This is a genomic window from Cyclobacterium sp. 1_MG-2023 (assembly GCF_030546805.1).
Classification (GTDB): Bacteria; Bacteroidota; Bacteroidia; order Cytophagales; family Cyclobacteriaceae; genus Cyclobacterium.
On the sequence record NZ_JAUOPC010000012.1, the window covers coordinates 1 to 57,671 of the forward strand.

Below are 57,671 nucleotides of genomic sequence, written 5' to 3' on the forward strand. Positions count from 1 at the left end.
GAAATGGCACAGTTTAAACCGAAATGCCTGGCACAGTTTGACCGAAAAGGGTGGCACAAATCAAACCGTTATATCCATTTACTAACTTTAGTCTATATTTTTTTGAACAATCCTAAGATATTGATTATCAATTAATAGATCAATTGGGCACTTTTTGAAATGATGTAGTGAAAAAATGTAGCTTAAACAGTTTGAAATACCCAAATGCAGTAGGAAAAATGTAAGACAGGTAAACAGTAACCCTATAAACTATTGAAAAAATTTAACCGTAACCTGCATGATTCAAAATCCCAATAGTTGAATCAGCCTTTTAAAGGTTTGTAAATTAACATCGTACCTATTTCCTGTATTAATAAGCCTTAAAATATTAAGAAGTTACTTCCTAATTAAGCGATAACGTAAGTTTTCAATAATTTTTCAATTTAATCATTGGCCTAAAAGCGAAACAAAAAGGTATTTCGGTTCATGTTTGAGGTATGGTATTGCCAATTGATTTGAAGCACCTTTTCAATCACTTCCTTAAGTTTGTTAAAACTACTTGGTTTATTGATGTAAATATTGGCTCCATAAATAAAAGTATCTTCAATATCCTGCTCTGTAGAGGAAGTAGAATAGATTGCTATTGCCAGGTCTTTGAAAGCTAAATTTTGACGAATTTCTCTTAAACATTGCATCCCGTTTTTTACCGGCATATTTAAATCAAGAAATAACAAATTAGGTCTTTCCATTTCATTCGAAAAGAGGTAATCCATTAACTCTTGTCCATCCTTAAAAAGTGAAAGCTTTGTTTTAATGGAAAGTTGTTTGATGGCCTCTCCAAACAAAAACCTATCATCTTCATCATCATCTGCCAGCACGACATTTAGAAAATTATTTTCCATTAACTAGTTTTATGGTTTGACCATTTAAAGCTATCATGTTCTTTTTTCGTTCCATTATACGTTGAAAACTGCTTGGCGTAAGACCTGTAGTTTTCTTAAATTGACCTGATAGGTGGGAAACACTACTGTAATTCAATCGAAAAGCAATTTCAGTTAAGTTCAAATTACCTTCTTGTAACAACTCCTTTACCAAGTCTACCTTTCTTAATATTAAATAATTTTCGATTGAGGAATATGTATTTTCAGAAAACACTGAAGACAAATAAGAATAGGTATAGCCTAGTTTGTCCGACAAATAGCTGGAAACCTTTAAATGTCTAGCATTTTCATCATTTAGCATTTCATCGATTGTGTTTTTAATTCGATCAACAAGGGTTTCTTTCTGATCATCCAATACCGTGATACCATACTTATTAAGTGAATGAATAATCGCGTTTTTTGTCTCTTTGGACATATCATCCAAAATTTCAAATTCACCAGTATTTATACTTGAGCATAGAATATTAAATTTCTCGAATTGCTCACGCACCAAGGTTTCGCAAACTACCTTGTAATTATATTTTAAATAAATTTTCATTAAACCTTTAAAATAGCGTTCAATTACCGTTTATTTTCGGAATCCTAAGCAAGATAAGCACAAATTCAATAGCGTATTTACATTATTTTACTAAAAATAAGGTATTTTATTTATTTTAAAAATAGCATATTATCCCAAAATATCCTTTAGTATTCATTTTCAATTATTTGGACAAGGTTTTTATTTCCCTTTGGGTATTCTTAATTTTCAAATGAAAGATCAAAAACCAGGTTTTTTTTTAAAAATAAAGCAAGTAATCTAGACTTTAGCATTTCTTAAAAGTAGTACCTAAAATTATTCCTTGATGCAATGGGGTGCTTGAAATTTATGATTTTAAGAATAAGGATAATTCATTCCTAACAGCACCTTTTGAAATCAGAAAAAATACTTGATTTAAAAAGTACCCTTATCGCTCTTTTAAAAAGTAATAAAAAAAGAGCGAATTTTCAAGTTTGAATATCCGCTCTTTTTTTAATGTAATATCGTAGTGAATCAATTGTAATTAGGTTGCATCATCTATTTCATCTTCTACCTCTTCAGCACCTTCTTTTATTGCATCTCCTGCATCATCTGCTGCCTCTTCAATTTTTTCACCTGCACTATCCTTTTTATCCCTACAACTAGACAATGAAAGGAACGAGGTAGTCATAAGTGCTAATAAAAAGATATTAATGTAACGTTTCATAATTTTTTAATTTTAGTTTACAGTTTTTATTTAAGTTTAAGTTGGTTACCCTTGGGATTTTACAATTATTGCTTTTTCTTCCATGCATATGATCAATTCAAATACTGCTAATTTTTTAATCTATTCATACACAGGAAATTGGTAGTTATGCTATCTGAGATCAACACCAATCTTGATGATTATTTTGGCGTATTGAATTTCGGTAATTTTAATCTAATAGGGTTTGATTTGAAACTGACCGGACATATCATCCGATCTAATTTAAATGACTTACATGTTTTTATTTCCGACCAAAAATCAAGGAAATTAAGAAAAGAACAACGAAAATAAAGAATATCACCTTGGCAATGGATGCAGCTCCTTCGGCGATTCCTCCAAATCCAAAAATAGCAGCAATTACAGCTATTATAACGAAAATAATTGTCCAACGTAGCATAATTTTTTAAGTTTAAAGTTGTTAAAATGGTTTGAAAATGAGTCGATTGTTATTATTAAAATTAATAAACTTGATCATAGCAAATGAACTCTATAGATCCTATTCTTGCTTCAATCGATTTAATAATATTTACAGTTGAAGAGCTTCCATCAAACTAAGAATCCGCTTCATTATAAGTTACCTTCCAAATAACACCGCCGTCGTCATCATTGACCAAAAGTGATCCGTCCGGCGAAACTGCCACACATACCGGCCTGCCATAGACCTCTGTACCTTCCTCATTGGCTACAAATCCGCTAAGAAAATCAATCGGTTTTTTAGGCTTTCCATTGTCAAATGGAATAAATATCACTTTATACCCTGCCAAATCTTTCCTGTTCCATGACCCATGTTGCCCCACAAAGGCACCATTTTTAAATGAATTCGGAAATGCATCCGAGGTATAAAAGGTTAGCCCCAATGAGGCAGTGTGACTACCCACAGGTACATCCGGAATTATTGCTTTCGCTACCAAATCTTCATGTGGGTCATCTTTCCATCTGGGATCTTTTATCTGACCATAATAGCTATAAGGCCAACCGTACCAACCTCCCTTTTTAACACTTGTTACATAATCGGGCACAAGGTTGTTTCCCAATTTGTCCCGTTCATTTACTGCGGTCCATAGTTCCCCGGTAACAGGATTAAAATCCATTCCTACAGGATTTCTAAGTCCATCAGCATAAATAATTTCACCAGACCCATCCGGGTTTATTTCTATAATATTGGCTCTCCTATGTTCTTTTTCCATGCCTTGCTCCCCTGCATTACTTGCAGAACCAACAGAAACATAAATTTTGCTCTTGTCCTTACTGGCTATTATATTCCGGGTCCAATGATTGTTATACCCACTAGCTGACAAGTCCAACATCTTTTCGCCTTTTCCTTCGATTTTGTTAGCACCTTCTTTATAAGGATACCGATAAAGACCATCTGTATTGGCTACATAGAAATACTCACCCAACACCAGCATACCAAAATTCTGATTCAAGTCTTCTAAAAAGACATGTTTCTCATCTATTATGCCATCATTATCGGTGTCACGCAATAACCTTATCTGGTCAGCACTGTTTTTAGTATTGGATTCAGCGACAAATACATCCTCATTTGGAGCGATATAAGTCCATCTCGGGTGATCTAAACCTTCAGCAAACCTGCTCACAGTGAATCCTTCAGGCGCTTTGGGACCTTTTCCTTCCGGCCAATCTACTATTTCGCTACGATTGGTTACAGAAGTTGAGCTATATGGAGCAGGTAAATTTAGCTCCCCTACTGCAGTCTCTACAGTCACACTATCTTGCTTAGCAAAATCCTCTTTCTCTGATTCTGTTAATTTTCTTCCCTTACATCCAATACCGGAAATAATTAAAAGAACTAATAATATAATTTTCATTTCAATTGGTTTTTTAAGGTCTAATTCTATACTGAATAACAATGGGTATGTGATAGAAATACCACAGAATGAATCAATTAGAAACCCTTCTCGAGTAGGATAATATTAAAGGCCCTAATTATCGACAATTAGAAACTTCTGTCTTGTAAATTAGAATTGTTATTACCCTATTGGAACAAATCCTATACCATTATTAAAAAATGTTAAAAAAAAGTTTGACCACCTTCACTTAAGAAGAATTCGTTAAGCATTTCCAATTCAGCACAAAAATTAGGAAATAAATAATGTAATTTTAAGATTCGAAGTAAAATGAAGAACACAGGAAATAACATTTGAATCAAGCAAAAAAGCTAAATTCATGAAACAACTAAATTGTGACCTATTAATTGCAGGCGGAGGTCCGGGAGGAATACCTGCTGCCCTTGCAGCTGCCAGAAATGGCGCTAGAGTTATTCTTTGTCAAGACAGACCTGTTTTAGGAGGAAATGCATCAAGCGAGGTCCGAATGCATATTGTTGGCGCAGATTGCAGCGGAAAAAGAGGGGAGAAATTATCAGTAGAAGCTAGAGAATCCGGGATAATCGAAGAAATACGGCTTGAAGCAACGGTAAATAATCCTCAGCGTGCTCCGGCGATATTCGACTTAATTCTGTATGATAAATGTAGAAGTGAGCCAAACTTAGATTTAATGCTCAATACCCGAGTCTATGCGACAGAAGTAAAGGGAACAACCATAAAAAAAGCATTTGCTAGAAGAGAATCTACTGAAGATGAGTTTGAAATAGAAGCTAAAATCTTTATTGATTGCACAGGTGATGGAACCATTGGAGCCTGTTCGGGTGCTCCTTTTTATGAGGGAAGAGAAGCAAAATCAAGCTTTAATGAGCCTCTGGCACAAAACGAAAGCGACAATTTAAGGTTAGGGTCCTCCCTCATGTTTCAGGCAAAAAAACATGATAAACCCATGCCATTCTCTCCCCCATCCTGGGCTCGAAAAATAAAAGAAGAAGACCTGGCACTAAGGCCGCACGCAACCCCTGCCATGGACATGGACTTGGGCTTGGAATATGGCTATTGGTGGTTAGAGTGGGGAGGAACCTTGGATACTATCAAAGACAATGAGCTCATTAGAGATGAATTATTGGCTATTTTATTGGGAGTTTGGGATCATGTAAAAAATGGAGGAGATCATGGGGCGGATAATTGGGCCTTAGAGTGGTGTGGATTTCTTCCGGGAAAAAGGGAGAGCCGTAGGTTTATGGGACAATATACCCTTAACCAAAATGATGTGCAAGAGGCCAAATCTTTTGAAGATGCCATTGCTTATGGAGGTTGGCATATTGACATTCATCCACCGGAAGGAGTAGATGCGATCGATAAATCCCCTTGCATCCACCATGATGTTCCTAATTTATACCAAATCCCCTTACGCACTACCATAAGTAAAAAGATTGACAACCTTATGTTTGCAGGAAGAAATATCTCTGCAAGCCATGTGGCTTTTGCCTCAACCAGGGTCATGGCCACTTGTGCTGTAGTAGGACAGGCTGTAGGTACAGCCGCTGCAATGGCCGGAAAAAGCAGCATATGTCCCGGAGACATCGTCTCCAATAGAGACTTACTTTTTAGCATTCAACAGCAACTTCTAAAGGATGATGTATTTATTCCCGGATTACTTAATCAGGACAAAAATGATTTGGCAAAAAAGGCACAAATCAGGGCAGACTCTGAACAAGAAGAAGGTAAAGCTATCAATATAATCAGTGGGCAGACAAGAAGTGTTCACGGCCATCGCGGTGTTCACCCTGATATTGCCCTTCATGGCACGCATCGTTGGATGAGTGAACCAATGGATGGTATGCCAGTAAGCATAGAATTATCTTGGAAAAAACCCAAAAATATCCGATTAATACAGATAGTTTTTGATACCGGAGCGCACAGAGTTTTGACCTTTAGTCTTGCAGATGAATACACTCAAAAAATGCACTGGGGAAGTCCGCAACCTGAGACCGTTAAAGACTATACCATAGCTACTTATTTAAATGGTCAGCAAAAGGAATCCTTGTCACAAAAAGGCAATTACCATAGGCAACGAAAACATGTCCTTAAAGGACATTCCATAGACACCGTAAAACTCACTGTATTGTCGACACAGGGCCTAGACCATGCGCGTATTTTTGAAATAAGGGCTTACGAATAAATTGAAAATCTCTATTAATGTTTGGCAAAACAATAGAATGAATTCTGTTTAATTGGCTCAAAATCTAATCAAAAACCATCCGATCAATGTTTAAAATTTATACATTTCTGGCTTTTCTTTGTTGCCAGCTCCTTTTTACTCAGGCTTATGCCCAATCCCAGCTTGACGATTCATTTGAAGCTGCTAAGCTTTCTACATGGAAAGGGTTTGAGCGTTATGACTTTAGTTTCCAAGGGAGAAAAGCCAGACTGGTTCTCCCTAACAAAGCACTCCCGGGCAAGCCATGGATTTGGCGGGCTAGATTTCCGGACTGGCATACTACTGCTGACAGTATCTTAGTAGCTGAAGGTTTTCACTTGGCTTATGTCAATACTGATAATCTTTATGGAAATAAAGAAGCTGTTAAGGTTTGGGATGATTTCTATTCACTACTGACTTCCGAGCAAGACCTCCAAAAACAAGTTTCTTTAATGGGAGTAAGTCGAGGAGGCTTATTTATATATAATTGGGCAAAGGCCAATGTTGACAAGGTAGCTTGCATTTATGCAGAAGCACCGGTACTGGATTTTAAAAGTTGGCCCGGAGGTTTTGGAAACGGTGAAGGCTCTCCAAAGGATTGGCTCCGGTTAAAGGAGGTTTATGGCTTTGCCACAGATGAGGAAGCAAAAAACTATGCCGACAACCCGATTGATAACCTCAATGAGTTGCCAACAAAAAGGGTACCTATCCTTCACATGATCGGACTTGATGATCAAATAGTTCCAGTAGAAGAAAATACACTTCCCTTTGTTCAAAATTACATAAAAGCAGGTGGACTGGCCACCATCGTAACATCTGTGGATGGGGAACAAAACCTAAAAGGACACCACTTCCCTATACAAACACCCAGATTGGTTGCAGACTTTATCAAGTACAACTCAATTAAAACCCAATCATTAGCTTCTGAAAATTACCACAAAATAAATGGAGGCATTCTAAATGCTTACCATAAATTCTCTAGCAATAAAACCAGCCGTGTTGCCTATTTAGGCGGCTCTATCACACACAATCATGGCTGGCGAGACAGTATAAATAATTTTATACAAGAACGGTTCTCTGGTACCTCCATTGAATTTATAAATGCCGGCATCCCTTCTATGGGAAGTACTCCTTCAGCTTTTAGGCTTGAAAGAGATGTCTTGTCCAAAGGTAAAGTGGATTTACTATTTGTAGAAGCTGCTGTTAATGATTCCGGAAATGGAAGAACCTCAAAGGAACAAAAGCGCGCGATAGAAGGAATCATCAGGCAGGCAAGAAATTCCAATCCTGAAATGGATATTGTAATCATGCATTTTGTAGATCCGGGAAAAATATCCCTTTACCGTGAAGGCTTGATACCGGAAGTAATTGTAAACCATCAAGCAGTAGCAGATCATTATGGCATTCCCACCATTAATTTGGCTAAAGAGGTTACAGATAGAATTGATGCCGGGGAATTTTCATGGGAAAAGGATTTCAAGAACCTTCACCCTTCCCCTTTTGGCCAAAGGATTTATGCCCATTCAATTATTACATTCCTAAGGAACAGTTTCAATAAAAGTAAACTTTCGAAAGAGGAAGCCATCCATTACACGGTTCCAACAAAATTGGATCCGTATGCTTATGATTCAGGATTTCTAGTAGATGTTAAGGAAGCAAAATTAGCCAAAGGTTGGCAACATGTTCCTGATTGGGAACCTGCTGACAATTTAAAAACGAGACCGAACTATGCAGGCCAACCATTTTTGATTGGTAAAAGTGGGGCCAAATCTTTGAAATTTAAATTCAATGGAACAGCTGTAGGTATTGCCGTGTCCGCAGGACAGGATGCTGCCACCATTCGCTATAGAATAGACAAAGGTGAATGGAAACAACTGGACTTGCTTACACCTTGGAGCAAACAGTTGCACCTACCTTGGTATTATACTTTGGCCAATGAATTACACAATGAGGCCCATCTTTTGGAAATCAGGATCCCGGATAATCTCAATGAAGGTTCACAACAAAAAGCATGTAGAATCAGGTATTTCTATGTAAATTCCAATCAAAAGACTAGGTAAACTAATTATTATTGTGAGAAGGTTAAGGGTTCACATTGCTTTATCAAGATTGTTTTAATATCATTAAATTCCATAAGATTAAATTTCAATAAAAAGAAAATGAAACAGCTATTCCTACTGTTAACGATTGGTTTCTTTATCAATTTTTCTCCATTACATGCTCAAAAACAAACCAAAACGGAAAACATCTTTTTGATCACAGTGGATGGGCTTCGTTGGCAGGAAGTATTCAAGGGAGCTGATTCCTTGTTTATTGATGACACAGGGATGGTTGAGAACACAGATGAACTAATGGCTAAATATTGGGACAGCGACCCAAAAAAACGCAGGAAGATGTTAATGCCATTTTTTTGGGAAAAGCTAAGCACTGAAGGACAATTGTATGGAAATAGAGTTTATGGCAATTTGGTTGACAACAGCAATACCATGCTATTTTCCTACCCGGGATACAATGAAGTGTTAAGTGGGTTTGCAGATGATAAAAGGATCAATTCAAATTCAAAAGTTAATAACCCCAATACAACTTTATTGGAATACTTAAATCAATCTACTGACTACAAAAACAAGGTTTTGGCCTATGGAAGCTGGGATGTGTTTCCATTCATAATTAATGAAGAAAGAAGTAAGGTCCCCGTTAATGCAGGTTTTGATTTGGCTGAAGGAATTAATCTTACGGATAAAGAGTTAATGATCAACAGGCTTCAAAGTGAAATTAGAGGCCCTTGGGGAGGGGTAAGGTTGGATGCTTTTACCCACAACTATGCTCTGGAAGGAATTAAAAAAAATGAACCAAAGGTCGTTTACATTGCTTACGGCGAACCTGATGATTGGGCACATGACAACGCATATGACCAGTATCTGTATTCAATTCACCAGTTTGATACCTACCTTAAAGAACTGTGGGATTATATTCAAAATTCTCCTCAATACAAAAACAAAACAACAATGATCATAACTACAGATCATGGAAGAGGAACAAATAAAAAAACTTGGACGGGGCATGGATCCTCCATTCCTGAAGCCAAAGAAATATGGATGGCAGCCATCGGCCCAGATACTCCAGCGAAAGGTGAGATGAAAACCAAAGGTTTATGGCATTCTTCCATGATAGCCAGAACCATTTTCAAACTTTTAGGAACAGAATATCCGGATGCAAAGGCTGGGAAAGTTATCAATGACATGATTAGATAAAAACCTACGTCCATGATAAATCATTGAAAATACTTCAAGATAGAGTAACCAAAAAAAAATTTAAACAATGGATAAGCTTCCCAAATACATTCCTATTGATTGTTTATTTGTTGACAGATTACAAGATTGGGCCACCAGAAAAGAGCTAGTTAAAATCGTCTATAGAAATAAAACGAATGACGATATCAGTATCAATACTCGGATTAAGGATATTTATACTAAAAACAAAGAAGAATTTATTGTTTTGGAAAACAAAGTGACATTTCGTCTTGATCAGCTAATCAGTGTTAATGAACACAAAGTTGGAAGTTGCCGCATAGATTAAATGAAATGCCTTGAATACTGGTTTTTGGCAAAAATCAACTAAAAAAATCAGATAAATAAGAAACTTTCCACGACCGAAATCAGTAAAACTCTCTGTGAAAAATATTATCTTAATAGTTAAAATATTGGCACGGAATAAGCTGGTCATTGAATACTCAATAATTCGAAAAATAATCGATTTATCAAGCTTTTACCAATTCAGTTGGCTTCAATAAAGGATTGTTTTGTCTATAAAATACTAATATGAACCTTCTCTTCATTGTCAATCCCGTTTCAGGGGATGTAAATAAGGAGCCTTTTTTAAATAAGGCTTCAAAATTATGTCAAAAATATGGTATAACTACCCAAATTTTTAAAACAACAGGTAAAGATGATGAAAGAAAGGTAAAGGAAATCATCAATTCATTTGCCCCAGACAGGGTTGCCTCTGTGGGCGGGGATGGAACAACCTTGTTTTCGGCCATTGCTTTAATGGAAAGTAAAATCCCTATGGGAATCATTCCTTTGGGATCAGCCAATGGAATGGCAGTGGAATTAGGTGTACATTCTAATCCTATGGAAGCCTTAAAGGATCTGATTATGTCCTCCATGATCAGGGACTTGGATATTTTAAAGGTCAACGACAAACATTTTTCTATCCACCTTGGCGATGTAGGCATCAACGCTGAAATAGTGGCTTCTTATGAAAAAGATCCAAACAGAGGAATGGCCACCTACGCAAAATATTTTATAGACGAACTAACCAGAAATGATCCTTTTGAGGTTGAGGTAGATACATTGGATAAGACAATTGTTGAAAAAGCGGTAATGGTAGGCATTTGTAATGCTAAAAAGTATGGTACCGGCATTCCGCTGAATATTGATGGGAACCCAATGGATGGCAAATTTGAAATTATACTGGTAAAGGATCTCAACACCCAATTCTTAATCAATGCCGGTCTTTCCAAATTCAATGACATTTTTTATATGAAAGAAAACATCATTGCCATCTGTACGGAAAAAGCAGTATTAAAATTTAAAAAACCAAGGTTGCTTCAACTAGATGGTGAGGTGATAGGGGAATTTAAAGAAATAAATGTTGAAATAATTAAAGGAGCCACAAAGCTTATCACTTCCACAGACAACCAATATGTCCAATGATTAATAAGCTTTTTGCCCGCTTCATTCCATAGCAAAGGAAACTATTCTTTCATCAAAAGAATCTACCTTAAATTCTTAACCAAGAATACAAATCAATTTTTGAATTAACAGTGATATGAAATGCTCGACATTTAATTCATAATAAATTGGATAATTGAACCCGGATTATGTAATAGGATTCGTGATGAGTGTTGCAATCGCAAGAAAATCAGGCTGTTTTGATATTTTAGCATAGCACCGCTATGGTGAAATTGAAAACAGCAACGAAGTGGCTGATTTTGAAGCGATTTCAGCACGTAATAGATTGTCTATTGCATATTTCGGGTTGAACATTCAATATTACACTGATTGGCTTAAATTTCGTCTATTTCAACCCAAAGCTATAAATGCTTTCATCCATTCAGATTTTAGGATTATGTAATAAGGGCTAGACTTTATTGCCATTATAGTAATTATCTTGTAAAAGACCTGTGTTTTTATTACTTCCAAATGGAAAGGTTTTAACCGTAATTATACCATTAAAACTAAAATTTAAACTTTAATATTTATGGATCAGTAATCTCTCCAGTCAATAAACAACAACAGTTAAACATTTGTTTTACAAGTATTTAAGCCACAAATATTCTATTCTACTATTGTTAATTAATCAACAAACTCCATAAAATGGTGGGCTCCAATTTTATATAAAATCACAGTTTGAGAACCATTGCATACGGAAATCTCAAAATAATCAAAATATATTTTATGTAAAAAAACCTTAAAACGTTATAAATTATAAAATATTTTTATAGGTTTGTTGATCTAAATGAAAAGTAATAGACATTTTATAAAGGATTCTGTACAGAACCCCATCTATATCGGGGCTTCTTTGGCTGTGTGCTTTTTAATGCTTCTTTTCAGCCCATTAGTTATTCAAGGAAGTTCTTTGAATGACGATTCGGGGGATTCTAGCCAGCAAATCACTTATCTATCTGCCAATGATATTTTAAGTGATATACACTATTTTTTGCATTTACCATCTGAAGGAGACTCTCCGGAAGAACAGGAAAATGAAAGCGAAAATGAATCTAATAAAACCTTAGACGAAGACAATGAACACTTCACTGTTAATACCGCTTTTTTCTCAAAGCTGGGTTACAATTTGGAAAAATCTTTATTTTCCCAGTTGAACCTCTCCAATCATAACAGATCAAGGATTTCACTCATCATTCTTCACCATTCCTGGAAGAGTTTTCTCATTTAATTTTTTTTAGCTCATTAATACCATCATTGGATCCACTCCGATGATATCATCCAAGCCTTTTATTTCCAGTAGGTTTTCATCTACTCAAGGGCTATTTATATCAATTTTTATAATAAAAAATCATAATCATTATGAAGAGGATATTGATTCTCATCTGTTTACTAGCCATTCTAGGCAATACTGCGTGCCAGCATAAGAAAGAAGCTGGACACCCGGAGTCCACCTACCGGATTACAAGTCCAATAAAAATGGATACAGTGGTCTTTCAGGAATACGTTAGTCAAGTGCACTCCATTCAACATATAGAGCTAAGGGCACTTGAAAAAGGTTATTTACAAAAAGTATTCGTAGATGAAGGACAGTTCATTAAAAAGGGACAATTAATGTTTCAAATAATGCCGCTTATTTATGAAGCAGAAAAGCAAAGAGCTGAAGCGGAAGCCGACTTTGCTAAAATAGAATTTAACAACACCCAAAGTCTTGCAGACAGCAATATCGTTTCTTCCAATGAATTGGCGATGTCAAGGGCAAAACTTGCGAAGGCAACAGCCGAGTTAAATTTGGCCAAAGCGCATCTGGGTTTTACTGAAATCAGGGCTCCATTTGATGGAATAATGGGTAGATTTCATGTGCGGTTAGGTAGCCTTTTAGATGAGGGTGAATTATTGGCTACCTTATCTGACAATAGCAAAATGTGGGTTTACTTCAACGTCCCTGAATCCGAGTATTTGGACCTTGCAACCTCCACAGGTTTAGAAAACTTACCCGAAGTGCAGTTCAAAATGGCCAACAACCAAAACTTTGAATATGCAGGCCATATAGAAACCATTGAAGCTGATTTTAATAATGAGACAGGTAATATAGCCTTTAGGGCAACATTCCCTAATGATAAAGGTCTCTTAAGACACGGGGAAACGGGGAATATATTAATGCCTATTATTTTTAAAGATGCATTGATCATACCACAAAAAGCAACCTTCGAAATATTGGATAAAAAGTTCGTCTTTATTGTAGATGAAACCAATACCTTAAGGTCTACTGAAATCACGATCGCCCACGAAATCCCTCATTTGTTTATTGTGAGCGAAGGTCTTAAACCTACGGATAAAGTGCTTATTGATGGTCTAAGAAAAGTTAAAAACAACCAGACAATAAAGCACGAATTCCTAGATCAAAGAGATATTTTAGCTGATTTAAACCTGCTTCATGCAGAGTAAATTTAACCTATAAATTACTTTAGACATGTTTAGCAAGTTTATACAACGGCCGGTTTTAGCGATAGCTATCTCCCTGGCCATCATATTCCTAGGAATATTAGCAATTGCAACAAGGCCTATTTCGCAATTCCCTGAAATAGCCCCGCCAAGGGTAAATATATTTATCGCCTATCCCGGATCTAGTGCAGACGTTTTGGTTAAATCCACTTTAATTCCTCTGGAAAGAGCGATTAATGGAGTTAAGGGAATGCAGTACATTATTTCTGATGCAACCAGTGCCGGGGAGGCCACCATACAAATTATTTTTGAGCCGGGCACAGATCCGAATGCTGCAGTGGTGAACGTAAAAACCCGAGTGGATCAGGTGATGAACAATCTCCCGCCTCTGGTGCAAAGGGAGGGGGTGATCATCACACCTATCCAACCCAGTATGTTGATGTATGTGAACCTCTTCAGTACGGATAAAAAGGCAGATGAAAAATTTCTTTACAACTATGCCAACGTCAACATACTTCCCGAACTCCAAAGGATAAGTGGAATGGGAAGGGCAACAATCTTAGGTAGCCGGCAATACGCCATGCGGGTATGGTTAAAACCCGATCGAATGCGGGCCTATAATATTTCTACGGAAGAAGTTTTAGAAGCGATTGATGAACAAAGTGTCATTGGTAGACCGGGTAGACTCGGACAGAGTTCGGGAAAAACCGCCCAATCAATAGAATATGTATTGACTTATAAGGGCAGATTTAATTTACCTGAAGAGTACGAAGACATCATCATCCGAGCCAATCCTGAAGGAGAGATATTAATGCTCAAAGACATTGCAGAAGTAGAACTAGGTAGTGAATTTTTTGATATATACTCGAATAAAGATGGGTATCCTGCTGCTTCTATGGTATTGAAGCAAAATTTTGGTAGTAATGCCAGTAAGGTAATTGATGATGTAAAAGTTAAATTGAAAGAACTCGAAAAGGATTTCCCTCCGGGCATGACCTACGAGATCAATTATGATGTATCCACCTTTGTTGATGCCTCCATTGATAAGGTATTACATACATTAGTAGAAGCCTTTATATTGGTTGCTTTGGTGGTTTTTCTATTCTTAGGGGATTTGAGATCTACAATAATACCGGCCATCGCTGTTCCTGTTTCATTGATCGGGGCTTTTGTATTCATGCAAATTTTTGGCTTAACGATTAACATGATCACCTTATTTGCACTGGTGTTGGCAATTGGGATTGTGGTGGATGATGCCATTGTGGTAGTGGAAGCCGTCCATGCCAAAATGGAAGAAGAAAACCTAAGCCCATTCAAGGCTGTTAAGAAAGTGTTGGGTGAAATTAGCGGAGCCATTATAGCCATTACCTTGGTAATGACCGCAGTTTTCATACCCGTTGCCTTTATGACCGGCCCGGTTGGTGTATTTTACCGCCAATTTTCAATCACGATGGCCAGTTCCATTGTTCTTTCAGGTTTGGTGGCCTTGACATTAACTCCGGTATTGTGCGCCATGATCCTCAAAAACAATCATGGGAAGCCAAAAAGAAAATCTCCCATTGATCTTTTCTTGGACTGGTTCAATAGAAAATTTGATAAAGTCACTGATAAATACGAAGGTTTACTTAAGCTTATTGTCAACCGAAAAGTAATTACATACAGTATCCTTCTTGCTTTTGGATTAGGGATTTTCGTTGTCAATGAGGAGCTTCCAACAGGGTTTATACCAAATGAAGATCAGGGAATGATCTATGCAATTATTCAAACTCCTCCGGGCTCAACTTTGGAATTGACCAATGAGGTCTCCAGAAAACTTCAGGAGATTGCTGAGGAGATTGATGGCATACAATCTGTTTCATCCTTGGCAGGGTATGAAATACTTACAGAAGGAAGGGGCTCCAATGCCGGTACCTGTCTAATTAACTTAAAAAACTGGTCAGAAAGACATCACTCAGTAAAAGAAATTATTGAAGAGCTGGAAGAAGAGACCAAGGATTTAGGTGCGGTGATTGAATATTTTGAACCACCGGCAGTACCGGGATATGGAGCATCTGATGGTTTCTCTTTAAGGATGATTGACAAAAACAGTACTGTTGATTACCAAGAGTTTGACCAGGTAAACCGTGATTTTATGGAGGCCCTTAATAAAAGGCCTGAATTAACTGGCTTGTTTACCTTCTTTGCTGCCAACTATCCACAATTTGAGCTTACCATTGACAATAAATTGGCCATGCAAAAAGGTGTTTCTATTGGTAAAGCCATGGAAAATCTGGATGTTTTAATCGGTAGTACTTATGAACAAGGTTTTATAAGGTTCGGTAATTTCTTTAAGGTATATACCCAGTCAGCTCCGGAATACAGAAAGCTTCCTTCAGATATTATGAATTTATTCATCAAGAATGAAGAAGGAGAAATGGTCCCCTACTCTGCTTTTATGAAAATGGAGAAAAAGCAAGGACCTAATGAAATTACAAGATTTAATCTCTACACTTCCTCTTCAATCAAAGGAGTTCCAGCAGCTGGTTATACAAGTGGGGATGCCATTGAGGCCATTCGAGAAGTGGCCGCAACAACGCTCCCAAATGGCTATGACATTGCTTGGGAAGGACTTTCCTATGATGAATCCAGAAGGGGCAATGAAGCCATCTATATATTTATCGTCGTATTGATCTTTGTTTATTTGGTTTTGGCAGCGCAATATGAAAGTTTTATTATTCCTCTAGCAGTTATCCTTTCATTACCTATTGGTGTTTTTGGATCATTCCTTATGTTGAAATTTATGGGATTGGCCAATGATATTTATGCGCAGATTGGATTGATCATGCTGGTTGGACTTTTGGGAAAAAATGCGGTGTTGATAGTTGAATTTGCCATTCAAAAGCACCAGCAAGGATCTACTATCCTAGAAGCTGCTATCATCGGGGCAAAAGTTAGGTTCCGTCCTATTTTGATGACCTCATTTGCATTTATTGCCGGATTGATTCCGCTAGTCATTGCAACAGGAGCGGGTGCTATAGGCAACAGAACTATCGGTTCTTCTGCTATGGGTGGCATGTTATTCGGAACCCTTTTTGGGGTGGTCATTGTACCTGGGCTTTATTATATTTTCGGCAGTTTAGCAGAAGGTAGAACACTGATCAAGGACGAAGACGAAACGCCACTAAGTGAAGACTATGTTAAAAGTCAAGCAGATGCAAGCTTGCTTAAGAAACTAAAGAAATTATTGTCGAAAAAAGAACTTAAAGATGGCCAATAAATTCATAAAAAACACGACAACCCTATTGGTTTCCTTACTCATTGTGTGGGGATGTAAAACACCACAGGTGACAACAATAAATGAAAACAAGTCAGTTCCGGACAGTTTCAATACTTCAACAGACACTACCAACAGTGCCTTAACCAACTGGAGAACGTTCTTTACTGACTCTAATTTGATCTCTTTGATAGATACCGCCTTGGCCAATAATCAGGAGCTGAACATCCTGCTCCAGGAAATAGCGGTAGAAAACAATGAGATACTGGCCAGAAAAGGGGAATACCTTCCTTTTGTAAACCTTGGAGTGGGCGCAGGACTGGAAAAGGATGGCAAATATACCCGTCATGGAGCAGTGGATGAAAGTCTGAATATTAGGGAAGGCCAGGCCATTCCTGAACCACTGCCAGATTTTATGGTGGGGGCTTTTGCTTCTTGGGAACTGGATGTCTGGAAGAAGCTTCGCAATGGAAAAAAGGCGGCAGTAGCCAGGTATTTGTCCAGTGTTGAGGGTAGAAACTTTATGGTCACCAATTTGATTGCTGAAATTTCTAATGCTTATTATGAATTAATGGCTCTAGACAATCAGCTGGAAATAATTCAAAAGAATATCGCCATTCAAAGAAATGCTCTTCGAATCATTGAACAACAGAAACAGGCTGCTCAGGAAACTCAACTTGCAGTTAATAGATTTGCTGCCCAGTTGCTCAATACTGAAAACCTGCAATACGATATCAAGCAGCAGATTGTTGAAACAGAAAACTGGTTGAATTTCTTGGTAGGTCGATTCCCTCAACCCATCATCAGAAGTTCATCTGAATTCAATGACATTGCCATTGACGATATTCATTCAGGGATACCCTCTCAATTGCTGACCAATAGACCGGATATTAAACAAGCAGAATTAGCTTTAGAGGCAGCCAAATTGGACGTTAATATTGCAAGAGCCAATTTCTATCCTTCATTTAGCATTGAAGCGGGGGTGGGTTTTGGATCCTTTAATCCTAAATATCTCCTCAACCCTCATTCAATTCTGTACAATCTAGGAGGTGATTTAGTGGCTCCTTTGGTCAATAGAAACGCGATAAAGGCAACCTATAACAGTGCCAATGCAAAACAGTTGCAAGCTGTTTATAGCTATGAACAAACCATTTTACAAGCCTATATAGAAGTAGCAAATCAGTTATCTCAGATCGTTAATTCTAGTGCAAGCTATGAAACTAAGGCCAAAGAAGTGGATTTACTCAATCAATCAATCACCATTTCCAATAGCTTGTTCCGTTCTGCAAGAGCAGATTATATGGAAGTATTGCTAACCCAAAGAGAAGCGTTGGAATCCAGAATGGAACTAATAGAAATAAAACTAAGCCAGATGAACGCCAAAGTCAATGTATACAAAGCATTGGGAGGGGGCTGGAACTAGCAGTAAGACAGCTTATTTAAAATTTTATTCCTCAATTATTGATTAATGCTTAATAAGTAAAAGCCACTTGAAAGTTCAAGTGGCTTTTCTTTGTTTTAGTTTTACATTCAGCCTTGTTGCCTTCAATAATTTGTAGCATTCTTGATTGATTTGGCTGGCCAAGAAATTTTCAGGTTATTAACCCATCAGTTTTTACCAAGGTTTTCCGGAATTTTGAAGTAACCACATCTTAGCATAAGGATGATCTTTACTTTGCCCGGCCGGTATATATTCAGTGTCCTCCAGAGAGGATAAGGCTTCTTCATAATTTTCTAGGTAGTTTGGGTCTAAATTAGGTGAAGGGTACATGTATCGAACCGGAATGGCAGCCCCAAATTGAGTGACCGGGCCGGCTTCAAGTACCGGATAGCCGGTACGTCTCCAATCAAACCAAGCCTGAGGATTTTGCCAATTGGCTAACCATTTTTGTTCCATGATCCGTTGTTCTTTATTGTTGGTAGAAGCTAGCGACACTGACTCTTGATCGTAATAGGTATCAAAATAAAAACTTCCGGCATTTGATAGGATACCATACTTTTCCATCGAAGCTTTAATTCCTTCTTTGTAATGCATTTCAGGATCGCTTACATTAAACCCTCCCATCTGGGCCGCCTCAGCCATTAAAAATTTTACTTCACTGTAGGTAATTAAATTCATACCTACGTATTCATCTTGATCTTTGCGATAGCGCTCATGTAAGTAAGAGATATAGGGGCTTCTTTCCGGGTGATACCCTTCTTCATCGTTACCTTTATTGAATGCCATGGCCTCTACTATAGGTAAACCCACAGGCAGTCCCACATATAAATTGGTATTCACGTTTAATCCTTCAGGCGCCGGTTTAAATCGAACCGTATAAGATTCCCCAAGGATATTGGTTACTACAGAGTCCTTTTCTTCTAGCACCTCATTGTCCCACTTGTATTGAACCGGCATCATCCAACAATCTAATCTGGGATCATTTAAACCTATTAGTTTATCCACAATAGTTTGTGCCGGCTTTAGCAGCAAATTAGGGTTTGGACTATTCAGCGGACCACCCGGTGCTGCATTGTTTTCATCTGTTCCCAGAAAATCCACTTTTGCATCATCCGTATTGTCGGTAAAGGTAAAATGTGAGGCTTCATTGAATTCTTTTTCCAAATCAACGCCCAATGCAGTCATTTCGGACTTTTTCCCAATCAAACGCATACTGTAACGCATACGCAAAGCATTGGCAAACCTTCTCCACTTCTGGGCATCTCCGCCATACAAGATATCTGAAGTAGCATTTACCAAATCTTTTGCCGGATCAAGGTTTTGAAGCAAAGCGTCCGCCTCTTTCAAATCTATCATAATCCCTTTGTATACATCTACTTGGCGATCATATTTTGGAAAGAATATGTCATTGTTGGCTTGCAGAGCACTAGAGTAAGGAATATCTCCATATAGATCGCTCATCAGACCAAAATGAAAGGATCGCATAATCAATGCTATCCCTTTAAAGAATTGATTATCCTCTTCTATGGCATTATCGTAAATAACCTGATTATTTCTAAGGATGTCAAAATAGCTATTCCAAGACTCATGCCCCCAGCCATAAAAATTGACAACCACCGCCCCTTCATTGGTCCCACGTTGCACATACTGCATGGCTCCTGCTATTTTAGAGTTTTCATAGCCCAAATTATGGTAAGTCTTTGCCGTATTTGACAATACATAAGTAAGAATATAATTGGATGAAACCTGCTCAGGACTGTTGGGGTTTATGTTGACTTCTGTCAGGTCTTCACAAGCCCAAAAAGAAGCTATCAATCCAATAGTAAATATGTTTTTTAATAGATTTTTCATGACTATCATTCAGTTAAAATTCTGCATTTACTTTCAAGCCTAAAGAACCTGTCCATGGCATTACATTGTAATATTCTACTCCCTGAATCCATCGGTTGCCGGTTTGCCTAAAAGCCCTCTCCGGATCTATGCCGTTTCCGGCTTCTATCCATACAAACAGATTATTTCCTACTACAGAAATTGAAGCGTTTCTCAAGCTTATTTTATCTAATAAATTGGTGGTTAAGCGATAAGTAAAAGCAATTTCCCTAAGCTTGACATAAGTAGCACTGTATAAGTTTCTGTCAGGGAAAGGTCGGTTGGCATACCGGTAGGCTTGAAAAGGATTTAACCATTGGGTAGTAGCTCCTCCAAGGTTTTCTATGTAAACGATATTGCCTTCAGCATCCCTACTTTCTCGCACACCTACGTTAAAACTGGCATCTTGCTCTCTATAGGTAGCCTCTTCCCCCGTCCAAGGCAAGCCTCCGTAAGCTGCATTTCTTCCCCCAATCCAATTGCCAAAATAGGCTTCAGGATTTTCTTTGATTTGATCTTCAATAGGTCTATTCGGGTCATAAGGCATGCCTGAAAGGGTTTCTTCCAACATCCCATTATTCCCCATAAACATCATGGTGTTGGAGTAAAATTCACCCCCTTGTCTCCAATCTATATTCGCATACAAACTAAAGTTTTTATAGCTAAAGGTTGGCTGAAAGGATACCATCAGGTCATGATTGAAATTCCCAATCTTAACTAGATTATTAACATCCTGATCTGCTTGGTACAATCCACTACCGGTAAGCACGGGGTATCCGAAATAAGGCGATTCTGTATCTTTCACGGTAAGTACCGGGCGCATGTATATGTCGCCTATATCTCCTCCTACGTAAGTTCTTAGCTCCGCTCCACTGTAAGAAGTGAAATTGTAATAGGTAATCCCATCTGCAAGCTCTTTGATACTTGTCCTGTTTCTGGAAAAGTTAACATTCAAGTCCCATCTAAAATCCCCGGAAATAATAGGTGAAGTACTAAGCCCTAATTCAAAGCCTCGGCTTTCCACCAAACCGGCATTAATGAGCTTACTGCTAGCCCCTGATTCTATAGGAAGAGCTATTGGCAATACTTGATTTTTATTTCCACGGACATAATAAGTTGCGTCTATGCCCACCCTATTGTTGAATAGAGAGATATCAAATCCTGCCTCTGAAGAAGTAGATATTTCAGGTTTTAAGGAAGTATTCCTCAGCAAGCCTCCCATGTACATACTTTTTGCAGTACCCCAGTCCAAGGCCGTATTGAAAGTAGGGATCAAACTATAGGGGGCCACATCATTACCTACCTGAGCTATCCCTGCACGAAATTTAAATAAATCGACAAAAGAAGGCATGTTTACCATTTCAGAAACAATGGCACTCAAGGATGCTGAGGGATAAAAATAAGATCGGTTTTCTATCGGTAATGTACTTGACCAATCATTTCTGGCAGTAATATCCAAATACAATTTATCTTGGAACCCGGTAGATACCGATCCATAAATACCGTAAATTACTTTCCAGAATTGCTGGCTATCATAGGAAACTGTACCTGGTGCCCCATTCGAAATGGTATACAGCATAGGAATGACCAACTGCCCTGCATTATTATCCATAAAGCCATACTTTTGCTCCATTCTGTTCGCTCCGGCCAATGCTGTAATGTTCCAATCTTCATTGAAAACTTTTTGATAATTCAGCATAAAGTCCAAGTTGTTCTCCTTGTTAATGTTGTTTCTTAAATGATATCCTCCATTGATTTGATCATAATTATTGTAAGCAATTATTGCCTCCTGCTGTTCATCATAAGAATCTCTTGCATAGCGGAGCATCATGCTTAGATTATTGGTGACATCATAATCGAGCTGTAGCTTACTGACCGTCCTGTTTCTATCAAAACCTGTAGGGTTTTCATTTACGACGAAATAGGGGTTGTTTTGCTTTTGTTTATATTTTCTCTGAAGAATACCTTCAGATCCCGGTACCCAATACTGTTGGAGATCAAGAATATTTACTTGCGCTCCTGTTTCATATAGACTTCTTACGGGAGAAGTTCTTCCACCATCAATAATGGGACGATTTTCTGAACCTGATTCAGTAATATTAATGGTTGCAGTTGCCCTTAGTCTGTCGGTGATATTATAACTGGTATTAAGGCCTATGGTAAGTCTAGAAAAATCTGTATTGGGGATAATTCCGGTATTGGCCATATTACCCACAGACAACCGAAAACTACCTTGGTCATAATCCCCACTGATAGCTACATTATTGGTATTGGTATAGCCGGTCTGGAAAAAATCTTTGAAACGATTTGGGTAGGACACCAATGGTGCAGGCTCTCCATTGCTATTCCATTGAACCCATTCTTCGCCAACATCCAGCTCAGGCCCCCAGCTTTCATTCTCACTCTCCTCAAAGACATGCGCTCCACTCTTCCCGGAAGCAAACTCATTTTGAATGGGAATGTATTTAAATGGAAAATCCATCACCACCGAAGAATTTACAGCAACACCAATTCCTTTTCTTCCGGAACCGGATTTCGTTGTTATCAATACTACTCCATTGCCGGCCCTGGACCCGTACAAGGCAGCTGCACTGGGCCCCTTTAGAATCGATACATTTTCTATATCATTGGGATTAATGTCTGAGATGGGATTACCCATGTCTGCTCCGCCAAACCCATTGTTCAATTTATTGGCAACAGGTACGCCGTCAATAACAAATAAAGGCTGATTGTCATTGTTTAAAGAATTGGCCCCTCGAATAATAATATTTACTGACGAGCCGGCAGTTCCATCCATTTGAGAGATTTGCACACCGGCAACTTTCCCTGCCATTGCATTGAGCACATTGTTTTGTGGTGTCTCTGTCAGGTCTCTCCCTTCCACATTTCCCACAGAATATCCCAAGGACTGCTTTTCCCTCTTCACACCCAAAGCGGTAACCACAGCCTCTTGAAGTGATTTCATGTCCTCTTGCATCGTGATGTCTACAATTTCTCGATTTCCAACTGCAACCTCTTGGTTTTCAAAGCCTATGAAAGAAAATACCAAAATGGCATTTTCATCTTCAAATTCAAGTGCATAATCCCCATTCTGATCCGTAACTGTGCCTATTGCCGTTCCCTTTAACAGAACAGTTACACCGGGAAGACCTAAGCCATCAATTTCAGAAATCACTTTTCCCTTGACCCTTTGTGAAACATCCACATTAGGTAAACTTTCTGAAATCCCATTGCTGCCATATGGCTCCATTGATACCAGTCTGTTATTTTGTGTAACAAGCTGGGACAAAACAGGTGTACCTGTACCCGACTGTCTGTTTTTGGCTATAATTACATAAGATCCCCCTCTCTGTTTTATAAATGATAGTTTGTTAGGGCTAAGGAGTTTATCAAGGTTGTTCTCCAGTGCTCCCTCCCAATCTATGCTCCTCATGTCCACAGTTATGTTTTGGATCATCCTGTCAGCAAATAAAATATCTGCTTTATAATAAGCCTTAAGCTTGTCAAGTGCTTCTGCCAAGGCTACACTGTATTGCGCCTCTGCCACCGGTATTTCTGCCAATTGCCGGGACTTTAAGTTATTGGCTTTGGCATCTGCAATTGGAACATGATGCATAAAAATGCACAATGCCCCAATCAAAAGTGAAAAGTGTAAAATCTTTTTCATGTCAGATTCAGGGTTTTAATTATTAATATTTAGTGCTGCTTTATTTAAATTATTTTTTAAAATCATGGCTAACCATTTCTTTTTCAATTGGCGGAAATAACTATTGAAAGAAAATTTTTAGATATGAGGGGGGAGTAAAGCCCTTATTCAGCATCATAAAATCTAAAAATATGCTCACCTGCTTCCATAGAAATACCTAAGACCTGAGCTACCGCAGTAGCAAATTCCTCAGCGTCTTCTGAGCGAAAGGAACCGGAAACAGTTAAATTTTTGATTGAGTCCGCGGATATTTCCACTTCCACACCATAATTATCCTTGATTAGATCCGAGATTTCAGCCAGACTCGTCTGGTTAAAGACATAGCGGTATTCTTTCCATGAAGCGAATTCTTCAGCTGTCTTTACTACTTTCTTTTGTAAATCGCCATCAGGTTCCATTCGGACTTTTTCTCCCGGCTTCATTATCACAGTTTCCCTACCGGTGGCATTGTGCTTGATCAATTCAACTTTTCCCGATTTTAAATGTACTTCTGTATTTTGGTGACGGTTGTAAACAGTAAATTCTGTACCATGTACCACCACGTCCAAACCATTTTTTGTTTGGACGATAAATTGATTGAATGGGTCATGGGCAACATCAAAAGAGGCTTCCCCGGACAATTCAACTTGCCTTTTGTCAGAAAAAAAGGTAAACCGAGCAGTTTTTAATTGGCTATTGGCATTTAAATAAACCAGCGTGCCGTCATTTAATGCCACAGTAGACAACTCTCCATAGCCTGAACTGTAGGTTTTTACCAATACAAAATCCAAAGCCCCGGAAAAAACTAAGGCAATGAATACTACAGAGGCTACCATAAAGAGTTTATAAGCCGGCAATTTGGGTTTTGTCGGCCTAGTATTATTCTCACTTTTATGAGGCACTACATGATCTATTTTTTTATTAAAATCTAGGAATGCCTGTTCGACATCAGCTATGTATTGTAGGTTTTGTCTTTCCCATTCTTCCAAACAAGAATAAAACAATTCCTCATTTCTTGTGGATTCATTGACCCAATCATCAATCCACTTTTTTTGGATTACGGAGACCGATCCATTAAAATATTTAATAAGTAAATCCCTTATGGTTTCTTTATCATGCATTATTATTCGAGTTATTGGTTAGGAAAAGGCGTGTGAATGCTCAAAATTCACTTAAATAGCTGCGTAAAAAGCATTAGCCAAAGCAGCCATTTATCCTTTAGCAATTGGCGAATGGCAATTTTTGAACGATAAAGTTGTGTTTCTACGGTTCTGACAGATAGCCCGATTTCTGAGGAAATCTCCTTCATGGTTTTCCCTTCAAATTGGAACAAGAGGTAAATTTTCCTTCGTTGTCCGGGAAGAGTTTCAATGGCTTTTTCAAAATCTTGGTAAAGCTCTTCGTATTCCGTAATGCTATCCGGTTGGTAAGTCTCAGGAATCCTTGGCTCTGAAGTGGTGCTCAACTCTCCCTTTCGTGCCAAATCATGTTTTAAATAATTAAAACCTCGGTTTCTTACAGATTGGAACAAATAGGAGCGAATGGAATAATTTACCTTCAAATAAAGCTTTTGATCATAAAAATGAACCAATAGGTCAGAAACCAAATCTTGTGCAACTTCTCTTGACCCTACAAAGCGAACAGCATGAGAACAAAGCGGTTGGTAGTAGCGTCGGAAAATCATTCCCATTCCTTTTTTAGGATCTTTTTTTAGCGCATGACAAATTAGCTGTTCATCATTCATTTTATCAGTTGAATTGGAAACGGAGGTTTCCTCTAAACTGATAGGTGACATGAGCCTTTTACTATTAATAGAAATTCTGGGTTCTGGCATTATTGTTTATGGTTTTATTTCGCCTGTCATTTAATATGACAATTAAATACCCTTGTACTACTTACAAAGTAAAAAAAATATTATTCGCTATTTTACTATTTTCAACCAATGCAAACCTACCCATATCACAATTATCCTATTGTTAATTTATAATTAAATAATTTTCATGGAATTTTACACCGGTGACCCTTAAGCTTTTTCAATGCAAACGGGTTATTCTAATATCCGTTCTATTAAAAAATCATTTTATACATTGGAATGGATTTAACTATTAGTAAATTTTAACTTATTCCTATTTAGAATGATAAAATAAATAGGTCTAAATATTTATGGAAAATCACCTCTATTCTAAGGTTTAACACATCCTCCGCAGGATCTAAATAGAAATTTTCACCGAAATCTTCATTTTGTTGTTATGGAACAGGCTTTATTTCGTCATATAGGTACAAGATGAAAACGGAAGAATTTAAAAATAGGGTGATTTCAATGTCAGAACGCTTGTACCCAATGGTGGCAAGGATGTTAGGTAGCCATGCAAATGCGGAGGATGCCATACAAGAAATCATGATTAAGCTTTGGGAGCATCGAGGACAAATTAAAAACCATCCCAATCTTCCAGCATTTATTTTCTTGACGGCAAGGAATTATTGCCTTGACTTGATCAAAAAGAAAAAACCTCCAGAAGATCAATATGATGCCAAAACCCAATTATTGGCTTCAGAACCTGAACATGACACCTATGAATGGCAGGAACTTAAACACAATATAGAGGGGATATTGGAAAGGCTTCCCGAACAACAAAAGGCAGTCATGATCATGAGAGATTTAGACGGGATGGAATTTATTGAAATTGCAGAATTGACAAAATTAAGAGTTGACCATATTAGGGTTCTTTTGTTCAGAGCAAGGCAACAAGTGGCGATAGAACTCCAAAAAACATACTGCTATGGAAAAGGGGACATTTAAAGATTTAATGAAAAAGTATGCTGAAGGACACAGTACACTTGAAGAAGAAGCGTTGTTATTCAAAAATTCAACTGATAAAAAGTCATTAGAAACACAATGGCTAAGGTATGTAAACGGGAAAAAGAAAATTCCAGCAGCAGATCTAAATGCTAAAGTTTGGGAAGCCATTAATAAAAAAGAAAAAAAGAGCCAAAGCCGAAAGCTAATCGTTGGGTTTATGTCCATCGCTGCATCCCTTCTACTCTTGTTGATTTATTTTAGACCAGAACCAATTCCAGAAACTAAAAGCCTTGCAGAAAATCAGGCCTTACTAAAGGAGGCTATGGCTATGTTTGAAAATGACAACATTAATAAAAAGAATAAAAAAGTGCTTTATGAAGATGATATCATCATCATATATGCTTCAAAATAATTAAGAAAAATTTAACCTTTAAAAACAATTCACAATGAAACAACTACTATTAATTATCGGTATAGCACTTGTGCCGTTTTGTAGTATCCAGGCTCAGGAAAGCAATGAAGACATCAAAAAAAAGCTTGAAATCACTATTAAAAATAATGACAATCCAGATGTCTACATAGATGGTAAAAAATACGACCATGCAATTGTTGAGTTGTTGGATACTGATAAAATAGCGACCATTAGCGTACTTAAGGATGAACAGGCTTTGAAAAGGTACAATGCCCCAAATGGAGTGATTTTAATTGAAACCAAATCAAAAAAAGAGGATCAAGTTAAAATTAGGTTCAAGGATGGAAACAATAATGAAACACAACCCTTAATTATCATTGATGGAATCAAGGCGGAAAAAGGAGACATGGAAAAGCTTGATCCAATAGATATAGCGTCCGTAGAAGTGTTAAAAGGAGAAAATGCTATGAAAAAGTACAATGCACCCAATGGTGTGGTGATCATTACAACAAAAGAATAATGCTATTTTCAATGATAATATCGGTTAAATATAGAAAAGGAGATTGCCCTTAACTCCATTTTTCAAGTACAATTTTCAAAGCAGCCCCTAAAAGGGTTGCTTTTTTTGCAATAATCACTTTAATACTGCTGAAACAATGAAATCAATTTTAGGTTCTATTAACAAAGTTTGATAGAATGAATACGCCCTTACACCCTATCAAAAGCAAGTCTCAAGTGTTAAGTGTAACTAAAGCGCCATTGATCTTGAAAAAAATCACTAATTTGGAGTTAGAATGCGAAAGAACCCATGCACTTATTATTCAGCTGACATTATCTCTTATTCGAACTTGAAGAGAAATAGTTTCGTTGTCAGCTAGGTGACTCGTGAAAACACCTATGATCAGTAACAATAAATTTTGAAGCAAAATAACAATGAAGCCAAAGCAAATTTTCATCGCCTCCTCAATCATTGCACTTATCTGTATACCTGCAATCTATCTCTTTATGCCCTCTATCCTTTGGATTTTATGGATAGTCATTCCCATAATGGTGATTGGGTTGGTTGATATTTTACAAACCAAGCATACCATCAGGAGAAATTTTCCTGTTATAGGGAATTTCAGGTATCTTCTAGAGGATATCAGACCTGAAATCATGCAATATTTTGTGGAAACGGATACAGAAGGAAGGCCCATCAACAGAATTTACAGGTCACTGATTTACCAGAGAGCAAAAAAGGTCAATGACACCACCCCATTTGGCACCCAAATGGATGTATATGCCACTGGCTATGAATGGATGGACCATTCCATTTATGCCAACAACCACGCGGATGTACATCATGAATCCAGAGTTTTAGTAGGAGGAGAAGCTTGTTTAAAACCTTATTCAGCAAGTATTTTAAATATTTCAGCGATGAGTTTTGGTTCCTTAAGTAAAAATGCGGTGTTGGCGATGAATACCGGAGCAAAAATTGGCGGCTTCGCCCATAATACAGGGGAAGGGGGAATAAGTCCCTATCACTTGGAACCCGGAGGAGATTTAATTTGGCAAATTGGCACCGGTTATTTTGGCTGTAGAACTGAAGCAGGCAATTTTAGTGAAGAAAAATTTCAACAAAGCGCTATCCTTGACAATGTCAAAATGATAGAGATTAAAATATCCCAAGGGGCCAAACCTGGACATGGAGGCATTCTGCCGGCTGCCAAAAACACCGAAGAAATTGCTGCCATCAGGCATGTAAAACCCCATACCGATGTTCATTCCCCACCCAAACATACAGCTTTTGAAGATGCAGAGGGATTGATGCTATTTATTCAAAAATTAAGGGATTTATCCGGAGGAAAACCCATTGGTTTTAAAATTTGTATTGGCAAAAAAAGCGAATTTATAGGCTTGTGTGAAGCCATGGTTAAGCTGGGCATCAAACCGGACTTTATCACCATAGATGGTGGCGAAGGTGGCACAGGGGCTGCACCCATTGAATTTTCAAATTCCTTGGGAATGCCCTTAAAGGATGGATTATCCTTTGCCATAGATACTCTCAGGGGCTATGGTTTGAAGAAAGACATCCGAGTGATAGCTTCCGGAAAAGTATTAAGTGGATTTGATATTGCCAGGTCAATAGCCATAGGAGCAGATATGGTCAATAGTGCCAGAGCCATGATGATTGCTACCGGCTGCATTCAAGCCTTGGAATGCAATATCAATACCTGCCCTACCGGAGTTGCAACCCAAGACAAAAGTTTAATGAAGGGTTTGGTGGTAAAAGACAAGGCTCAAAGAGTGGCCAATTTTCACGAAGAGACTGTGAAAAGTTTTATTGAATTAATTGCTGCATCAGGAATAAGGAAAACTGAAAAACTCAACAGAGAACATATCAACAGGAGAATTGGGATGAATCAGGTTTTAAAATACAATGAAATTTACCCGGAGGTACCTGAAGGCGCTTATTTAAAGGCTAAAAGCAATGGGGTAAAGGAGAAAGTGATTGAGAAATAAAATGCATTTTTCACAATTGCTTTTTTTAATGAATCAGAAATAATATGTAAAGAGTGAATAAATATACCCCTTATTATGCAAACAATCCTAGGTTCAAGTGGTGCAATAGGTACAGAATTAGCTAAAGCTTTAGCAGCTTATACGCAGCAAATAAGACTAGTCAGCAGAAACCCCAAAAAGGTAAATGAAACGGATGAAACATTTCCTGCAGACGTGTTAGATGCCAAAGCTTTAAAAAAAGCCATAGACGGTTCTTCAATTGTATATGTCACTGTTGGATTTACCTACAGCCATAGGCAGTGGGCTGAGAAATGGATACCTTTCATTAAAGACCTAATAACTATTTGTTCTGAAGAGAACTGTAAGCTGGTCTTTTTTGACAATATCTACATGTATGACCCCAATTTTCTCAACGGAATGACTGAGGAAACGCCAGTGAACCCATCAAGCAAGAAAGGCCTTATTAGGGCGAAAATTGCACAGATGATTTTGGATGCGATCAAAAAAAATAAAATCCAAGCGCTTATAGCTAGATCAGCAGATTTCTATGGTCCTTCAATATCAAATAATAGCCTTCTTACTGAAACTGTTTTCAAACCACTTAGCCATGGTAAAAAGGCAAATTGGCTAATCAGTGACCGTTTTTTGCATTCTTTCACCTATTCCATTGATGCTGCAATTGCCACCGCTCTACTAGGCAATACTGAAAAGGCTTATGGAGAAGTTTGGCATTTACCGACTGCTTCTGCACCTTATACCGGTAAACAATGGATCGAAAAAATTGCAAAAGAACTAAAAACCGAGCCCAAAACTCAACTAGCACCTAAGTTTCTTGTTAAAGTGATGGGATTATTCAACTCCATTATGAAAGAATCTGTGGAAATGCTATATCAGTATGATAGGGATTATGTTTTTGACAGCAGTAAATTTGAAAAGACTTTTAATTTTACACCAACCTCCTATGACTTGGGGATAAAAAAAATAGTTGAAACTGATTATAAACAAGTTAAAAATTAATTACCCTCCAAGTAGAGAAATGGAATTATTTGAACGAGAAAAGGACCCTAATAAAAACATTCTCCCATTCGATGGTACTGTAAATTATTTCGGAAAAGTACTTGATCAAAAGGAGGCAGATAAATATTTTTCCATTTTATTGGATTCTATCGAATGGAAAAATGATGAGGCCATCATTTTCGGTAAAAAAATTATCACCAAAAGAAAAGTGGCATGGTATGGAGAGGAAGCCTTTGAATATACCTATTCCAAAACTACAAAATCCGCACTTCCTTGGACTCAAGCCCTTCTTGATTTGAAGCTTTTGATAGAAAAACAAACAGGTGATACCTATAACTCTTGTTTACTAAACCTTTATCATGATGGTAGCGAGGGCATGGCTTGGCACAGTGATGCAGAAAAGGACTTAAAAAAACATGGCTCAATTGCTTCCTTAAGTTTGGGTGCAGAAAGAAAGTTTGCTTTTAAGCACAAAGAAACTAAAATTAAAAAAGAGCTAATTTTAGAAAATGGAAGCTTGTTAGTAATGAAAGGAAGCACCCAAAACTATTGGCTTCATCGATTACCTCCTACTAAAAGGGTATTTGGTCCTCGAGTTAATTTAACTTTCAGAACCATTCTAAAAAAACGAGATTTATAACCTGGATCTATGCTTATCACATGAAGATTTACCGATCAAAAATAGGCCCAGAATTGCTTAATCCTAATGGTCTATTGATCCTCTGGATTAAAAAATGATGCATTGGATATAGCAGGGCAAGTGACAAATAATAAATCCCCAAACCCAAGAAAGAGGCCCTTTTTGGATTTGGGGATTTTTTTTATGGTTGATTCTGTTAATTTAAAATTATTTTGCTGGTACCCAAAGCACCGCATCGGCCACAACCGTTCCATCGGAACCCTCTGTACTTACTGTTACAAAGGGATTTGTCCCAACTTCAATGCTATAAGATCCAACTTTCACCCATTCTCCTCGGGTTTGACCTTCCACCCTAATGTCAGACTCTTTTACAATAACTTCATTTTCTGTTTCCCCATCAGAAATGGTAATCTTCGTTTGACTACTCGCATTCTCAGTTCTGGAAAAATAGACATAAACATCATAATCTCCATTTTCAACCACTTTCGGACTGAACTTTACCGTGTTAATAGCATTATTACTTCCTGAACTTTTCAAAAGTGTAGGGCCATAGCCATGCCTATTTTGTTGTTCCCATTCACCATTAACCACTACCCCATCATCATCGTTGTCCACTAAAATCTCTGCAGTACTTCCATCTGCCAATGGGTTAGACCTAAGCTCTGCTTGTAATTTTTTGATGGACAAATCTTGGACGGATAGCCCTTCATCCAATGCCAAACTAGCCGCTACTGCAGCCGATTGACCAAGCACCATAAAGACAGGCTCCATTCGAATAGAGCCGTAAGCTATATGACTGGCAGACAAAGCCACCGGAACCAATAGATTTTTCGCTTCATTTGCTTTAGGAATAATGGATCGATAGGCAATTGGGTAAGGACCAAATCCTCCTATTTCAACATTGCCTTCATTTTTCACCATCTTTTCCCCATCCTTTTCAACCACCACTCTCTGGATATTATGAGAATCCATAGTATATGCAGCCATCCCAACACCATCTTCCACAACTTCTTCACCTACACAATTGGCTTGGGTCATCACATATTCTCCTACCATCCTTCTCACTTCACGCACATAAAGCTGTGGAGTCCAGTGATCAGTGTCTACATATTCGTCTTTTGGGTAACCCCATTCCTTCATAAAATCTTGAAGTTCTTTGGGAACTCTCGGATCTGTTTTGTAAAAATAAAGCAGGGATTTGGTATATAAAGTGTGCGCATCGATAATTTCCTGGCGTTTTTCATAACTCCCTTCCGGATATTCATGATTCATCCCTATCATATCAGTGGAAAAACCTCCCCTATTGTTAATATCTGTCTTGTTATTTGGCATTCTACTCCAAATAAAATACTGGTTAATCGTTCTTTTTTCCGGCTGAGCCTCAAAAAGCCTTACCAATAGGTCGAACATTGAAGGATCATAACCCTCAGGTTTGGTGATTTCTATTCTGTTATCGGGATCATTGGTCAGGCAAATCCTATAGTTATAAGCTTGAATCTTATCATCTCCTGTACCATCCTCAGCTAGTGTCCCTTCACTAATCCCCCAAAGGAGTCCACTTGATGGATCTCCCGAGACTTTATAGGGGTCCACTCCATCTGGAAATTGATGACCGTTCATTAGCTGTACACCATTGTATGTCTCACCATAAACCTCATTGGCTTCCCTTCCAATGGCATAGGTCACCCCTGATTTAGCCATAAGATCGCCTTCATAGGTGGCATCAATAAACATTTTACCGGCTACTTCTCGTAAAGGTTCTGAAAGGTTGGCGGCATTTTCAAGAGCTATTTTGGTTATTGTACCCTCCTTATTCTCAACCTCCTGAACCCTAAATCCATACTGAACAGTAATTCCAGCCTTATCCAAGTATTCTTGAAATGTGGCTTTGGCTACACTGGGTTCAAATATCCATTGTTCAAATTTCCCATAATGATCCCCAAGTTTTCTATAAAAGTCTCTGGACAGTCCTGTTACAGCAAACTTATTCCCAATGTCTGTATACCCTAAGCCTCCGGTAGTCAGCCCCCCCAGGTGTTGACTGGGTTCAATTAACAAAACGGATTTCCCCATTGTTTTGGCGGTGTAAGCTGCGATGACTCCGGAAGAGGTTGCACCATACACGACCACATCGTAGACTTTTTCCTCCGATTTTTCAGGAGATGAACAAGAACTCATGACGCTTGAAAAAATCAAGCAAAGTAAACCTAAGTAGTTAATATTTTTTTTCATTATTTTTCATCAATTGGTTTTTGTAAATACAATTAATCTTAAATCCATTACTTGGCTCCCCGGGATATTGAGCGCTGTCAGAGATAAGGTTGCCTCACCTTTTTCTAAGTCGATTTCCCCTAATTGCATGTCTTTGAAATCTTTAACATAAGACTCCATTCTTTCAACTCGGTCATTTTCCATTCCCATTAACGGTGGGTCATGCCCTACTTCCACTTTTCCATCAATATAATTTGCACCTAATTGAAGCCTAAAAGTGGAACCTACATCATCCGACGGGCAGGTATAATATAATTCAACCTCATATTTACCGGCCTCCAGCACTTCTACCTCCCAAATGATACTGTCTTCCAAACTTCGCCAGTTTTCAAAAAATGAATCATTGGGAAAGCGATTGGATCTTTGGACTTGCCCATGTGCTTCTCCATCTCGGGCAGGCAACTGTGTGTATTTTGCCCCGGGAGCGCCTAAGGTAAATGAGCGTGTTGTAAGGTCTTTTTCTAATTCATCAGCCATCTCTTTTTCCCAAGCCTCTTTTGCTGAGCTTAGTTTCGCTGTTAACTCCGGCTTACTATCTTGTATTGGGTGTAGTTGATAAGGATCCTTAACCATATCAAACAAGTTTCCTTCGTGATCAAGAAGGAATTCTTGGCTCCTTAAACTGGTTCGACTATTCCAGTGACGAAATAGATTTCTCTCCTCCCAAGAAGCGTTTTCATTGAATATTAAAGGTTTTAAGCTTTTCCCATCGATCGGTTGATCTGTATGGTAAGAAATACCTAACAAATCCATCAAGGTTGGAAAAAGATCAATAGCTCCTGCAATTTCCTTGATAATTTTCCCCGCGGGAATTGTTCCTTTCCATTGCATAAAAAAAGGACTTCTTACCCCTCCTTCATCTGTAGAACCTTTTCTCCCTTTCATTCCTCCGTTCCACCTAAAACTATTGGGACCATTGTCACTAAAATAAATCACAATAGTGTTTTCTTCTAGTTTAAGCTTCTTTAACTGGTCCATCACTCGACCCACATTCCAATCGATATTCTCACACATGGCCAAAGCTGCCTTTGTAAATGCAGGATCTTCTTTATTGACAAGGCTATCAAGCTTTTTGTCGGCAAAGGATTCGTACCAACGGTCTGGTACCTGCATGGGGGAATGAGGAGTATTGAGTGGCAAGTAAACTAAAAACGGTTTGTCTTTATTCTCCTCTATAAAAGCCATGGCCTTGGATGTAAGATCGTTTGGAAGAAAACCCTGTCCTTGTACGGGTTTTCCATTGTGTTCTAATGGAGGGCTAAAATAATTGCCCCAATGTCCGCTACAAAAACCGTAAAATTCTTCAAAGCCCCTAGCATTGGGATGATAGGGATGTTGCATTCCATTGTGCCATTTTCCAAAGGCTCCCGTAACATACCCTTCCTTTTGGAGCACCTCAGCAAAAGTTATCTCATCCAGATCAAGTCTTTCCTGCCCTGCTGAAGTCCCAGTTACCCCTCCACGCAAATGGTACCTTCCTGTAAGCATTTCTGCTCGAGTTGGAGAGCAAACAGGCGATACATAAAAACGATCAATACTAATTCCTTCTACACCTAGTCTATCTATATGTGGTGTTTTTAAATTAGGGTTACCCGTAAAACTTAAATCTCCCCAACCTTGATCATCTGTAAGAATGATCAAAACGTTTGGCTTGGCTTTTTCGTTTTCTTCTAGTTTGCAGGCATAAAAAGCACACATACAGCAAAAAAACACAAAGATCTTACCGACAGAATTTACGGATAACCCCATATTTATCAACAATTAAATTTTTATCAGAATGAAAGAAGTGAACCAAACCTTATATTAAAAAACGCTTTTAATAGGTATAAATGGTCCACTTAGATTCATTTAATTTTTAATTTCAAACCCCAAGACTTATTGAATTTTATCCGCAACTGTCAGCACCTGTCCATCTTCCAACAATTTGGCTTTCAATTCAGAATAAGGAAGTTCCTGTACACTTATTTCTTTATCTATGGACATCACAGCAGCAGTAGCAGCAGATTGTCCTAGGATCATAAATACGGGTTCCATTCGAATGGAACCAAATGCGATATGACTTGCGGAAACAGCTACAGGTACTACGAGGTTTTGAATTTCATCCGCCTTAGGGACCAAAGATCCATAAGCAATTTCGTAAGGCTGCTTAAGATGCACACCTATATCTCCTTCATTTTGTACATGTCCATTTTCATCCACATAACGTTGAATATTGTGCGAATCAATACTATATGACCCCATGCCTACTGATTCAGGAGTTGGTCTTTTTTGCATCAATTCATTTTCAGTCATCACATATTTCCCTATCATTCTTCTGGCTTCTCTTACATAAATCTGATGAGGCCAGTTGCCATTGTCGGTAAATTCATCCTTGGCCAATCCCCATTTTTTAAATTCATCTTGAGTTGCTTTTGGTACTCTCGGATCATTGGCTACATAATATAGCAATCCTTTCTGGTAATCTTCATGTTCTTTTATGATCTCTCTCCTGCGTTCGTAGCTGGCCTCAGGGTAATCGTAATTCATTCCAATATTATCAGAACTAAAGGGGCCGTGGTTATTGGTATCCGTTTTCTTATTCGGGATCATGTCAAACTTTCCAAACCACTCGTCCCATCCTGCATCGAAGATTCGTCCAAGCACCTCATATTGGGAAGGGTCATAATTATCCGGCTTAGGGAAAGGAACTTGGTTGTCCGGATGTACAGACATACAAGTCCTAAAGCAGTAAGCCTGAACTTTATTATCCCCTTCACCTTTCACGCCGGGATCTTCACCACTTATTCTTGGCAATAAGCCGGAGGAAGGATCTCCCGGAATCACATAAGGATCAATGGGTTGATCCAGCACTTGAAAGTGATGTCTGTGATGATAAACTCCGGTTTGCACTCCATTCCACTCTTCACCATAAACGTCGGTACCTTCTCTACCCACATGATAACTTACACCGGCAGCTGCCATTAAATCTCCCTCGTAGGTCGCATCGATGAACATTTTACCTTTAAACTCTTTCCCACTTAAAGTCCGAATTGCAGTGATTTTTCCATTTTCAACCGTTACTCCAGACTCCCTATCTAGCCATTCATCACGAAGAACCTCAATACCTAATTCTTCAACCCATTCATCATAGACTTCTTCTGCCACATGTGGTTCAAATATCCACATGGTCCTGAATTTACCATCTATGGCCGGAGTTCCTTGTCCTTTGTTTCCAAAATCACTTTGAGCCTCCCATTTCCAAGCATCATCCTCCGCATACTTATCATACACGCGTTGGTAAAATTCACGGGACAAACCACCAATCACTTCCTTTTTTCCGGTATCTGTCCAACCCAACCCACCGGAAGTCAAACCTCCTAAATGAATATCAGGGGAAACCATGATGACAGATTTACCCATTTTTTTTGCCTGAATGGCTGCTGTTACTGCGCCGGAAGTGCCTCCATAGACGACCACATCTGTAATTTCTTCTTGTTCAGCAGCCGGACCGCAAGCCATGAACACCCAAAGCAGTGAGAGGCTTAAAAAGACAGACTTGATAGTACCTGTTTTTCTCATAATTTTAATTAGTTTATTGTTTTATTTATTGAATTCATTTTTTCCATTTTCTAACCCTTACTGAATGATAGGTTAAGTAAAAAGAAGGGTATCGCATTGCTACCATTATTTATTAATACCTATAGATTTTTAAGCTTCATTCCAATGGGGTCCCAACCGACAATTTTCTTTTCAAAATAACTGATATTTCCTGCTTCTGTAGGACCTGAAGCACGGAGGCCAAAGACGGCATCCTCTACCACAGGTTTCCCATTCCGAATAGACTCAAAGAAATTAACAAAATGCTCATACCTATCCCCTTTATAATTGGAAGGAACCTTAAATTCAAATTCCTTGGGCCCGACCATTTCAGCTTTTTGTGGATATTTTTCTCTATGGGCAGCTTTTAAAGCCTCCTGCATGGCTTCCGGAAAACTATTCAAGGACATTCCCGGGTCTTTTGGAAATGGAGTTTTGCGTAGTTTTAATCCATTAAAGTCTATCGTTATGTCCCCTTCGGACCCTACAATTCTAAAAAGAAAATTATTCCCTCCACCACTTACCAGATTGGTTCTTAAGGATAAATTAAATGCAGGGTGGGCATTGGTTTTGGGATAATCAAACAATCCCAAATGAATATCGGGTACGTCTCTTCCATCTTTCCAATACCTCAAGCCTCCGGTTGCTTGCACTCTTTCAGGGCCCTTGGAGCCGGTTACAAAATGTAACATGGAAAGCATATGCACATACAAATCACCTGCTACGCCCGTTCCATAATCTTGGTAATTTCTCCACCTAAAAAAACGTAATGGGTCCCATTCTCTTTTTGGCGCATTTGAAATATAAGTATCCCAATCCACTGTATCCGTAGATGCATCCAGCGGAACAGTATATTGCCAAGCTCCTCTCGCACTATGCCTGTCAATTTGGGCTTCTGCAAAATTGATTTCACCTATTTCACCTGCCGCCAAGAGTTCTTTTGCCTTGGCGTGTATTATTGAACTAACATATTGACTACCTACCTGAAAAACCAATCCAGTACTTTTTTGCTTGGCAATGATTTCATGCCCATCCGCTGAACGCTGCACCATAGGTTTTTCACAATAGACATGTTTGCCTTTATCCATAGCATCCAAGCTAATTTTCTGATGCCAATGGTCAGTGGTTGCATTTATGACAGCATCCACATCTGCCCGTTCCAGTATCTCTCGATAATCCTTGGTGGTAAATATATCAGCCCCCCACAATTCCTTAGCCCGGGTAAGCCTTCCATCATACAGGTCGCAGGCAGCCACAATTTCAACTCCATCTACCATCAAGGCTGTATTTACATCTCCTATACCCATACCTCCGGTACCGATCACTGCTATCCGAATATTATCATTCGAAGCTATAGGTTTTCTTTGGAACAACTCGAGGTAGGCGGATGACTTAGCCCCCTTTATGGTTCCGGCAAAAACTGAGGGAGATCCAAGGGCCAAAGCGGCAGTACCGGAAGCTTTTTTTAAGAATTTTCTGCGGTGGTTTTTCGGTTGATCAGACATAAGATGGTTTTTAGATTTTATTTGAGTTCTCTCCTTATTTGGCCCTTGTTAACTAATTTCGCATCGATAACCGACAAGAGGCCAAGCAATTGTTTCTAGTAATTCAAAATTTGATTGTCTCTAAGGAGTACCTCCCTCAATAAAGAATAATCCAAATCCTGCACGGCTACACCTCGATCAATGGCCAAAGAAGCTGCTGTGGCTGCTGATTGGCCCAAAACCATAAAGACCGGTTCCATTCTAGCTGACCCAAAAGCAACATGGCTGGCACTAATACAAACCGGTACAAAAAGATTCTCCTTCTCACCTTTTTTGGGCACAATAGACCGGTAAGGAATGGGATAAGCAGTTAATCCTCTGGCTTCAAAATTACCTTCATTCTGTACATAACCATTATGGTCTACGTAGCGCTGAACCATGTGAGAATCCATCCCATATGAGCCCATTCCTACACCATCTTCTACCTGAGGTACCATACCTTCACAATCCGCCTGAGTAATCACATAATCGCTTACCATTCTCCTAGCTTCTCTCACATAAAGTTGCGGGGTCCATCCGTTTCTATCCTTGAACTCATCCTTAGTCATCCCCCATTTAGATACCACATCTCTGACTTTCTTTGGAATTCTTGGATGATAAGCCAAGCTCCACATTAACCCCTGCTGGTATTCCAACTGCCTTTGGGCATAAGCTTCCCTTTCGGCATAGCTTGCTTCCGGATAATCGAAATTCTGACCTATAAAATCTGTTGAAAAGCCTTTCTGGTTATTGGTATCTGTTTTTTTATTTGGCATGGGGGTATTGATCCAAGGAACCAATGGATCACCATAGTGGTACATCTCCTCAAGAGGCCCATTAGCTGCTTCATAATTCCTAAATAGCAACTCATATTCTAGTTCCTTGTAATTGTCGGGTTTCTCAAATGGAATTCTATTCTCCGGATGATTTGTTAAGGTCATCCTGTAACAATAGGCTTGAATTCCTTTGTCAGCTGTCCCGTCTATTCCCGGACCACCTTCAATAATAAAAGGCAATAAGCCACTGGAAGGATCACCTTTAATTATGTATGGGTCTACTCCGGGAACAAAATTGTGGTGAATGGCATTTCGGGAAACATTCCCTTTTAAAGTAAGGTTATATTTATTGGCCTGTACACCATTCAATGTTTCTCCATATTGACTATTGGCCTCCCTTCCTGTAGTATAACTCACTTCGGAAGCAGCCATAAAATCTCCTTCATAGGTTGCATCCATAAACATTTTACCGGAATAAGTCTCTCCACTTTCCATAGTGATGGAAATAATTTTGTTGTTTTGAGAGTTTACACCGCTTTGCCTGTTCAGTCGTTTTCCGATGACCAGTGTAACATCTTCTGCAGCCAACATTTCATGATAAATTTTCATGGCTACGGATGGTTCAAAAGTCCACATGGCATCTTCACCATCATTTGATCTTGTTTGGTCTGGCCTAGATAAGTAGGCCAACCGATCCTCATATTTCCATGTAGAGGGGTCCTTATAGTATTCCATTATGTTTTGGTAAAACTCCCTGGAAATACCCCCTATCACATCTTTGTTGCCTATATCTGTTGCTCCCAAGCCCCCTGTTGTCAAACCACCCAAATGGTTTGAAGGCTCAATTAGAATTACTGATTTACCCATTCGAGACATTTGAATGGCCGCTGCAACTCCTCCGGATGTCCCCCCATATATAACCAAATCATAAGTGGAAGTTTGGGCTTTCACCATAACAGACGAGGCACCGAATAGAAGAAATAATAAAACAGTAAACAGGCGTTTCATGATTTTTAAATTTTAATTGAAAATCAGCAAATGGTATAATTTTATCTAAACTCTAATCTTAAGATCTATCACATGGCAGATGCTAAATGTTCGTTCAATTGATTCAATAGTTTATCAGCCAATTCGGAATTTTCGGCATATATATTTTTTGTTTCTCCAGGGTCTTCAGCCAAATCATAAAGTTCTCCGGGAGATGTAAAGGGATAATCTCCAAGCCCCACTACCTTCCATTTACCCTCTCTCAAAGCGTAGGACTCCCCACTTCCCCTCACGACTACAGCTTCTCTCTTTTCCAAATCTACTTTATCTCCATAAAAAACAGGCAATAAATTGTACCCGTCTCTTGAAGCTCCTTCAGGTATTTTTTCACCCACCAAAGCAGCCAAAGTAGGTAAAACATCATTCAAGGCTATTAGCTGATCACTTACATGTCCTTCAGGAAAATTTCCTTTCCAACTTGCTATTAAAGGCGTTCTAACACCTCCCTCATAAACAGACCATTTGGTTCCCCTGTAGGGGTAATTGGGCTGATGTGCATCAGGATTAATCTCCTTATTCACATCAGAGGGACTATTTGAATGGGCTTCACCGTCTTGGCCAGCATGGGTAGCAATAAACTGAGAGCCATTGTCACTTGCAAAAATAATGAGGGTATTCTCCCTCAAGCCTAGCTCGTCAAGCTCTTGCAATAATTCACCTATATAATGATCCAGTTCGAATACATAATCCCCATAAGGTCCGGCCTCAGTTTTACCAATAAATTCATCAGAAACAGCCAAAGGAATATGAGGTACATAGGGGGAATAATAAAGAAAGAAAGGTTTGTCTGAAGCTTCACTTTTATATTTCTGAAGATAATTCATACTTTCTTTGGTGATATAGGGTAGAAAATCCTTTAAAGGTAATTCCATAAGCTCTTCTCCCGGGGAAGCTGCTTCTGTGGTATATAAATCATGTTGAATGGCTCCAACAATTTTTTTATCTTCAAAAAGCCAACATTCACTGGCACAACTGAAACCAAACCAGTGTTGGAAACCCCGGTCCATGGGTCCATCACTTAATGGTTGATTGAAGTCAATGTTTGCCCCATTCTGCTCATCGTGAAATTTTCCATATCCCACAGGGACCTCACCATCTGTTGTAGGGAAAGTTGTGCCCAAATGCCATTTTCCAAACCCCACGGTTTGGTAACCTGCACTGGTAAGCATCTGAGGCAAAGTCAATGTCTCCTCCCCAATCATTGACGGCTCGTAATTCCTCATCACTCCGCTTTTCTTCCAACTTCTCCATGGGTACTCGCCGGTCATTAGGGCATACCTACTTGGAGAGCAGACAGAAACTGGACAATAAGCTTCTGTGAACCGCACACCTTCTTCTGCCAATTGATTCAGATTAGGTGTAAAGGTCTTGGAATTCGAGTTGTACACCTCCAAATCACCATAGCCCAAATCATCTGCAAAAATAAATAAGATATTAGGTAAGTCCTTTTTAACGATTTCTTTATCCTGAGATTTGCATGAAGCTAATAAGAAAGTAACCAAAACCAAGTACCCCGAAAGTCTTTGTATTTTGGCAAATAGTCTTTGATTAAATAATTTTTTTCCCATTCTTTTAGCGTCTTCTCTTCTCATTTTTAAAAATTGTGAAATTTTATACCTACCAATTAGGTAAGGGGTCTATTTATTATAAAACACAAATAATTTATTTGTGCGTATTTCATTTTCTTGGTCAATATTTTATTCTCAAAAGCGCAATCTATTGGTTCACTAAAATAACAACTCTTTTGCACTTGTAATTTAGCTTTGAATAATATTATTTTTTATCAAACTGATCATGAATATTGTTTGGCATTGCTTACCCTATTAATACCTATGACTTTAGCATAATCATCCATAGGTACTAGATTAAATCTTTTTTTCATGTTCATGTTAGCTAGAGGATATCACCTTCAAACCATATTTCAAAAGAGAGTTTCCCACTCCAAGATCAATGAACTGAAGCAGGAAACTCAATTATTTTATTAAGTCATTTTATCGATAGGTATCAGCTTCCAATTTAATAACCCGGATTCTGAGTAAGTGCGGTATTGGTCTCTAATTCTATTCTAGGGATAGGCCACAAGTAATCTCTTTCGGGATTAAATGCCCTTGTTTCCACTACCACCATTTCATTTGCATTGCTGATATTGTCATAAATGGGAGTACCCATTTCATCTATCATTGGCGGCGAATTCAACCATCCTCCTCCACCATACCTGTTTACTCTTCCTCTTACAGGACCGGGGATTACATCTTCTGCTATCCTCCACCTTCGGATATCAAAATACCTAAAACCTTCCATTCCCAATTCATGCCTTCTTTCCTTTCTAACAATATTCCTTAATTCATCTTGGGTTTTCCCGGACGTTAAGAGCGGCATTTGTACCGATTCTCTGGAGCGGAGGGCATTGATTGCTTCATATACAGATTCATCCAATTGATTTAATTCAACCTTTGCTTCCGCATAATTCAGCAATACCTCGCCTAATCTGAAAATGGTTAGATTCTGATCTGTGGACCCTACATCTGTGGGATAATTGGCCACATCTATATGCTTCCTATAAAGATAACCGGTAAAAGAAGCATAAGCATGTTGTGCCTCGATATTTGGAACCCTTATCATTTCATCCCCCGTAAATTCCCAAGTCATGGTACTGTCTCGGTGCGTCTCATAGATCCAATTTACCAAACGTGAGCCCGGTACTACCAATGTATGGCCTAACCTTGGATCTCTGTTCTCAAATGGACTATCGGGCTTATAAAGAGGCGACTCATCAATCGGCAAACCATCGATACAATTGTAAGTATCTACCATGTCTTGAGGTGGCTTTTTATTTGAATGCCCCAAGGCCATTCTGGACCAAAAATTCCTGGGCATATTGTGGGTAGCTACCCCACGGAGATATTGGATCCTCATGATCACTTCAGGTGAATTATCTCCTGCAAAGGTGAACATTCCTTGGTAATCAGGGTCGATTTGATAAGCCCCGGAGTCTATAAGTTCCTTGGCTGCCGCTGCAGATTCTTCCCATCTTTCATTCCATAAAGCTACTCTAGATATCAATGCCAAAACGACTCCTTTTGTCACCCTTCCTTTTTCAGAGGCATTTATAGGTATATAATTTTTCACCTCATTTAATTCTGAAAGCACAAAATCTATCACAGCCTCTTTAGAAGCCCTAGGTGTTTGGGACTCTTCCAGAGTTAGTGTGCTTGTAATCAAGGGTACATCACCATAAAGCTCCGCCAAATAGGAATAAAAGTAAGCCCTTAAAAATCTAGCTTCACCTACCAACCTATCATAGTCTTCAGGGTCCATTTCCTGTTTTAGTTGGTTACTTTTAGAGGTAATATAATTTACTCTATTTATTCCTCTATAGAAATGAGACCAAAAACCGTTGGTAAATCCATTGTCAGCATTTTGTTCTCCTCTACCCAAAGCTTGAAGGGTACTTCCATTTCGGTCCCAACCATCATCCGAGGCAAAGTCGAAAGATAAAAACCATGCTACTCCTACGGGAAAATACCAAAGTCTATTATAAACTCCTGTAACAGCCATTTCCAATTCAGTTTCATTGGAAAAATAGGTTTCGCTTGAAGGAGAGTCTAAGGGCAGTCGCTCTAAATATTCATCATCACATGCTGAAGAGAAAATCAAAGCAGGTATCAATATTGTATATATTATTATCTTTTTCATCAGTTCCAAGTGTTTAGAAATTAACATTCAAACCCATCGTATAGGTAGTCATCTGAGGATACCATCCACCATTACTAACCGGAGCTTCAGGATCATAACCTTCATAAAAATTATGAACCGTAAACAAATTCCTACCACTCAAATACAGTCTCAGTCCTCTTATATTTATCTTGGATAAAGCTGTTTCTGGAAAAGCATAACCTACTTGAATATTCTGACCTCTTAAATAGGCTGCATTTCTCATCCAAAAACTCGAATTTTGCTCGTTATTGGTTTGATTCCAGGCTAACCTAGGATAAGCAGCATCAGTATTGGTTGGTGTCCAACGGTCCTTGTGCTGTTCTTGTACCGTACCTCCTAGGTAAAAAGGCATGATGCCTTGACCATACATGTAGCCATCTGCTTTCCCAACTCCTTGTAGAAAAACAGATAGGTCAAAGCCTTTATAGTCTGCACTAAATCGAAAGCCAAAAGTATGTCTTGGTATGGGGCTACCTATCACCGCTAGGTCACGGTCATTGATCATGCCGTCTCCATCAATGTCTTTGTATTTGATATCTCCGGGAGCAATATTTCCAAATTGATCTGCATGATTGTCTACCTCCTCTTGCGATTGAAACAAGCCCTGATCAACATATCCAAAGAACGATCCAATCGGATACCCCTCTCTATTAACTGTCAGACCCGTATTCTCTATTCCTTTCATGTCGATGATTTCATTGCGAACATCGGAATAGTTTACCATGATGCTATAATTCAGTTCACCTACCTTATTCCGGTAGTTCACCATCAAATCATAGCCCTTGTTTAAGACCTCTCCTGCATTCTGAAAAGGTGCACTTAGTCCAAGGGTCTGTGGGATATTTAAAGCCAGAAGAATATCCTTGGTTCTTCTGATATAATAATCTGCAGACACATCTAATTTCCCCCAAAGGTTAAATTCAAGTCCAACATCTGTGGTTTCAGTCGTTTCCCATTGTATGGATGAATTGGCCATACTGTTCAATGCAGCACCAGGAGCATTTGCCCCTCCAAATGTATAGTCCTGTGCGCTTCCACCTAAAGCCATAAAGGCTGCAAAAGGATAAAGGCCAATATTTTGATTACCTAGCTGTCCCCATGAGGCCCTTAGTTTCAAGTGGTCAACTAAACCTGAGTACTGCTCCATAAATCCTTCTTCAGAAATACGCCAGCCCGCAGAAAATGATGGAAACACTCCAGATCTATTGCCTTCAGCAAACCTGGAAGAAGCATCTCTACGTACATTTCCTTCCAATAAATACCTTTCATCATAATTGTAAGTCACCCTACCGAAAACAGATTGTAAAGCCCAGTGAGAAGCGGCACCACCAGTTCGCTCATTTGCTCTGTTTCCTGCATTGATCTGCTCATATTGAGGCAAGGGAAACACTTCTCTATAAGCTGAAATCCATGCATTGGTTTGATCTTCCTGTTGATAGCCAGCCGTCACACCAATGGTGTGAATCTCATTAAAACTTTTGTCATAGGTCACTATTGCTCGTAGGTTATTGTACCACTCTCGAGTATAGCTTTCTGACAATGAATTTCTCTGTGGAACAAAGTGCGTAGGAGTTTCTCCATCTCTAGCATAAGTTTGGGTGATATTGGAGAAAACTTTGCTATGTGGGTTCCAGAACTTCGGAGCGTACATTACTTCGGCATTTAGCCCTTCGGAAATTTTGTAATTCAGTCGAAAGTTCAAGATGGCATCCAGGCTTTCATTCGTGTTTAACCCTCCGTCTTTAGCCCTGGCCAAAGGATGGTCTCCATTCCAGCCTTCACCATAGCGCCCATTAGATAAAACGCCTACCTCATTTGAAGGAATTCTTCTCATCCAGTGAAAAACGTAACCTGTGCCACTGGAAGGTTGTTTTTGGAAAGCCCTCCGCAAAAAAATATCTGTAGAAAGCGTCAATCTTTCTGATACGTTTATGTCTGAATTGAGCCTTAAATTAAAACGGTTAAAGCTAGTATTTGGAATAATTCCTTCTTGATCCAGATAACTTACAGAAGCAAATAACTTTGACTTCTCACTCCCTGCGTTAATGCTTAAATTGTGATTTTGCATAAAGGCAGCGTTGCTCATGGTTATTGCTTGCCAGTCTGTATCAGGATATTGATCAGAAGGCATTCCAGCCTTATAATCGGCAATAAACTCATCAGTATATTGGGGATCATTTCCAATATTTGTAAATGCTTCATTTGCCATCTCCATATGGTCTATGGCCCCAACAATTTCCGGAAGCTGGGTAGGCACCTGAAAACCGGCATACATATTATAATTTACCCTTACTCCTTCTACCCCACGTTTTGTAGTAATCAATACAACACCATTGGCTGCCCTTGCCCCATAAATGGCTGCAGAAGAAGCATCCTTTAATATTGAAATACTTTCAATCTCATTCGGATCAACATTATTAAGGCTTGTTTCTATTCCATCTACCATCACTAGTGGATTAGAATCTCCGAGGGTCCCTACCCCACGAATCCGAATAGAACCTCCATCACTTCCCGGTTGGCCACTACGCTGAGTGACTGTGACTCCCGGAGCGATGCCTTGCAAGGCCATAGACGTTTGTCCGACTGGCTGATTAACAATCTCCTTGGAGGTTATTGAACTCACAGCCCCAGTCAAATTTACTTTCTTTTGTGTACCATAACCTACCACAACTACCTCATCTAGTGAAGACAAGTCTTCCGTCATGGTTACATTAATTTCATTCCGGTTTCCTACTGAAACTACTTGTTGTTGGTAACCAATAAATGAGAAAATCAACACTGCATTGTCTGGGACTTCGAAAGAAAAATTACCATCAATATCAGTGGCAGTACCTATATTGGTCCCTTGAACCAATACTGTTGCACCCGGAATTCCCTGTCCATTGGTATCTACAACCCTTCCTTTGATAGGGCGTTCCTCTATAGAGATTTCAATGTTTCCTTGGTCTTTCTGATATTTGGCTTTGGCCACATAGATGGAATTGTCTACTTGCTTGAACTTTAGGTCTGCTGCTAAGGCAATGTCGATCAACAAATCATTTACTGATTGTCGTTTATTTTTTAAGTTTAAATTTGGGTTATTGTCCAAAATTTCTTCCGGAAGCACAAATTGATAATCGGTTGAATTTTCAACCTTCTGGAAAATCTCCTCCAAATCCCATTGAACTTTTTTCAGTTTAATATAGGACTTATCAATGGGCCTTATCTGAGCAGTTATCTCATGAGCCGCCAATGTTGTCATAAACAAACACTGTAGCAACAAGCCATACAATAGGTTTTGGGATACCATTTTTATTAGGTACAGTAGTTTTCTTTTCATAATTTTATATGATTTTAAAGGTTAAATTTTAAGATCTGCAGGGTAAATCATTTCATTTGGCGATGGGGGATTTGCCCTGCATTGGTTTATATCATAGGCTACTTTTTTTGATTAATACTCGGTTTTTATCTATTTCAAATTGAAACCCCATTGAAAAACCTAATCCAGTGAGGACATCACCTAGGTTTTTATTCCGGAAAGTCCCAATTACTCTTTTATTAACATTTATTCCCGTTTCAATTTCTAATTCCACTCCGTACCATTTGGCAAGTTCTTCTAGAATCTTCTTTAATTGTACCCTATCAAAATGTAATATTCCCTCTTTCCACCCTATCACTTTATCGGTTTCAAAAGTCCTAACTTCAAGCCCTGACAAGCTATCTCTTTTATCTAAAACCAACATTTGACCGGGATTTAACTTTAATTCTTCCTCTCCTGTCTCAATGGCAACCTTTCCTTCAGTAAGTGCAATAGCGTAAAACCCCTCTCTTGCGATTGTATTGAAAGCTGTGCCTAGGGCGGTGGTAACCATCCCCTCTGTCTTTACTTGAAAAGGCCGTAAACTATCTTTGGCAATCTGGAAATATCCTTCGCCATCCAACTCAACGAGTCTATTTTTATCCCCATAACCAGAAGAGAAAATTATACTGGAATTAGCATTTAAAACTATGCTTGTACCATCAGGAAGATTCATGGTTAGCTTTTCTCCTATGCCCGTTTTCCGCTCGATTACCTTCTCAGGTAAGGCTAGGTTAGGCTCCTTGAATTCTAAACCTTTTTTTAAAAAAATAATGCTTCCAATCAAAAGGACAATACTAGCGGCAACCTTGAAGGTTTTATACCATGAAATACTTTTTGATGGATTAGGACCTTTAGCAACAGAAGTACGTGAATGGATTTTTTGAAGAAGCTTATTGTAATCAGTCTGGTCTTTTTCCTTAATGGAGCTGGTTTCCCATGTGTTTTTAATATGCTCATCAAAAACCTTTCTAGCCTCGGGCTTTTCTAACCAAGCCAATACTTGTCTAGTTTCCTCAGGACTAGCCGTGCGATTTAAAAATCTTGTGATAATCTCTCTTTCCAATGGGTTTATTGTTCTTTTGTATATAAACCATCAAAGCCTATATTTACTTAATGAAAAGTTAAAAAAAACACAAAAGGTTAAAATTTTTAGCCTTTACAAAATAAAGGAAATTTATATTTCATAATAATAAAGTATCAAAGTAAACCTTTAATACAAAATATTAAGCATTAAAACCAGACCAAGGGTAGGATTATGAAGCATGTTACTTTTCAATGATTTCGAAGCCAAGTAAATATGATGTTCAATGGTCCTTTTTGACAGTTTCATTTGATGAGCAATTTGCTCACTCGTCATGCCATTGAATTTATTCATCTTAAAAACCTCCTTCTGTACAGTAGGAAGCTTTTCTATTTGTTCCATCATCATTCCTTCCAACTCCTTATAAGATAGGCTGTCCTCTAAACTTTCTGATACCATGCCGAAATCATCAGACAAACTGTCTAAGCTACAGTCATTCTTCCTATCTCTTATATAATTAAACATATAGAATTTAACAGATTGGAAGAGATAGCTTTTAAATGATTTTGTTTCATCCAATTTTTTTCTTCGCTCCCATACCCTTACAAAAATTTCCTGTACGGCCTCTTCTGCCAATTGTTGATCGGCAAAAAAAGTGAGTGAAAAAGCCATTAGCTTTCTGGCATATCGATAGTACAACTCATCAAAAGCAGCTATATCTCCCTGTTTTAAACAGGCCAGCAAGTTGTTGTCCGTATGATTACTCAGTATGCCCATGGGTTTATTGCTTGCCGCCGCTAATCTCCACTCAAAGCAATCATAAGGGGAAGCGGAACTTAATTTTATGAGGACAATATAAGGTATTATAATTTAAATATAAAAATGTCTTTACCGTATATTACACCTATCCCAATAGTTATTTGCCGGTATTTTTTGTAATCCAACGGATGGCATAGTATTCACATGCTCCTTTTCCGGCATTCCTAATCCCATGTGCATCCATTGCGTGCAAATAGATAAGGGAGCCTGGGCCAAGGAGATAAGGCACTCCGTTAATCATTTCCTCAACTTGACCTTGTAAAACCAAGATTATCTCCTCATCCGCATGAACATGAGGATCGTGGCTTTTTTCTCCATCGTCTAAAGTTGTGATATGCATTTCCAATTCCTGTAAAGTAGGAGTAACTCCTCTACTTACATCTCTTCGTCCTCCCTTTGCACTTTCCTTGAATTCCAATTGCCGGTAATTATACTTGGTTAAAGCATTGACCTCAGGCTTAAAATCTTTCCCTACTTGTTCAGCCTCCCATTCTATTACAAAAAAGGAAACCGGGGAGGTTCCTGAATGGTGAATGCTAGCAGGTTGGTCTTTTGTTAACCAGGCAACACTTCTGCTTTCTAACTTTTCACTTTCCAACCCCTGATTTACCGAAAGTTCTCCGGAACCAATCAAAACTAATTTTTCTTCCCCTTTTTTGAGACTCAAGCTTTTCCCATCTGAAAGCGTATAATGGTTCACCCGGAAATTATCTAAAGTTTCTGTAGGGCCATCAAGGATGGGCCGGATTTCTGTACCATTCTCAACATTTACGGGCAACATTTTGTACTCATAAACAGCAGAGGGCAGTGGCAGCAATTGCGCATGAGCAGAGGTTTGCCAAACCATTAGCAAATAGAGGGCTATATATTTCATCGGCTGGGTTATTGTTAATTGTAATAATCAACCAATAAAACAACATTTTCTTTGTGCTCCAAATCTTATTTGATTTTCGTTCAAATCTTTCCTTGTTACTCAGTAGAAAATATCTTGCAACCTTTTTAACCTATTATATAAATCACCTTTGAAAGCATGTATCAACAGTAATAAAAATTAACTTTAAAATGCTTTCTTTTCAGATAAAGGTAAGTATATATAAATCAGGCTTTACGTTTTGATTTTTCCCATGTGCTTTTTTGACTCCCTTTTAGAAAACGAAACAGCCCGGCAACTACGGCATAATTCATCATACAAAAATAAAAAGGTATAAACAGCACTTTAATTCTAAGCTTTCTGTTTTCCAAAATATATCCAAGCAAAGCTGCCGCATAAAAAGCCAATTGAGCAATCATTACTAATTGGTAAATCAAGCCTTCATTTAGAAGAAAAAAGTTAAGTATAAAAATAAGAAGCAGTAAAAAGGGTGTGATCGTCCACCTAAGAACCCTATGGGACAAATATTGAAAAAAGAGCAAGGGATGATTAAAGGGTGTTATTTTGAAAAAAAGCCTTTTCATTGATTGCCAGCCCCCCGCACTAATTCTAACTTTTCTTTTTAATTCCTCACTTGTGGTATCAGAGCCTGTTTCCATTGCATAGGCATCCGGTTCATATACGATTCTGTATCCATCAGAGGCGATAAGTAAGGATTGCATAAAGTCATCTAGAATGGTGTCTTCAGGCAAATCTCTATACAAAGATGTCCTAAATGCAACCAATTCACCTGCTGCTCCTACAGCTGAATAAAATTTGGAGTCCATTTTCTTTAAAAAGGATTCATATTTCCAATACATTCCTTCTCCTGCAGAACTTGCGGAATCTTCTTCTTCCACCAGAACTCTTTTTTCGCCGGAAACGCAGCCAACATTCTCTTTGCTAAAATGTTTGACTATATTTTTAATGGCTTTTTTGTTCAGATTTGTATTGGCATCAGTAAACACCACAAATGGACTTTTTACAAATTTCATTGCTCTATTCTCTGCGGCTGTTTTCCCTGCTCTCCTGTCTTCATGAAGCAATTTAACGCTAGGGAACTCATTCAAAACTTCTCTAAAATGATCATTTGATCCATCTGTAATAAAAACAATTTCAATTTTATCATTTGGGTATTCCAGACTAAGTGAATTTATAATCTTTTCCTTAATGATATCTGCTTCATTGAAACAAGGAACAACTAGAGTGACCTCCGGAACAAAATCTTCCTGTGTATTGTCATCACCCTTTCTGAATAAACCTTTAAGTTTAACTAGCAATGCAATTACAATTCCATATCCTAAAAAAGTGTAAGCAACCACAGCAATTGCTATCCAAAAAACTACCTGAAGCATAAGAATATATTTAATTTATGAATTTGATTTTAAAATTAAAATTTCGATTTTGTAAAAATTTAAAGTTCGATGAAGGTAAAATTTTAATTTTATCGAACACTTTATTTTTTTTAAAATTAGCGTTTCACTATTAATTTAGCAATAAATGATTTTATTTGGTTAATATTTCGAGATTAAGCGCCCATCTCAAGAAAGTTTAATTCAGAGCATGAAAAAAAATATTTCAGATAATAATACGGAGAATACTGGACATTTTAATAAAATGAATCCGGAAAATAATTCAAGACAACAGATTTCTTCAAAGATCGTGGCTCTGGCACAAAAACTAAGCGCTTGTAACCATTCATTTTTGGGTATGCTAAAGGATGAGGGAATTTGTATTCTTAGCGCTTCCAGTATTCAAACCTCCAATAATATACCTAAAAATGATCCTTTTTTCAACTTTTTAGTAACCTTCAAGGAATTTACAATCATTAAAGAAATTCAAGCAGAAAAAGAGCTCGCAAAAAGTGAATACCTAAATGAGATTGGCAAAATAAATTATATGGCAATTCAGCCAATAGTTAATAAAGAAAATTCGACTTTAGGCTATGTAGTTGTTCTCAATGAAGAAATTCCTCCAGCAAATTTAAATATTGCTGAAAATCTTGACTTACTTTATCCACAGACCAAAGAAGTACTAATTGCCCAATCCAGCGAACTTGAAGACCAAATATTAAGTAAGGCGATGGTTTTATCTCAAGACCTAATCACTATTCTGGGAGCTGATGGAAAATTAATTAAAGTCAATAAGGCATTCAAAACGCTACTGGGTTACGATGAGAAAGAGATTTCTGACAAACCGGTGTTAGATTACATTCATCCTGATGATGTAAAGAGCACCATGAAACAGATTCAATCCTTGATAACCGGAGAAGAACAAACCACTATTTTTTATCACCGATTGAAATGTCAAAATGGTGAATACAAAACTTTTGCTTGGCGTGCGACGGGGGATTTAGAAAATAATTTAGTTTTTGCTATTGGCAGAGATATTAGTGAAGAGACAAAAAATAAAGAAAGACTTTTAGCAAGTGAAGAAAAATTCCGTTCCTTCTTTGAAAATAGTCAAGGGTTAATGTTAACCCATGATATGGAAGGTAATTTTTTAAGCTTTAACAGTTATGGTGCTCGCTTGTTGGGCTATACTGTGGAAGAAATGCTAACAAAAAAGCTTTGGGATATCATCCCTTCGAAGTTTAAATTTGAAGTAGACGACTATATCAAAGAAATAAAAGACAACGGGGAGGCTCAAGGCTTGATGACCACTTTTCAAGCCAATGGCCAGTTAAAAGTTTGGCTTTACAGCAACAAATTGGAGAAAGACCATTTTGGTAACCAATATGTCATCGGCAACTCTATTGACATTACAGAAAGGTTACGTCTGGAAAAAAGAATCCAAAACGCCAAAGAATTTTTGAATCAGACCCATGCTATGGCTAAAATAGGTGGCTGGAAATACGATATAGAAAAACAATCCATCAACTGGACAGACATTACCAAATCAATATTTATGGTTTCTGACGAATATATCCCTGATTTGGAAACCGGGATTGATTTTTATAAAGAAGGCGAAAGCCGTGATAAAATAAAAGAAGTTATAGATTTGGCTATTAATTATGGCAAACCGTGGGATGAAAGGCTTAAAATAATCAACAATCAAGGGAAAGAAATATGGGTGAGGACACTTGGTGAAGCTCATATTGAAGATGGAAAATGTCTATATCTTTCAGGAACCATTCAAGACATCGATGAAGAAGTCAAAAAAGAAAATCAGCTAATTCAGAAAGAACAAATGTTGGGAGCTATCTCCAAAGCCACCGACGAATTGCTTTCTAATAACAAACTCTATGATGCCATACCAAATAGCCTTGAAATCATAGGCAAATCAGTTGGTGTAGATCGAATTTATTACTTCGAAAATAGTATGGGTGAAAAAGGTGAAAAATACACCTCTCAACGCTTTGAATGGAGTAATGATAGTGTAGAAGCACAAATTAACAACCCTGATTTACAGAACATCCCGCTAGAGGCTTTTGGTGATTTTGTTTTCCCCATGGAAAACAATGAGGTTTTTATGGCCATCATTTCAAACTTACCCGATGAGTCTGAAACGAAACAATTCTTAGACAATCAAAATATCAAATCAATTTTAACCATTCCAATTTTTACCGAAAATGGATTTTGGGGATTCATAGGTTATGATGATTGTACCAATGAGCGAGAATGGTCAAAAGCTGAATTGTCATTATTAAGAAGTTTTGCCAATAGTATTTCAAATGCTATTGACAGAAATATCTTGGAAAAAAACCTAATTGAGTCCAAAGAAATAGCAGAAAAAGCAAGTTTAGCAAAATCAGAATTTCTGGCCAATATGAGTCATGAAATTAGAACCCCTCTTAATGGAATAATAGGTTTTACAGACTTGTTAGTAAAAACAGAATTGGATGAAACCCAAAGTCAATACATTAACATTGTCAATCAATCGGCAGTCTCTTTATTAAATATTATCAATGATATATTAGACTTCTCAAAAATTGAGGCCGGCAAACTTGAATTAGAAATCATAAAATCAGATATTTTTGAGCTCTCCGGCCAAGCCACAGATGTTGTGTCTTATCAAGCCCAGAAAAAAGGAGTGGAAATGCTCTTAAACATTGAAAAATCACTTCCTAGGTTTATTAAAGTAGACGATATTCGGTTAAAACAAATATTGATAAACCTTCTGGGAAACGCTGTGAAATTTACGGATAAGGGGGAAATTGAGCTTAAAATCCATACTTTAAATAAAATTGATGAGAATAAAAGGATAATAAGGTTTGAAGTTCGTGATACTGGAATAGGAATTTCTGAAGAATACCAAAAAAGGATATTCGACGCATTTATGCAAGAAGATGGTTCTACAACGAAAAAGTATGGGGGCACAGGTTTAGGGCTTACTATCTCGAACAAACTTTTATCCATGATGGGGTCAGAGTTGCAGCTTAAAAGCAAATTAAATGCAGGTAGTACCTTTTATTTTGATTTAGAGCTCAATACCGAAGAGGGAGAATTAGAGCAACTTGCAGATTATCCGCTCAATAATGTATTGGTGGTAGATGACAATTCAAACAACAGGTATATATTAAAAGAAATCTTTTCTTTAAACGATATCAAAGTTGATGAGGCTGAAAATGGTTTTGAGGCCTTACAACAGATAGAAAATAATGATTATGACGTGGTTTTAATGGACTTGAACATGCCTTATATGGATGGGATAGAAACCACTAAAAAAATCAGAGAAAATTTTACAAACAAAAAATCTCAAGTGCCAATTTTACTTCTGCATAGCTCTGCAGAAGATGATTACATTCTTAAACAATGCAAAGAACTATCCATTAACCGTCGGATTTCCAAGCCAATAAAAAACAAGGAGTTATTTGAGGCTTTAAGCAAACTACAACCACCTAAGCAGTCCGCTCCTAAAGAAATAAAAGAGCAAGCTGACACTCAGAAGAAAGAAACTGTAGGAGCACGTGTACTAATAGCTGAAGACAATTCTATTAATATGTTTTTGGCTAAAACCATCGTTTTAAAGGTCTCACCTAAGGTGGAGATATTTGAGGCAACCAATGGTCTTGATGCCTATGAAATGGCCACAGAGTATCAACCGGACATAATATTAATGGACATTCAAATGCCAGTCATGAGCGGACATGAGGCTACCAAAAAATTAAAGGCCAACCCAAAAACCAAAGATATTCCTATCATTGCCATCACCGCCGGAAACATTAAAGGAGAAAAAGAAAAATGCATGGATTCGGGCATGTCCGACTTTGTACCAAAACCAATCGTAGAGAAGAACATAATTTACATTTTTGACAGGTGGCTAAAAACAAAGGATGCAGCAACAACTTCCGGTGTGGAAGAAGAAAATGAAAAGCCCTCAGAAAAAAATGGGTCTATCAATGAACAAAAGGACCATTTTGATGTAGACAAAGTCAAAGAATTTTTGGGTGATGAACCTGAAATCATCAAAGAGGTGCTTAAATTAACCATTCATGAGTTGGGACAATCCAAAACTGTATTAGCCGATCATTATAACAATAAAGATTTGGGAGGTTTAAGCTCAGAAGGGCATAAACTTAAAGGTTCAGCGTTAACTGCCGGCTTGGGTGAGGTCTTTAAAACAGCGCTTGCTTTAGAAGAAATGAACACCTTGGATTTGGCACTTGCCAAAAAGTTAATTGACAGTTACGACCTAGAATACGAATTAGTGGTAGGTTTAATCAATGATTATATCGCAAATGGCAATTAAATTGAAAGCCAACGTGGCCCTCCTCCTATAGTGAATAAATGAACACATGGATATTCCTAACTATTTTAAAGGGATATAGGTAGTGAAATGAATTTAAGTCAGTTATACAGCAACCGGGATTCTTAGAAAACCCATATTGGCTTTCTTAAATTAGGCGTTGTACGAGTAAGTTTGTAAGTATTGGCTTGGTTGATTCATTATAGAAAATTCACACTACTTTTCAATTGTTCTCTATATTTTGCCCCTATTGGAATTATTTTGCCATCAACTACAGAGGTGTCGCTATCAAAATCTGTGAGGTAATGAAGATTGATCACATAAGAACGGTGAACTTGAACAAATTCAGGATTTGCGGATAGTTTGTCCAAGAAATTTGATATAGTAGATTTGATCGTATAGGTCTTGTTTTTACATTTCAAACTAATATAATCACCTTTACCTTCACAGTAACTGATGTCTGAGAAGAGAATTTTCTTATAAAGTCTATCGTCCTTTACAAAGATAAAATCCTTGGAATAAGAATTCGGGTCAATTTTTAACTCTTTTTCTTTTCGCTTTTCTATTCCTTTTAAAAATTGAGGATAACTAAATGGCTTGGGCAAATAAAAACATGCATCTGTTTCAAACGCTGCAATTGCATTTTCATTATTGGCAGAAATTATGATTAATGCTCCTGTATATTGACTATGCTTAAGAATTTCAAAACCATTCATTTCCGGCATTTCTATATCCAGAAACAGCAGGTCAATTTTTTCTCGATTTTCAACCAAGTAATTCAGACCATCTATTGCATCAGAAAAATTCGCCAATAGCTTTAGCGATTTTGTCTTATCAATATAATGTGAAAGCACTTTTATGCTGGCAGTATCATCATCTAGGATTACACAGTTGTCCATCTTTTATAGCGTAATGTCATATTAAATATATAAAAATAAATAGAGGATTTTATGCTGAAACACCCTCATTTGCTCCAGGAATCTGAAGCTTTCGAATCAATTTCGCTGGTACTCCTCCCACCAAAGTATAGGGCGCAACATCTTTTGTCACTACAGATCCTGCTGCCACTGTGGCCCCTTCGCCTATACTCACTCCTTTTAAAATCATGGATCTGGTAGCAAGCCATGCATTGTCCCCAATAGTTATCTCACCTGATTTACCTGCCTCATCTCTATTGTCTACTCCGTGAAAATCACCATCCATTATGATTACCTGATTGGCAATTTGACAATTTTTACCTATTACAATTCGATTACTGGCAGACACAATACAAGCCGTATTTATAAAAGTGCCCTCTCCAATAATTAATTCTGCTCCTCTATCAGCATACAACTGAGTCACCCCCATATGGGACCAAATTTTACAATTGTCCCCCAATGAAATGTCTCCATACCCCTCTACTCTTAAAGCTCCTCTCACAGTTATCATTTTTCCTGTATGCTTACAATTTCTCAAGCGATATTTACCATTTACAACACGAATTATCCCATTGAAAACATCCTTAAACACGATCATCAAGACCCGAAATTTTTCTGAAAAACGCCTTGTTTCTCTACCGTAAATTTCTTGACTTAATTGGGAAATTTTTTCCGAAATCTTGTGCTGAACCATTCCATTTTTAAATATTTAATGAATATAGAAGTGAAATTTTTAATTTCAAAAAAAAGGATAAACTAAAATTTTTATTACATTTATTTTAAAAATAAGATAAAAACAAACAATTATTTTACGTAAAACATTAAATGCCTTTGATATATAAATAAATGAAATTCATATTTAAAAAAGTACAGCACCTATTTTTATTCCATACCATTGCAGTAATATTTTTTTTTATTTCAGGGGGAAATTCATATGCCCAACAAGAAAATGATATTGAAAAATATATCAATTTAACAGAACCTCTTAAAGATCAATTACCTGGTTTAGATAGTTTAATAAAAATAGCTATATCCAACCACCCTAC

40 protein-coding genes (1 of these 40 running past the window's edge) are annotated in these 57,671 nt (G+C 38.0%); 17 read left to right on the top strand and 23 right to left on the bottom strand.

What is annotated here, in order from left to right; all coding sequences use genetic code 11:
- Nucleotides 1-434: 434 nt before the first annotated feature.
- The 5 genes from Q4534_RS17790 to Q4534_RS17810 all read right to left on the bottom strand — a co-directional run bounded on the left by Q4534_RS17790 (nt 435) and on the right by Q4534_RS17810 (nt 4,011).
- Complete coding sequence (locus Q4534_RS17790) at nt 435-881, bottom strand: response regulator (RefSeq protein ID WP_303614504.1); 447 nt, start codon at nt 879-881, stop codon at nt 435-437.
- On the bottom strand, nt 871-1,335 hold the full coding sequence (locus Q4534_RS17795) for an AraC family transcriptional regulator (protein ID WP_303614505.1): 465 nt from the start codon (nt 1,333-1,335) through the stop codon (nt 871-873). Before Q4534_RS17795 ends, Q4534_RS17790 begins: the two co-directional genes overlap by 11 nt.
- A gap of 625 nt (nt 1,336-1,960) precedes the next feature.
- Nucleotides 1,961-2,143, bottom strand: coding sequence for a hypothetical protein (locus Q4534_RS17800; RefSeq protein ID WP_014022971.1), 183 nt, complete (start codon nt 2,141-2,143; stop codon nt 1,961-1,963).
- Nucleotides 2,144-2,423: 280 nt separating this feature from the next.
- Complete coding sequence (locus Q4534_RS17805) at nt 2,424-2,579, bottom strand: DUF1328 domain-containing protein (protein WP_303614506.1); 156 nt, start codon at nt 2,577-2,579, stop codon at nt 2,424-2,426.
- A 154-nt stretch (nt 2,580-2,733) separates the two neighbouring features.
- Entirely contained in the window at nt 2,734-4,011 is a 1,278-nt protein-coding gene (locus Q4534_RS17810) for a sorbosone dehydrogenase family protein (protein ID WP_303614507.1), read from the bottom strand.
- Between the two features lie 358 nt (nt 4,012-4,369).
- On the opposite strand from Q4534_RS17810, the gene Q4534_RS17815 reads away from it, so the two are divergent.
- From Q4534_RS17815 to Q4534_RS17855, 9 genes are all read left to right on the top strand, one after another.
- Nucleotides 4,370-6,211, top strand: a complete 1,842-nt coding sequence (locus Q4534_RS17815) for an FAD-dependent oxidoreductase (RefSeq protein ID WP_303614508.1) — start codon at nt 4,370-4,372, stop codon at nt 6,209-6,211.
- An 86-nt stretch (nt 6,212-6,297) separates the two neighbouring features.
- The gene (locus Q4534_RS17820; RefSeq protein ID WP_303614509.1) at nt 6,298-8,289 is read left to right on the top strand and encodes an SGNH/GDSL hydrolase family protein; all 1,992 of its coding nucleotides are present in this window, start codon (nt 6,298-6,300) and stop codon (nt 8,287-8,289) included.
- Between the two features lie 99 nt (nt 8,290-8,388).
- Nucleotides 8,389-9,480, top strand: a complete 1,092-nt coding sequence (locus Q4534_RS17825; protein WP_303614510.1) for a sulfatase-like hydrolase/transferase — start codon at nt 8,389-8,391, stop codon at nt 9,478-9,480.
- A gap of 67 nt (nt 9,481-9,547) precedes the next feature.
- Nucleotides 9,548-9,805 carry a hypothetical protein gene (locus tag Q4534_RS17830; RefSeq protein WP_303614511.1) on the top strand — a complete coding sequence of 86 codons (258 nt, stop codon included), beginning with the start codon at nt 9,548-9,550 and terminating at the stop codon, nt 9,803-9,805.
- Nucleotides 9,806-10,047: 242 nt separating this feature from the next.
- The gene (locus tag Q4534_RS17835) at nt 10,048-10,944 is read left to right on the top strand and encodes a diacylglycerol kinase family protein (protein ID WP_303614512.1); all 897 of its coding nucleotides are present in this window, start codon (nt 10,048-10,050) and stop codon (nt 10,942-10,944) included.
- Nucleotides 10,945-11,749: 805 nt separating this feature from the next.
- Nucleotides 11,750-12,187, top strand: a complete 438-nt coding sequence (locus Q4534_RS17840) for a hypothetical protein (protein WP_303614513.1) — start codon at nt 11,750-11,752, stop codon at nt 12,185-12,187.
- 131 nt (nt 12,188-12,318) lie between these two features.
- The gene (locus Q4534_RS17845) at nt 12,319-13,404 is read left to right on the top strand and encodes an efflux RND transporter periplasmic adaptor subunit (RefSeq protein ID WP_303614514.1); all 1,086 of its coding nucleotides are present in this window, start codon (nt 12,319-12,321) and stop codon (nt 13,402-13,404) included.
- Between the two features lie 25 nt (nt 13,405-13,429).
- Nucleotides 13,430-16,657: an efflux RND transporter permease subunit gene (locus Q4534_RS17850; RefSeq protein ID WP_303614515.1), complete on the top strand. Its 3,228-nt coding sequence runs from the start codon at nt 13,430-13,432 to the stop codon at nt 16,655-16,657.
- On the top strand, nt 16,647-18,077 hold the full coding sequence (locus Q4534_RS17855; protein ID WP_303614516.1) for a TolC family protein: 1,431 nt from the start codon (nt 16,647-16,649) through the stop codon (nt 18,075-18,077). Before Q4534_RS17850 ends, Q4534_RS17855 begins: the two co-directional genes overlap by 11 nt.
- A gap of 192 nt (nt 18,078-18,269) precedes the next feature.
- Here the strand turns inward: Q4534_RS17855 and Q4534_RS17860 are convergent, their stop codons facing one another.
- The 4 genes from Q4534_RS17860 to Q4534_RS17875 form a co-directional block, all read right to left on the bottom strand.
- On the bottom strand, nt 18,270-19,946 hold the full coding sequence (locus Q4534_RS17860; RefSeq protein WP_303614517.1) for a SusD/RagB family nutrient-binding outer membrane lipoprotein: 1,677 nt from the start codon (nt 19,944-19,946) through the stop codon (nt 18,270-18,272).
- Nucleotides 19,947-19,959: 13 nt separating this feature from the next.
- On the bottom strand, nt 19,960-23,631 hold the full coding sequence (locus Q4534_RS17865) for a SusC/RagA family TonB-linked outer membrane protein (protein ID WP_303614518.1): 3,672 nt from the start codon (nt 23,629-23,631) through the stop codon (nt 19,960-19,962).
- 143 nt (nt 23,632-23,774) lie between these two features.
- On the bottom strand, nt 23,775-24,770 hold the full coding sequence (locus Q4534_RS17870; protein ID WP_303614519.1) for a FecR family protein: 996 nt from the start codon (nt 24,768-24,770) through the stop codon (nt 23,775-23,777).
- Between the two features lie 47 nt (nt 24,771-24,817).
- The gene (locus tag Q4534_RS17875) at nt 24,818-25,483 is read right to left on the bottom strand and encodes a sigma-70 family RNA polymerase sigma factor (protein ID WP_303614520.1); all 666 of its coding nucleotides are present in this window, start codon (nt 25,481-25,483) and stop codon (nt 24,818-24,820) included.
- A gap of 450 nt (nt 25,484-25,933) precedes the next feature.
- Between Q4534_RS17875 and Q4534_RS17880 the strand changes: the two genes are divergently transcribed.
- From Q4534_RS17880 to Q4534_RS17905, 6 genes are all read left to right on the top strand, one after another.
- Nucleotides 25,934-26,449: an RNA polymerase sigma factor gene (locus tag Q4534_RS17880; RefSeq protein ID WP_303614521.1), complete on the top strand. Its 516-nt coding sequence runs from the start codon at nt 25,934-25,936 to the stop codon at nt 26,447-26,449.
- Entirely contained in the window at nt 26,430-26,861 is a 432-nt protein-coding gene (locus Q4534_RS17885; protein WP_303614522.1) for a hypothetical protein, read from the top strand. The genes Q4534_RS17880 and Q4534_RS17885 overlap by 20 nt, the downstream gene beginning before the upstream one ends.
- A 34-nt stretch (nt 26,862-26,895) precedes the next feature.
- Complete coding sequence (locus tag Q4534_RS17890) at nt 26,896-27,381, top strand: TonB-dependent receptor plug domain-containing protein (RefSeq protein ID WP_303614523.1); 486 nt, start codon at nt 26,896-26,898, stop codon at nt 27,379-27,381.
- Between the two features lie 413 nt (nt 27,382-27,794).
- Nucleotides 27,795-29,363, top strand: a complete 1,569-nt coding sequence (locus Q4534_RS17895) for an FMN-binding glutamate synthase family protein (RefSeq protein ID WP_303614524.1) — start codon at nt 27,795-27,797, stop codon at nt 29,361-29,363.
- 75 nt (nt 29,364-29,438) lie between these two features.
- Complete coding sequence (locus tag Q4534_RS17900; RefSeq protein WP_303614525.1) at nt 29,439-30,380, top strand: NAD(P)H-binding protein; 942 nt, start codon at nt 29,439-29,441, stop codon at nt 30,378-30,380.
- A 19-nt stretch (nt 30,381-30,399) separates the two neighbouring features.
- Nucleotides 30,400-31,020, top strand: a complete 621-nt coding sequence (locus Q4534_RS17905; RefSeq protein ID WP_303614682.1) for an alpha-ketoglutarate-dependent dioxygenase AlkB — start codon at nt 30,400-30,402, stop codon at nt 31,018-31,020.
- 207 nt (nt 31,021-31,227) lie between these two features.
- Here the strand turns inward: Q4534_RS17905 and Q4534_RS17910 are convergent, their stop codons facing one another.
- The 12 genes from Q4534_RS17910 to Q4534_RS17965 all read right to left on the bottom strand — a co-directional run bounded on the left by Q4534_RS17910 (nt 31,228) and on the right by Q4534_RS17965 (nt 51,375).
- Entirely contained in the window at nt 31,228-33,252 is a 2,025-nt protein-coding gene (locus Q4534_RS17910; RefSeq protein WP_303614526.1) for an FAD-dependent oxidoreductase, read from the bottom strand.
- Nucleotides 33,253-33,261: 9 nt separating this feature from the next.
- On the bottom strand, nt 33,262-35,040 hold the full coding sequence (locus tag Q4534_RS17915) for an arylsulfatase (protein WP_303614527.1): 1,779 nt from the start codon (nt 35,038-35,040) through the stop codon (nt 33,262-33,264).
- A 126-nt stretch (nt 35,041-35,166) separates the two neighbouring features.
- The gene (locus Q4534_RS17920; protein ID WP_303614528.1) at nt 35,167-36,849 is read right to left on the bottom strand and encodes an FAD-dependent oxidoreductase; all 1,683 of its coding nucleotides are present in this window, start codon (nt 36,847-36,849) and stop codon (nt 35,167-35,169) included.
- Between the two features lie 119 nt (nt 36,850-36,968).
- Nucleotides 36,969-38,372 carry a Gfo/Idh/MocA family protein gene (locus Q4534_RS17925; RefSeq protein ID WP_303614529.1) on the bottom strand — a complete coding sequence of 468 codons (1,404 nt, stop codon included), beginning with the start codon at nt 38,370-38,372 and terminating at the stop codon, nt 36,969-36,971.
- Between the two features lie 95 nt (nt 38,373-38,467).
- Nucleotides 38,468-40,174, bottom strand: coding sequence for an FAD-dependent oxidoreductase (locus tag Q4534_RS17930; protein WP_303614530.1), 1,707 nt, complete (start codon nt 40,172-40,174; stop codon nt 38,468-38,470).
- A 68-nt stretch (nt 40,175-40,242) separates the two neighbouring features.
- Entirely contained in the window at nt 40,243-41,805 is a 1,563-nt protein-coding gene (locus tag Q4534_RS17935) for an arylsulfatase (protein WP_303614531.1), read from the bottom strand.
- 424 nt (nt 41,806-42,229) lie between these two features.
- Complete coding sequence (locus Q4534_RS17940) at nt 42,230-43,909, bottom strand: RagB/SusD family nutrient uptake outer membrane protein (protein ID WP_303614532.1); 1,680 nt, start codon at nt 43,907-43,909, stop codon at nt 42,230-42,232.
- A gap of 13 nt (nt 43,910-43,922) precedes the next feature.
- Nucleotides 43,923-47,249 carry a TonB-dependent receptor gene (locus tag Q4534_RS17945; RefSeq protein ID WP_303614533.1) on the bottom strand — a complete coding sequence of 1,109 codons (3,327 nt, stop codon included), beginning with the start codon at nt 47,247-47,249 and terminating at the stop codon, nt 43,923-43,925.
- Between the two features lie 91 nt (nt 47,250-47,340).
- A complete protein-coding gene (locus Q4534_RS17950) occupies nt 47,341-48,333 on the bottom strand; it encodes a FecR family protein (RefSeq protein ID WP_303614534.1) in 993 nt (330 codons plus the stop codon).
- Nucleotides 48,334-48,480: 147 nt separating this feature from the next.
- Nucleotides 48,481-49,068 (bottom strand): RNA polymerase sigma-70 factor, encoded by a 588-nt coding sequence (locus tag Q4534_RS17955; protein WP_303614535.1) that lies wholly within the window; start codon nt 49,066-49,068, stop codon nt 48,481-48,483.
- Between the two features lie 139 nt (nt 49,069-49,207).
- Entirely contained in the window at nt 49,208-49,984 is a 777-nt protein-coding gene (locus Q4534_RS17960) for a cupin domain-containing protein (RefSeq protein ID WP_303614536.1), read from the bottom strand.
- Between the two features lie 224 nt (nt 49,985-50,208).
- Nucleotides 50,209-51,375, bottom strand: a complete 1,167-nt coding sequence (locus Q4534_RS17965; protein ID WP_303614537.1) for a glycosyltransferase family 2 protein — start codon at nt 51,373-51,375, stop codon at nt 50,209-50,211.
- A 208-nt stretch (nt 51,376-51,583) separates the two neighbouring features.
- Between Q4534_RS17965 and Q4534_RS17970 the strand changes: the two genes are divergently transcribed.
- Nucleotides 51,584-55,711, top strand: coding sequence for a response regulator (locus Q4534_RS17970; protein ID WP_303614538.1), 4,128 nt, complete (start codon nt 51,584-51,586; stop codon nt 55,709-55,711).
- Between the two features lie 197 nt (nt 55,712-55,908).
- On the opposite strand, the gene Q4534_RS17975 is transcribed toward Q4534_RS17970, so the two are convergent.
- Nucleotides 55,909-56,607, bottom strand: a complete 699-nt coding sequence (locus tag Q4534_RS17975; protein ID WP_303614539.1) for a LytTR family DNA-binding domain-containing protein — start codon at nt 56,605-56,607, stop codon at nt 55,909-55,911.
- A 49-nt stretch (nt 56,608-56,656) separates the two neighbouring features.
- Nucleotides 56,657-57,319: a DapH/DapD/GlmU-related protein gene (locus Q4534_RS17980; protein WP_303614540.1), complete on the bottom strand. Its 663-nt coding sequence runs from the start codon at nt 57,317-57,319 to the stop codon at nt 56,657-56,659.
- A 152-nt stretch (nt 57,320-57,471) separates the two neighbouring features.
- On the opposite strand from Q4534_RS17980, the gene Q4534_RS17985 reads away from it, so the two are divergent.
- A protein-coding gene (locus Q4534_RS17985; protein WP_303614541.1) for a TolC family protein crosses the window boundary here: on the top strand, nt 57,472-57,671 show its 5' end (the start). The gene runs 559 nt beyond the window's last position; 200 of the gene's 759 nt are visible here — the first part of the coding sequence; it begins with the start codon at nt 57,472-57,474; its stop codon lies beyond the right edge, outside the window.

What these genes read in the sequence shown, in the direction of transcription:
- Q4534_RS17825 (WP_303614510.1), top strand. Translation starts at nt 8,389, where the DNA reads ATGAAACAGCTATTCCTACTGTTAACGATTGGTTTCTTTATCAATTTT.
- Q4534_RS17975 (WP_303614539.1), bottom strand. Translation starts at nt 56,607, where the DNA reads ATGGACAACTGTGTAATCCTAGATGATGATACTGCCAGCATAAAAGTG.
- Q4534_RS17965 (WP_303614537.1), bottom strand. Translation starts at nt 51,375, where the DNA reads ATGCTTCAGGTAGTTTTTTGGATAGCAATTGCTGTGGTTGCTTACACT.
- Q4534_RS17865 (WP_303614518.1), bottom strand. Translation starts at nt 23,631, where the DNA reads ATGAAAAAGATTTTACACTTTTCACTTTTGATTGGGGCATTGTGCATT.
- Q4534_RS17810 (WP_303614507.1), bottom strand. Translation starts at nt 4,011, where the DNA reads ATGAAAATTATATTATTAGTTCTTTTAATTATTTCCGGTATTGGATGT.
- Q4534_RS17860 (WP_303614517.1), bottom strand. Translation starts at nt 19,946, where the DNA reads ATGAAAAATCTATTAAAAAACATATTTACTATTGGATTGATAGCTTCT.
- Q4534_RS17905 (WP_303614682.1), top strand. Translation starts at nt 30,400, where the DNA reads ATGGAATTATTTGAACGAGAAAAGGACCCTAATAAAAACATTCTCCCA.
- Q4534_RS17890 (WP_303614523.1), top strand. Translation starts at nt 26,896, where the DNA reads ATGAAACAACTACTATTAATTATCGGTATAGCACTTGTGCCGTTTTGT.
- Q4534_RS17880 (WP_303614521.1), top strand. Translation starts at nt 25,934, where the DNA reads ATGAAAACGGAAGAATTTAAAAATAGGGTGATTTCAATGTCAGAACGC.
- Q4534_RS17850 (WP_303614515.1), top strand. Translation starts at nt 13,430, where the DNA reads ATGTTTAGCAAGTTTATACAACGGCCGGTTTTAGCGATAGCTATCTCC.
- Q4534_RS17925 (WP_303614529.1), bottom strand. Translation starts at nt 38,372, where the DNA reads ATGTCTGATCAACCGAAAAACCACCGCAGAAAATTCTTAAAAAAAGCT.
- Q4534_RS17870 (WP_303614519.1), bottom strand. Translation starts at nt 24,770, where the DNA reads ATGCATGATAAAGAAACCATAAGGGATTTACTTATTAAATATTTTAAT.
- Q4534_RS17820 (WP_303614509.1), top strand. Translation starts at nt 6,298, where the DNA reads ATGTTTAAAATTTATACATTTCTGGCTTTTCTTTGTTGCCAGCTCCTT.
- Q4534_RS17800 (WP_014022971.1), bottom strand. Translation starts at nt 2,143, where the DNA reads ATGAAACGTTACATTAATATCTTTTTATTAGCACTTATGACTACCTCG.
- Q4534_RS17920 (WP_303614528.1), bottom strand. Translation starts at nt 36,849, where the DNA reads ATGAGAAAAACAGGTACTATCAAGTCTGTCTTTTTAAGCCTCTCACTG.
- Q4534_RS17930 (WP_303614530.1), bottom strand. Translation starts at nt 40,174, where the DNA reads ATGAAACGCCTGTTTACTGTTTTATTATTTCTTCTATTCGGTGCCTCG.
- Q4534_RS17835 (WP_303614512.1), top strand. Translation starts at nt 10,048, where the DNA reads ATGAACCTTCTCTTCATTGTCAATCCCGTTTCAGGGGATGTAAATAAG.
- Q4534_RS17845 (WP_303614514.1), top strand. Translation starts at nt 12,319, where the DNA reads ATGAAGAGGATATTGATTCTCATCTGTTTACTAGCCATTCTAGGCAAT.
- Q4534_RS17970 (WP_303614538.1), top strand. Translation starts at nt 51,584, where the DNA reads ATGAAAAAAAATATTTCAGATAATAATACGGAGAATACTGGACATTTT.
- Q4534_RS17955 (WP_303614535.1), bottom strand. Translation starts at nt 49,068, where the DNA reads ATGGGCATACTGAGTAATCATACGGACAACAACTTGCTGGCCTGTTTA.
- Q4534_RS17915 (WP_303614527.1), bottom strand. Translation starts at nt 35,040, where the DNA reads ATGGGGTTATCCGTAAATTCTGTCGGTAAGATCTTTGTGTTTTTTTGC.
- Q4534_RS17815 (WP_303614508.1), top strand. Translation starts at nt 4,370, where the DNA reads ATGAAACAACTAAATTGTGACCTATTAATTGCAGGCGGAGGTCCGGGA.
- Q4534_RS17935 (WP_303614531.1), bottom strand. Translation starts at nt 41,805, where the DNA reads ATGAGAAGAGAAGACGCTAAAAGAATGGGAAAAAAATTATTTAATCAA.
- Q4534_RS17910 (WP_303614526.1), bottom strand. Translation starts at nt 33,252, where the DNA reads ATGAAAAAAAATATTAACTACTTAGGTTTACTTTGCTTGATTTTTTCA.
- Q4534_RS17980 (WP_303614540.1), bottom strand. Translation starts at nt 57,319, where the DNA reads ATGGTTCAGCACAAGATTTCGGAAAAAATTTCCCAATTAAGTCAAGAA.
- Q4534_RS17830 (WP_303614511.1), top strand. Translation starts at nt 9,548, where the DNA reads ATGGATAAGCTTCCCAAATACATTCCTATTGATTGTTTATTTGTTGAC.
- Q4534_RS17895 (WP_303614524.1), top strand. Translation starts at nt 27,795, where the DNA reads ATGAAGCCAAAGCAAATTTTCATCGCCTCCTCAATCATTGCACTTATC.
- Q4534_RS17875 (WP_303614520.1), bottom strand. Translation starts at nt 25,483, where the DNA reads ATGCCAGAACCCAGAATTTCTATTAATAGTAAAAGGCTCATGTCACCT.
- Q4534_RS17795 (WP_303614505.1), bottom strand. Translation starts at nt 1,335, where the DNA reads ATGTCCAAAGAGACAAAAAACGCGATTATTCATTCACTTAATAAGTAT.
- Q4534_RS17855 (WP_303614516.1), top strand. Translation starts at nt 16,647, where the DNA reads ATGGCCAATAAATTCATAAAAAACACGACAACCCTATTGGTTTCCTTA.
- Q4534_RS17790 (WP_303614504.1), bottom strand. Translation starts at nt 881, where the DNA reads ATGGAAAATAATTTTCTAAATGTCGTGCTGGCAGATGATGATGAAGAT.
- Q4534_RS17885 (WP_303614522.1), top strand. Translation starts at nt 26,430, where the DNA reads ATGGAAAAGGGGACATTTAAAGATTTAATGAAAAAGTATGCTGAAGGA.
- Q4534_RS17840 (WP_303614513.1), top strand. Translation starts at nt 11,750, where the DNA reads ATGAAAAGTAATAGACATTTTATAAAGGATTCTGTACAGAACCCCATC.
- Q4534_RS17945 (WP_303614533.1), bottom strand. Translation starts at nt 47,249, where the DNA reads ATGAAAAGAAAACTACTGTACCTAATAAAAATGGTATCCCAAAACCTA.
- Q4534_RS17940 (WP_303614532.1), bottom strand. Translation starts at nt 43,909, where the DNA reads ATGAAAAAGATAATAATATATACAATATTGATACCTGCTTTGATTTTC.
- Q4534_RS17805 (WP_303614506.1), bottom strand. Translation starts at nt 2,579, where the DNA reads ATGCTACGTTGGACAATTATTTTCGTTATAATAGCTGTAATTGCTGCT.
- Q4534_RS17960 (WP_303614536.1), bottom strand. Translation starts at nt 49,984, where the DNA reads ATGAAATATATAGCCCTCTATTTGCTAATGGTTTGGCAAACCTCTGCT.
- Q4534_RS17900 (WP_303614525.1), top strand. Translation starts at nt 29,439, where the DNA reads ATGCAAACAATCCTAGGTTCAAGTGGTGCAATAGGTACAGAATTAGCT.